Here is a 43,514-nt window from a genome sequence, read left to right on the forward strand (position 1 = left end):
CAAAACAGGACGGTATAGAGGGTTGAGATCTCACTCGAACTTATCGCCGCGAGGCTGGCCATGGAACCGTCGGCAACCGTGCCGGCGCCGCTAGTGGCTGCTGCTGCGATGCTGATCCCGAGAAACCAGGACCGCATGTTCGTTTTCGTTCCCGTGGTCGTTGCCGTCTGCTTTCGTTACGTCAACTCTGCCGGCGGCCTGTATCCGCTTCATGCCGCCGAAAATGCGCTTTGTTGCAGATTCTGTTTCGAAATAGGGCTCCAACCTTTCAAGTTTGGCCAATCCGAACTTTCGTTTCGGGCTGGATACCTATGTGCCTACTCCTGTCCAGGGTGACAGCGTCAATGTCCGCCATTTGGGAACTTTGGCCCGTTAACCAGAGGAAACATATTCGAAACACAAACGAGCATTTCACGAAATCTCTCCGAAACATGATGCATCGATAAGCCGCTCATCGAATTTGGGGCCGGCCAGCCCGGCAGAGAGAGGGACATCATGCATACTGCTATTTCCGCCAAGCTCATCAACATAACCGCCGCCGCTGCCCTGACGGGTGCGGCGCTTCTGTTCGGCGCCGGCACGGGTACCGCGCATGCCGCCAACAAGATCGTGGCGCGCGTCTCGCTTTCGCAACAGGTCATGGAAGTCTCGGTCGACGGCCGCCCGGCCTTCGCCTGGAAGGTTTCCACCGGCGACAGGGCGCATGTGACGCCGACCGGCTCGTTTAAGCCGACGCGCATGCATGAAATGTGGTATTCGAAGAAGTACGACAACGCGCCGATGCCGCATTCGGTGTTCTTCAGCGGCGGCTATGCGGTGCACGCCACCTATGCCATCAAGCGGCTTGGCCGGCCGGCCTCGCATGGTTGCGTGCGGCTGCATCCCGACAATGCCGCCGATTTCTACCAGCTCGTCGAAACCTTCGGGCCGGCCAACACCAGCATCGTCATCGTCAAGTAGCTGGCTGGCAACGGATCGGCACAGCAGCCATATCCGTTCAGGGCTCCCGCCGGAACATTTTCCCGCGGTAATCGAGCACAGCCAAAAAAGAGGCCGGGACGTTTCGGCCTCTTTCTTTGTTAGTTTTTGTTAGTTCGGCAATGCCGTTTCCATCAGCTCGGCAATGCCGGCATCAATTTGGGATCCGGCTTCTCGGCCAGCTGGGGCAAGTCCTTGCTGGCAATGAAGGTATAGAACATGGGCACGACGAAGAGCGTGAACATGGTGCCGACCAGGATGCCGGTGAAAATGACCAGGCCCATCGAATAGCGGGCCGCGGCGCCGGCGCCGCTGGACGTGATCAGCGGCACCACGCCAAGCGCCATCGCCGCCGTCGTCATCAGGATAGGCCGCAGCCGCACCTTGGCCGAAGCGATGATGGCGTCGCGCCGCCGCATACCGTGGATCTCGCGCTGCTGGTTGGCGAACTCGACCAGCAGGATGCCGTGCTTGGTGATCAGGCCGATCAGCGTGATCAGTCCGACCTGCGTGTAGATGTTGAGTGTGCCGAGGCCCAGATTGAGCGGCACGATGGCGCCGAAGATCGACAGCGGCACCGCCATCATGATGATCAGCGGATCACGGAAGCTTTCGAACTGCGCCGCCAGCACCAGATAGATGACGATGACGGCCGCCCCGAAAGCGATCAGGATCGTGTTGCCCTGTTCCTTCTCCTGCCTGGACTGGCCCGAATAGTCGATGAAGAAGGTGTCGGGCAGGCTCTCCCTGGCTATGTCCTCGAGGACTTTCAATCCATCGCCCGTAGTGACGCCGGGCAGCGGCAGCGCCGAGATCGTCGACGAATTCAGCTGGTTGAACTGCTCGATCGCGGCCGGCGACGCATTGGTCGAGATCTTCACCACCGCCGACAGCGGCACCATCTCGCCCGTTACGCTGCGCACGAAGTACTCGCCGAGTTTTTCGGGATTGTCGCGGAATTCTTTCGGCACCTGCGGGATGATGTCGTAGCTGTTGGAGTCGCGGTCGAACTGCGCCACTTCGGCGCCGCCGACCAGCAGCGTCAGCGTCCGGCCGATATCGGCGATCGGCAGGTTCAGCGCCGCGGCGCGGTCGCGATCGATGGTCACCGTCACCTGCGGCGCGTCATAGGCCATCGAATTCTGCACGACGATGAAGCGGCCGGAGGCCTGTGCCTTGTTCTTGATCTTCTCGGCCACGTCGTACACTTCCGAGGAGTCGCCGGTCGATCGCACCACCAGGGCGATGGGCAGGCCGCCGCCGGAGCCCGGCAGCGTCGGTGGCGCAAAGACGAAGGCCTGGACGCCCGCCACCTTGGCGAGACGGGCTGTGATGTCGGCCTGCAGCTCCTTCGAGTTGCGCTTGCGCTCCGCCCAGTCCTTGAAGGCGAAACCGACGAACGCACTGTTCGTCGTGCCGCCGAACGCGACGGCCGAGAACTGCGCCCGCGTTTCGGGAATATCCTTCACCAGACCGAGCATCTGGTTGACGTAAGTCTCGGTGTAATCGGATGTCGCGTAACGCGGCGCCGTTACAAGCGAGAGCAGGAAGCCCTGGTCTTCTTCCGGCGCCAGTTCGGTTGAGGTCTTGGTGAACATGAAGCCGGTCACCCCGACAAGCGCCAGCACGATGATCAGCGTCAGCGGGCGATAGTTGAGCGACCCGGTGACGGCCCGCTCATAGACGTGCTCGACCCGCGCGAAAGTGCCGTCGACAATGCGCTGGAAACGGCCTGGCGTGCCGGACTTCAGCAGGCGCGCCGACATCATTGGCGTGATGGTGATGGCGATCACGCCCGACAGCACCACCGAGCCGGCGAGCGTGACGGCGAATTCGCGGAACAGCGCGCCGGTCAGGCCGCCGGTGAAGGCCAATGGTGCGAACACCGCGGCCAGCGTCATAGTCATGGCGACGATGGCGGTGGCGATCTCGCGCATGCCGTTGAAGGCCGCCTGCATCGGCGACATGTGGTCCTCTTCCATGTGGCGGTGGATATTCTCCACCACCACGATGGCGTCGTCGACGACGAGGCCGATCGCCAGAACCATGGCGAGCAGCGACAGAAGATTGATGGAATAGCCCACCGCGAACAACAGGAAGCAGACGCCGATCAGCGACAGCGGGATGGTGACGATGGGCATCATCACCGAACGGAAAGAGCCAAGGAACAAAAGGATGACGACGACGACGATGGCAACGGCCTCGCCGATGGTCTTGAACACTTCGTCGATCGAGGCGCTGATCTGCCCGGTCGCGTCGTAGACGATCTCGATCGTCATGCCTTTCGGCAACGTCTCCTGGATTTGAGGCACCAGCTTGGTGAGCGCCGCCGCGGTGGTCAGGGGATTGGCAGCCGGGGTCGGGAAGATGGCGAGGAAGGTGCCTGGCTTGCCGTTGAAGGAAACCCTGGTGTCGGTATTCTCGGCGCCCAGTTCGACGCGGGCGACGTCGCGCAGCCGCACCACATTGCCGTCGGTCGAGCGCAGCGGCAGCTCGGCGAAGGCTTCCGGGGTCTGCAGCGTCGAGCGCACGGTGATCGAGGAGACGACATATTCGTTCTCGGTGTTGCCGGGCGCCGACAGGAAGTTGGAGTTGTTGATCGCCGTCAGCACTTCCGATGCCGTCACGCCGCGCGCGGCGAGCCTGACCGGATCGATCCAGACGCGCATCGAGTATTCCTGGGCACCGAAGATCTGCACGTCGGCGACGCCTTCGACCGTCGACATGCGGGGCCTGATGACGCGTTCGATATACTCGGTCAGCTGCTCCTTGGTCATGTTCGGGTTCTGCATCGAGATGTACATCATCGCGAATTGCTGGCCCGTGCCCTTGACGATGACGGGATCCTTGGAGGCGTCCGGCAAGGTGCCGCGCACGCCCTGGACCTTGGACAGCACTTCGGTCAGCGCGACGTCCGGGTTGGAGCCGAGCTTCATCTGCACAGTCACGGTGCTGGAGGACGGTCGGCTCGACGACGTGACGTAATCGATGTTCTCGGTCGAGGCGACGGCGCGCGCGATCGGAGCGGAAATGAAGCCCTGGATCAGGTCGGCGCTGGCGCCCGGATAGGCCGTCGTGATGGTGATCGCGGTTTCGTCAACCTTCGGATACTGGCGGATCGACAGGCTGAATATGCCCTGGAAACCCAGGAGCAGGATCATGCAGGCAAGGACCGTGGAGAGGACGGGCCGGCGAATGAAGAGATCGGAAACGCTCATTGCTGGTCGGCCTGCTTGTTCGCCGATTTGGTTGGGTCGATGGTGTTGTCGACGTTGACGGACATGCCGTTGAAGAGGCGATTCTGACCTGCCGTGACAACCTCATCGCCCGCCTTGAGGCCCTCGACGATCTCGACCATGCCCTCGTTGCGGCGGCCGGGCTTGACGAATACCTGCGACAGGACCAGGGCAGGCTGCTCGCCCCCCGTGGCCGGCTTGGCCTGATCGGCGGCGGCCTTGTCCGCTGGTTTTGCCGCATCGGCGGCAGGCTTCGCGGCTTCGGCCGGTTTGGCATCGGCCGCGGGCTTGGCGTCGGCCGGCTTGTCGGTCGCCGCCGCGGCGGGGTTTGTCTCCGGCTTGGTCGGCTGCGCCTCGGCGGGCTTTGCCGGGTGCACCACGAATATGTAGTCGCCATAGAGGCTGGTGGTCAGCGCCGTCTGCGGCAGCGCCAGCACATTCTGCTCCTCGGGCAGTTCGACACGCACTTGCACGAACTGGCCGGGGGTCAGCTTGCCTTCGGGATTGGCGACTTCCGCCCGGATGTTCACCAGCCGACTGGACGGGTCGATCTTGGGATCGATACCGCGAATGGTCCCGGCAAAAGGCATGTCGCCGCCGCTGAGGCCCAGCCGAACCGTCTGCCCGATCTTGAGCAGCGGCAGTTGCTGTTCGGGAACCGTGAAGTCGACCCGCATCGTGTCGAGATCCTGCAGCGTCACCACGGCGGTGCCGGGCGCCAGATATTGGCCTAGATCGATCTTGGGGATGCCGACGGTTCCAGCAAAGGGCGCCGTCAGCTGCTTCTGGTCGAGCACTGCCTGAAGCCTGTTGACCTGGGATGCCGAGGCGGACGCGGCCGCACGTGCGGTGTCCAAGGTCGAGTCCGAGCCGACACCGCGCTTGGTCAGTTCGAGCGCGCGGGTCAGCGATGTCTGATCGAGCGCCGCCTGCGCCTTCTGTGCCGCGAGATCGGCACGCTCTACGGCGTCGTCGAGCTGCAGCAGCACCGCATTGGCCGCCACTTTCTCGTTGGCATGGAAGGGGATCTCCTTGACGATGCCGGCGGTCTCAACCGTCAGGTCGACACCGCGCACGGCGCGGACCGTGCCGATCGCCTCGATGCCCGGCGTCCAGTTCGACGGCTTGACGATAGTTGTCGACACGGTTGCCGCTGGCGGCTTCATCGTGGCGAAATACTGCTTGATGCCGTTGTCACGCAGGAAATTGAACCCGACGATGCCGCCGACCACGATGACGAGCACGGCCAACACAACAATGATGATAACGAAACGGAGTATGCGCTTGAACAAGGAAGTCCCCTCAGTCGAAATCCGGCGCGAAGCGCGGATATCGGGACACATATCGACTGCGGGCCCCGATTTCAAATGACCGCGGTCTTACTGTACCGTCTGGACGGTCTTGTCAATTGGGCCTAAGCTTGCGATGGGAGGCGCCATGAAAGCCCAACGAACGAACTCGCGCGAGAGGATTCTCGCTGCGGCGGCGGACGTCGCACGGGAATCCGGCCCCGGTAGCCTGTCCCTGGATGCCGTCGCCAGCCGCGCCGGCGTATCGAAGGGCGGACTGCTCTACAATTTCCCGACCAAGGCCAAATTGATGCAGGGCCTGGTCGAAGGCTATCTGCGCGAGTTCGAGCAGGCGCTGGAGACCGCCAGCAGCAACGACAATGGCGCAAATCCGCTCGCCGTCTACATCAGGCTTTCGGCCAAGGATTGCGAGGACAAGCAGCCATCGGCGTCGTGGATATTTTCGGCGATCGCCGAGGATCCGGACTTCATGTCGCCCATAAAGACGTTCAAGCGACAACTCTTCCAACGACTGAAGAGCGAGACGCCGGATCTCAAATCGCTGCTGGTCTGCTATCTCGCCATCGAGGGCCTGCGCAGCATGAATCTGTTCGACGCGGATGTGCTTTCCCCAGACGAGCGGCAATTGCTGGTGTCGTCGCTGCTGGAAATCGCCGGATCGCCCGATGTCGGTCCTGCCCGGGCCAAGCGACCCTGACGGACCATCAGGGCCATTTGACCTATGGCCAGGGCGCCGCGGCCGAACTCGTCGCCATGGTGACCATCGGCATGGCCGACAGGCTCGGCCTGCCGGTGTCGACGACCCATGTGCTGTCGTCCGGCATCGCCGGAACCATGGCCGCCAATGGCTCGGGCCTGCAATGGTCGACGGTGCGCAACCTGCTGCTGGCCTGGGTGCTGACGCTGCCGTGCTCGATCACGCTGGCCTTCGTGCTGTTCATCATCTTTCACCAGGTGTTCTGAGCCGGGGCAGGCACTTTCAGAAAAAAAGGCAGGCCGGTCGCCGGCGCTGCTTTTTTCTTTGCGCGAGGCTCTGTCATTATCATGCTGCGACGCACAATTATATCGTCATCTTCCCTCCTACTTCTCGCGAGATCGCCATGGCTTCCCTGTCTTCGAAAAACGCCCTCGTCACCGGCTCGACCAGCGGCATCGGCCTGGCCATCGCCCGCGCCTTCGCCGCCGAAGGCGCCAATCTCACCATCAACGGCCTGGGCGAGGCCACGGCGATCGAGCAGGAGCGCGCCGGCATCGAGAAGGATTTCGGTGTCAAATGCCGCTACTCCGACGCCAACATGATGGACGGCGCGGCGGTCAGCGCCATGGTGCATGAGGCGGAAGAGGCGTTCGGCAGCCTCGACATCCTGGTCAACAATGCCGGCATCCAGCATGTCGCGCCGATCGAGGAATTCCCGGACGACAAATGGGAAGCGATCATCCGCATCAACCTGGTGTCGGCCTTCTACGCGATAAAAGCGGCGCTGCCCGGCATGAAGAGCCGCAAATGGGGCCGCATCATCAACACGGCTTCGGCGCATGCGCTCGTCGCCTCGCCGTTCAAATCCGCCTATGTCTCGGCCAAGCACGGCATATCAGGCCTGACCAAAACGGTGGCGCTGGAAGTCGCGCAGGACGGCATCACCGTCAACGCGATCGCGCCCGGCTATGTCTGGACGCCGCTGGTCGAGAAGCAGATCCCCGACACCATGAAGGCGCGCGGCATGACCGAGGAACAGGTCAAGCGCGATGTGCTTCTGGCCGCACAGCCGACAAAGGAATTCGTCGCCGTCGAGGACCTTGCCGCCCTGGCGCTGTTCCTGTGCTCGGATTCAGCCAGGCAGATCACCGGCACGACCTTGCCGATGGACGGCGGCTGGACGGCACAGTAAAGCCCAGGCGAGGCGTTCTGTTCCCGGCTGATGCCGCAGGCGCCGGCAAGCGGTTGCAAGAGGCACAGGACCGGTCGGTCCTCCTGTTTATGCACCACCCGCCGTTCGGCATCCACATGCCGGTGCTCGACGAGGTCACGCTAACCGACGCCGATGCCCTTCAAGAGCTATTCCAACGCCATGGCAGTGTCCGTCACATCTTCGCCGGACGTGTCCACCGGCTGATCGCCGGCAAATGGCGCGGCATTCCGGTCAGCACCATCATCCATTTCCACGATTTTCCGGTTGGCTAGCACTTAAGCAGGGGGCGCCCCTTCTCTCGCCATCAAGCGCGCTCACGGTTGAAGTTTTTCCGGGCCCGAATGCGTCGAACCGTCGCGAGCCGTTTGGTTGTCGGATTTGCCGGCTTTCCCACCTTGCTCGTGATGCTGGGAAGTGCTGCAAAAGCGCATCAAATCTGGACATTAGTCTTGACAGAAATACAGATGTTCAATACCCGTCAGGTGATTGAATAGCAGCATTACGGGAGGAATGAGCGATATGGCTTCCAATGTTTCGTTGACGGGCCTTGCCCGTGATCTCGAGGTGCGGGCCAAGTCGGGCAAGCCAATCCGCATCGGCTTGATCGGTTCGGGCGAGATGGGAACCGACATCGTCACCCGCGTCGCCCATATGTCCGGCATCGAGATCGGCGCCATTTCCGAGCTGAACCTGCCCGCCGCCAGCAAGGCCGTGGATATCGCCTTCCAGGAAACCGGGCATGCGCGCGAAGTGTCGAACGCCTCGGCGATGACGGCCGCCATGGAGGCCGGCAAGGTGGCGGTCACCAACGACGCCAGCCTGGTCATCAACAATGACCTGATCGATGTCGTCATCGACGCCACCGGCGTTCCCGTCGTCGGCGCCGAGATCGGCTTGCGCGCCATGGAGCACGGCAAGCACCTGGTGATGATGAATGTCGAGGCCGACGTCACCATCGGCGCCTATCTCAAGAGCGAGGCCGACCGGCTCGGCGTCACCTATTCGCTGGGCGCCGGCGACGAGCCGTCTTCCTGCATGGAGCTTATCGAATTCGTCTCGGCCATGGGCCATCCGATCGTCGCCGCCGGCAAGGGCAAGAACAATCCGCTCAACATCGACGCCACGCCGCCCGACTATGAAGAGGAAGCCAAGCGCCGGCACATGAATGTGCGCATGCTGGTCGAGTTCGTCGACGGCTCCAAGACCATGGTCGAGATGGCGGCGATCGCCAACGCCACCGGGCTGGTGCCCGACAAGGCCGGCATGCATGGTCCGGCGGCGACGCTCGGCGAATTGTCCAAGGTGCTGGTGCCGCAGAAGGACGGCGGCGTGCTGTCGAAGGTCGGCGTCGTCGACTATTCGATCGGCAAGGGTGTCGCGCCCGGCGTGTTCGTCGTCGCCGACATGTCGCATCCGCGCATTTCGGAGCGCATGGAAGATTTGAAGATGGGCAAGGGCCCGTACTTCACCTTCCATCGGCCCTACCATTTGACCTCGCTCGAAGTGCCCCTGACCTGCGCCCGCGTCGTGCTCTACGGCAAGGCCGACATGGTGCCGCTGGCAAAGCCGGTGGCCGAAGTCGCAGCCGTGGCCAAGAAGGACATGAAGCCGGGCGAGAAACTCGATGCGATCGGCGAATATTGCTACCGCGCCTGGATCATGACGGCGCCGGAAGCACATGCCGCCAGGGCCATTCCCTGCGGCCTGCTGCAAGGCGGTTCGGTGACGGCGCCGATCAAGAAGGGCGAGCTCATCACCTACGCCAATGCCGCCCCGGCTCCCGGCTCCAAGATCGCCGAACTGCGCGCGCGCCAGGACAAGCTCGTCTACGGAACCGTGGAGGCGTGATCATGGCCGCAGCCAGCAAAGCCGTCGCGGACAGCCGCGCCAACCTGCCCTTCGTCTATCGCCAGTACAGCGCCGAGCAGCTCAGACAGGTGCTCTACAAGATGTACCTCATCCGCCGCTTCGAAGAGGGCGCGGAGGAGAGCTACACGCGCGGCCTCATCCACGGCACCATGCATCTGTCGATCGGCCAGGAAGCCAGCGCCATGGGCATCTGCATGCCGCTCGGCGAGGATGACCAGATCACCTCGACGCATCGCGGCCACGGCCACTGCATCGCCAAGGGCGCCGAGGTCAAGCGCATGTTCGCCGAGTTCTTCGGCAAGACCACGGGCTATTGCAAGGGTCGCGGCGGCTCGATGCATATCGCCGACGTCGCCAAGGGCAATCTGGGCGCCAATGGTATTGTCGGCGGCGGCATTCCGATCGCTGTCGGGGCGGCGCTCTCCTCCAAGATGATGAAGACCGGCAAGGTCGTGGTCTCCTTCTTCGGCGACGGCGCCAACAATGAGGGCGCTTTCCACGAGGCGCTCAACATGGCGGCGATCTGGAAGCTGCCGGTGATTTTCGTGTGCGAGAACAATGGCTACGGCATGTCGACGTCGACGGCCCGCTCGACCGCGGTCAAGAACATCGCCGAGCGCGCCGCCGCCTATTCGATGCCCGGCGTCATCGTCAACGGCAACATTTTTTCGGAGGTCGCCGAGGCGTCCTACAGGGCCGTCGAGCGCGCCCGCGCGGGCGAGGGGCCGACGCTGATCGAGTCCAAGACCTACCGCCATCGCGGCCATTCCAAGAGCGACCGCAACCGCTATCGCACCAAGGAGGAGATAGAGGACTGGATGTCGAACCGCGATCCGATCACCCTGTTCGAAAGCGAACTGCGCGACTTCGGCTTCATCGACGACAAGGGCATCGAGGCGATCCGCGAAGCGGTGGCCAAGGAGATCGCCGACGGCATCGAGTTCGCCAAGGCGAGCCCGTCGCCTGACGTCAGCGAGACCGGAAATTATGTCTATACGGAGCAGGCGTGATGGACGCGATGGTGCGTGAACTGAGCTACGCCCAGGCGATCCAGGAAGCCATGGCGATCGCCATGGACATGGACGAACGCGTCTTCCTGATGGGCGAGGACATCGGCGTCTATGGCGGCGCCTTCCAGGTGACCGGCGATCTGGTCGAGCGCTACGGCGCGGACCGAGTGATGGACACGCCGATCTCGGAACTGGGCGGCGCCGGCGTCGCGGTGGGTGCGGCGCTTACCGGGATGCGGCCGATCTTCGAGTTCCAGTTCTCCGACTTTGCCACGCTCGCCATGGAGCAGATCGTCAACCAGGCGGCCAAGATGCGCTTCATGCTGGGCGGCGAGGTTTCCGTTCCCGTCGTGATGCGCTTTCCTGCCGGTTCAGGCACCGGTGCCGCCGCGCAGCACAGCCAGAGCCTGGAGGCCTGGCTCGGCCATGTGCCGGGCCTAAAGGTCATCCAGCCGGCGACGCCGCACGATGCCAAGGGCATGCTTTTGGCTGCCGTCGCCGATCCCGATCCGGTGATGATCTTCGAACACAAGCTGCTCTACAAGATGAAGGGCCCGGTTCCGGAAGGCTACTACACGGTGCCGATCGGCAAGGCCGATATCCGCCGCGAAGGGCGCGATCTCACCATCGTCGCCACCTCGATCATGGTGCAGAAGGCGCTCGACGCCGCGGCCGCGCTAGAAGCGGAAGGCATCGACGTCGAAGTCGTCGACCTCAGGACGATCCGGCCGATGGACAAGCAGACCGTCATCGACAGCGTCAAGAAGACGTCGCGGCTGATGTGCGTCTACGAGGCGGTCAAGACGCTGGGCATCGGCGCCGAAGTCAGCGCCATGATCGCCGAGAGCGAGGCGTTCGACTATCTCGACGCGCCGATCGTGCGGCTGGGCGGCGCGGAGACGCCGATCCCGTACAATCCGGAGCTGGAGAAAGCGACGGTGCCGCAGGTTCCCGGCATCATCACCGCCGCGCGCGACCTCGTGAGAGGGGTTCGCTGAGACATGCCGACCGAAGTCATTCTTCCCAAGGTCGACATGGACATGGCGACCGGACAGATCTCGCGCTGGTTCGCCGAGGAAGGCGCCCGGGTCAAGAAGGGCGACGTGCTGTTCGAGATCGAGACCGACAAGGCGGCGATGGAAATCGACGCGCCGGCCAGCGGCATCCTGCGCGATGTCTCCGGCAAGGAAGGCGTCGATATCCCCGTCGGCGCACCGGTTGCGTGGATCTATGCCGATGATGAAAGCTACGGGGCCAAGCAGGACAAGGCGCCAATCTCGCCCCGTGAGGGGGAGATGTCGACGAAGTCGACAGAGGGGGTTGCCTCAGAAGGCACCGCCAAGTCCTTGAGCACCACTCTGGCGCTGAGCCCGGTCGAACCGACCCCACCCGACCGGCCTTTGGCCGGCCACCCTCCCCTCGAGGGGGAGGGGAAAACCCGCGCTACACCCTTGGCGCGTCGATTGGCTCGTGAAGCAGGACTGAATCTCTCCGGCATACCAGGCACAGGCCCACATGGCCGCGTCGTGAAGGCGGATATCGATGCGGTACTCTCCTCCCACCTCGAGGGGGAGGTGTCCGCGACGCGGACGGAGGGGGTCGTCTCAGGAGGCACCGCTTTTGCGCCGAGCCCCGTCGAAGCAACCCCACCCGACCGGCCTGCGGCCGGCCACCCTCTCTTCAAGGGGGAGGGGGACGTGCTGCGCCTGTTCGAGGAAGGTTCCTACGAGCTGGTGCCGCACGACAATATGCGCAAAACCATCGCGCGCCGGCTGGTCGAGGCCAAGACCACCATCCCGCATTTCTACCTGACGCTCGACTGCGAGCTCGATGCGCTGCTTTCGCTGCGCACGCAGCTCAATGCGGCCGCACCGGTAAAGAAGACCGACAAGGGCGAGGCGCCCGCCTACAAGCTCTCGGTCAACGACATGGTGATCAAGGCGATGGCCATGGCCCTGAAGGCGGTGCCGGATGCCAATGCCTCGTGGACCGAAAGCGCCATGGTCAAGCACAGGCATGCCGATGTCGGCGTCGCGGTGTCGATCCCCGGCGGCCTGATCACGCCGATTATCCGCAAGGCGGACGAAAAGACGCTGTCGGTGATCTCCAACGAGATGAAGGACCTGGCCAGCCGCGCGCGCAGCCGCAAGCTGAAGCCGGAGGAATATCAAGGCGGCACCACGGCGGTGTCGAACCTCGGCATGTTCGGCATCAAGGATTTCGCCGCCGTCATCAACCCGCCGCATGCGACGATCCTGGCGGTGGGTGCCGGCGAGGAGCGGGCGGTGGTCAAGAACGGCGAGATCAGAATCGCCACGGTGATGTCGGTGACGCTGTCGACCGACCATCGCGCCGTCGACGGAGCGCTTGGCGCCGAACTGCTGGTCGCCTTCAAGAAGCTGATCGAAAACCCGATGGGCATGCTGGTGTAAGTCACGTTGATGTGAACCGGCGTCGAATGATGCGCCGGCTCACCACAGAATCGACTTGTCAGGCGCGAACCCTTCGCCCATGTTTCAGGTGGACTGTGATCAAGGGAGGTCCGCATGCCCGCATTCGATCCATCCGACGTCAAGACCCTGTTCGGCAAGGTGATGGGCGCGTCTCCGTCCGACATCAAGCTGGTGGCGCAGCGCCTGCACGATCACGCTTTCGAGCCGCGTATGTCGGGGGACGAAACCAAGCAACTCGTCGCCAGTCTCGGCTATGAGAGCCTGGATGCGTTCTGCGCCGATAGCGGCTTGCCTGCGCATATCGCGGAGCGCTGGGGCCGCTTCGGCGTTTCCGGCGAGATGAAGCAGGTGTTCATGCTGCTGGCGGCCCAGCGCAGACGGGTGGCCGAGGCGATCGCCGAATTCGAATCGATGACCCATGTCGGCGTCGAGGATTTCTTGCGCGAACGTGGACTCATTTAGCTCGAGCGACGATCGATTCGAAAGCTCTCCTAGCCAGCCTTTGCCAGCAGCGCCGTCGCCGTATCGCTGTCGGTGATCAGCACATTGGTGCTGACGGCCTTCAGCGCGGCGAGGATCGCGGCCACCTTGCGTTTTCCGCCGGCGGCCAGCACGACATTTGGCACCTGGCCGACCGTTTTCAGATCGATGGCCATGATGCACCGGTTGACCTCATGATCGACCAGATTGCCGGCGGCGTCGACGAAATAGCACAACATGTTGGCGACGGCGCCCTTTGCCTTCAGTGATGCGATCAGCGATGACGGCACGATGCCGTGCCGGAAGATGGTGGCGTCGGGCGAAATATCACCCACGGTGAGCAGGGCGATGTCGGCCGCCGCCGCGCGCCGGCGCACGTCCTGCAGGGGCGGCTGTGCCCATAGGAGATCGCGAAGCGAAGGATCGTCCACCGTCACAGGCGCGGTGATCTGGTAGCTGTCGACCTCGAAGACATCGGCGACCTTGGCGGCGACGATCGACGGATTGATCCATTGCGAATGCGGCAGGCTGCCGACGAGCGCCACCACCGAGGCGCGCTTCAACTGCCGGCGGGCGAGAAAGCCCAAACTGGCATGCAGGGTCGCGCCGCCGCCGATCGCCAGGGTCATGCCATCCTGCATCTGCTCGCCGAGATAGGCCGCCACGGCATGGCCGATCGACTTTTCCAGATGCTCGTGCACCGAGGGTGTCGGGATGACGACCGCCGCGTTGAGGCCCCAGCATTTTTCCAGTTCCCGTTCGAGCGCCACCTGTTCGGCGGTCGGCGCGTTGATCATGGTGACGACGATGCCCTCGGCCGTGCACGCGGCCAGCGTGCGCATGACCTTCACCCTGGAGACATCGAGCTTCTCGGCGATCTGCTCCTGCGTGAAGCCCTCCACATAATAGAGCCACGCCGTCTTGACGTTGAGATCCGACGACACCATCGGCAATCCGGAGCGGGCCGGTCTGGGTTTTTCCACGGGCATCGCCTTTCGTCCTCATGAGCCTTGGCCTGGGCCCCGCATCGCCTCTTCGGAGAAAGGCCGGCCGCGTGTCAACTGGCGCCGGATGTCCGGCGTGTCGATTGTTGCACAGTTTTGTTCATTTGTAATTGACATCGAACATATGAACATATTTTGTATATCTCACGCGCTGTGTCATCCACCAGTCATATGCGCCGTGCAGGGAGGAAGAGACAGGGAACCGGCCGGGGCCGGACCGGTCGTGCACAGACAGGACAGGAGGTCTTATGAAGACGCTATTCATCAAGCTGCTGGGCAGCCAGCTGGCGCTCGCGGCAACTTTGTTTGCTGGCATAGCCGGCGCCGAAACCCTGACGCTGTATACATCCCAGCCGGAAGCCGACGCGGCCAAGACCGTGGAGGCCTTCAAGAAGGCGCAGCCCGGCATCGACGTGGCCATCTATCGTTCCGGTACCAGCGACATCCTCACAAAGATGGCGGCCGAATTCGCCGCCGGCAGCCCGCAGGCCGACGTGCTGTTGATCGCCGATGCGGTCTCGATGGAGTTGCTGAAGAAGGATGGCCGGCTGCTGCCTTATCCCGAGGCAAAGCTCGACGGCATCGAGCCGGATGCTTACGACGCCGACAAGACCTATTTCGGCAGCAAGCTGATCACCACCGGCATCGTCTACAACACCGCGGCTGCGCAAAAACCCGAGCATTGGGCCGATCTCGCCAAGCCGGCCTATGCCGATGGTCTCGTCATGCCGAGCCCGCTCTATTCAGGTGCCGCCGCCTACCTGCTTTCGGGCTTCGCCGGCGATGCCGACTACGGCTGGGATTTCTTCCAGAAGCTGAAGGCCAACAACACCGTCAGCGTGCGCGGCAACGGTGCGGTGCTGAAGTCCGTGGCATCAGGCGAGAAGCCCTATGGCATCGTCGTCGACTTCATGGCGATGAACGCCAAGAAGAAGGGCTCGCCGGTGGAATTCGTGTTCCCCAGCGAAGGCGTGCCGGCCGTGACCGAACCGGTCGCGATCATGAAGACGGCCAAGAATGTCGACGGCGCCAAGAAGTTCGTCGACTTCATTCTTTCGGACGAAGGCCAGAAGCTGGCGCTTTCCATGGGCTACCTGCCGGCACGGGCCTCGGTCGGCCGGCCCGAATGGCTGCCGGAAGGCGTCAAGGTCAAGGTGATGTCGTTCGACACCAAGGCAATCGTCGCCAAGACCGATGCCGACAAGGCGAAGTTCTCGGAACTGTTCGGCGGCTGACAAGGCTCGGCGATCCGGCCGGGATGCCGCTTCGGCGGCATTCCCACTGCGCGCTGGTCGAATTTCAGGAAAGCAACGATGCCATCAACGATCAGGGAAAGCCGGGGCCAGGAAATGGTCCTGACGGCGGCGGTAGCCGTCGTCATCGTGCTGCTGTCCCTGCTGCCGATGCTGCGCCTGATCAAGGAAATCGTGGCACCCGGCGGCACGGTGTCGACGATGGCCCTGGAGGCCGGACTGAGAAGTCCGGCGACCTGGATCGCCACCTGGCATACGCTTGTCGTCGGCATAGGCGGCACGGTGCTTGCCGTGCTGTCGGGAACGCTGGTGGCGGTGCTCATCACGCTGACCGACATACGTGGCCGAAGCGCGCTGGTGCTCTGCTACGTCATGCCGCTGATGATCGCGCCGCAGGTCACGGCGCTTGCCTGGCTGCAACTGTTCGGACCGGCCAGCCCGTTCCTCAAGCTGTTCGGCGCCGCACCGCCGCTGGGCACCAAAAACCCGCTCTATTCCACGTCGGGCATCATCCTGCTGCTCGGCGTGCAGTATGGCCCGCTGGTGTTCCTGCTGGTGCGCGCCGGCCTGCGCAAGCTGCCGCGCGAACTGGTCGAGGCGGCGCGAGCCGGCGGCGCGAGCTGGTTCACCGTGCTCGTCACCATCGTGCTACCCCTGATGACACCGTCGATCATGGCGGCAGCGGCACTGGCCTTCGTGTCCTGCGTCGGCAATTTCGGCATTCCCGCCTTTCTCGGCATTCCCGCCAATTATCTCGTGCTGCCGACCTTGATCTATCAAAAACTGGCCGGCGGCGGGCCGGCCGTGCTCGGCGAGACGGCGTTCCTGTCGGTGCTGATCGGCATCATCGCCATGGCCGGCATTATCGCCCAGGAGGTCATGAGCCGGCGCCGCGACTACCGCATCAGCTCCACCTCGCTGCCCGCCGAGCCCTACGAGCTTGGCCGCTGGCGTCCGGTCGTCCAGGCCGGCATGTGGCTGCTGGTCGTACTGGTGTTGTTCCTGCCGCTGTTCGGGCTGGTGCTGACGTCGCTGGTTCCCGGCTACGGCATCGCGCTCAGCGCCAAGACGGCGACGCTCGACAATTACCGTTTCGTGTTGTTCGAGCACGCTGCCGCCAGCCGCGCCTTCTTCAACAGCTTCTGGCTGTCTATCGCCGCCGCGTTCTTCGCGGTCCTCGTCGCCGTGCCGATCGGCTATCTCATTGCCTGGGGCAAGCAGCGCTGGGTGCGGCTGCTCAATCTTTCGGTCGAACTGCCCTATGCCTTGCCCGGCGTGGTGCTGGCGATCGCATCGCTGCTGCTGTTCCTGCGGCCGATCCCGCTGACCGGCATACAGCTTTACAACACGGTCTGGATCATCCTCTACGCCTATCTCGCCCGCTTCCTGGTGCTGGCCTTGCGGCCGACCATCAGCGGCTATCACCAGATCGACCGGACGCTGGAGGAGGCTGCCCAAGTGGCGGGCGCCGGCCTGTTCACGCGCATGCGCACCATCGTCTTTCCTTTGGTGGCGCCGGCGGCGATCGCCGGCGGCCTGCTGATCTTCATGACGGCGCTCAGCGAGCTCACGGTCTCGGCGCTGCTGTGGTCGTCGGGTTCCGAGACAATCGGCGTGGTGATGTTCTCGTTCGAACAGGGCGGCGATTCCAACTACGCGGCGGCGATGTCCGTCATCACGGTCGCGGTCACCTTCGTGCTGATGCTGGTGACCAACCTGCTTGCCCCTCATCTTCCGAGTGGAGTTCTGCCATGGCGCGATTGACCCTGGACCATGTGACCAAGAGCTTCGCCGAGTTCGATGCGGTCAAGGACGTTTCGATCGATGTCGGCGATGGCGAATTCCTTGCCGTGCTCGGGCCTTCCGGCTGCGGCAAGACGACGTTGCTGCGGCTTGTCGCCGGCTTCGAGAAGGTGACGTCGGGCGAAATCCGCGTTGGCAGCGAGGTCGTGTCGGGTGCAGGCGGCAGCGTTCCGCCAGAGAAGCGGCGGGTCGGCATCGTCTTCCAGAACTACGCATTGTGGCCGCACATGACGGTCGCCGAGAACATCGGCTATTCGCTCAAGGTTGCAAAGCTGGACAAGGCGGTCGCCCGCCAGAAGGTTGCCGACGCGCTGGCCCTGGTCAATCTACAGGGGTTAGGAGACCGTAGGCCGGCCAACCTCTCCGGCGGCCAGCGCCAGCGCGTGGCCCTGGCGCGCTGCCTGGTCGCCGCGCCCTCGCTGGTATTGTTCGACGAGCCACTCGCCAATCTCGACGTGCATCTCAGGGCCTCGATGGAGGACGAGTTCGCCGCCTTTCACAAGCGCACCGGCACGACCATCGTCTACATCACCCACGATCAGGCCGAGGCCATGGCGCTGGCCGATCGCATCGCGGTGATGGATCACGGTCGCCTGGTCCAGCTCGCGACGCCGCGCGAGCTCTATCATGAGCCGGCGAATGAAATGGTGGCCTCCTTCATTTCACAGGGCATTCTGCTTCCGGCCGACGTGCTGAACGCCGAGGAAGCCGGTCATTGCAAGGTCCGGGTTCTCGGAACCGAGCTGGTCGTCCGCTGCCGGGCAGGCGAGCGGCCGCGCGCCGGCGCAAGGATCTGCTGCCGGTCGGCCGATCTCGACGTCTCGCCGGACGGCCCCGGCTTCGATGGCCTCGTCAAGCGGGTGATCTACCAGGGTGGCTCGGCGCGCATCGAATTTACGCCTTCCGCAGGACCTGATCTTACCTTGCATTTCGAGCAGCCCGACCCGGTCGTGCTGGAGAGCGGAGCCCAGGCGCGCCTGCGCATTAAGTCCGGCTGGGTAATCCCGGCGGAGGCGGCGTCGTGATGAAGCTGGACCTGGCCGGCGGCTTCGGCGAAAAGGGCCGCACCAGCGTTGCCGTCCGCAGCGGAAACGATCGCATCCTGCTCGATATCGGCATCAAGGTCGGGGCCACAGGGGCGGAGTACTATCCGGCACTTGACGGGTCGATCGCCGACATCGACGCGTTGTTTGTCTCGCATGCGCACGAGGATCACGTCGGTGCTCTGAGCTGGCTTTTGTCGCGCGGCTATGCCGGTCCGATTTTCATGACGGCCGAAACCCGCGCCGAGGCTCCGGCCACGCTCGCCGGCTATGCCGATCCCGGGGATCTCAAGCGATTTCCCTTTCCGGAAGATCGCATCGAGATTTTCGAACCCGGCGATTTGCTGAAGAGCGGCAATCTCACGGTCAGGACGGGGAGGTCGGGACATGTCGTCGGCGGCGTCTGGTTTGCCGTCGACGATGGCAAGAGCCGCGTCGTCTATTCGGCCGACGTGGTGCCGGACAGCAATGTCTTCGTGATGGACGCGATCCCCGAATGCGATCTTCTCGTTCTCGACGCGTCCTATGGCGCCGATCCCGTGCCGGGTGCGGCGCGCGCCGAGGCCATTTCGGGCTGGGTGGCGCGCCATTCGAACGGATGCCTTCTGCCGACGCCGCTGTCGGGGCGGTCGCTGGAATTGATCGCGGCCTTGCCGGGACCCTTCGCCATCCACGCCGGCATGCGTGCTTCGCTCGAAGCGCAGATCGCCGCCACTTCAGCGCTGCTGCCTGGCGTATCCGAGATGCTGCGCTTGCGGCTGGGTAGTGCCGCAGACTGGACCGACGCCGACCCGCTGCCCTCGCTGCCCTTGCTGGCCGATGACGGCATGGGCGAGGCCGGGCCTTCGTCCCGCCTGCTGCCGCGCGCCGACCGGGCCGGCTTTCCGGTGTTGCTGACCGGGCATCTGCCCTCCGGCTCCCCCGGCGATCTGCTGCACAAGGCCGGCCGGGCGGACTGGGTGCGCATGCCCACCCACCCAACGCTGTCGGGCAATGTCGATATCTGGGAGAAGGCAGGGCGCCCGGAGGCGCTCGGTCATTCCTGCGCGAGCGAACTCCTTGACGATCTGAAAGCCCATATTCCGTCGCTGCGCCCGCAATGCCGCACCGGCCAGAGCATCACGGTGCGCCGAGGAAAAGAGACATGAGACTCCTGATCTGCAACGATGATGGCATCGAGGCGCCGGGCCTTGCCCGGCTGGTCAAGGCGGCCGGCAGCCTGAGCGACGATTTGTGGGTGGTGGCACCCGACGGCAAGCGCACCGCCGCGGGCGCATCGCTGACGATCGCGCGGCCGTTGATCATGCGGCGCGTCAAGCCCGGCTGGTATTCGTGTTCCGGTACTCCGGCCGACTGCGTGGTGAGCGCGATGGCCTGGCTGTTCGCGGATGGCCAAAAGCCCGACCTGGTTCTGGCGGGCGTCAATGACGGGCGCAACGTCGCCGAGGACCTTGCCTATTCCGGGACGCTGGGCATTGCGCGCGAGGCGACATTCTGGGGTATTCCGGCGATCGGCTTTTCCCGGGTGAAGAATCCGGACTTCAGCGGTGTCGACGACGAGTGGCTCGGCGCGTTGATCGCCTCGCTCTGGCGGTCGCGTGAAGAGTGGGCGGCGGATGGCCATTGGCTCAGCATCAACCTGCCGGCTTCGCTGCCGGCCGGGATTCGGCAGCCGCGCATCGGCCGCGACAAGATCGGCCGCAAGGCTGAAATCCTGGAGAGTGACGGCGACCGCACCGTCATCGCAGTCCCGCGCGGCCGCGCTCACGCAAGTGAGCCGGGCGACGAGAACGAGGCGATCGATGCCGGCTTCGTCAGCATCAACCGGCTGAACTGGTTTGGCGAAACGCGGCTGGACGGACGGTTTCTGGACGGGATCCAGTCCCAGCGGCAAGGCTAGTCACTCGTCACAGAACAGGGTCGTTGCGAATATTCAGGACGGTACGGTCGCTCGACCAGCCGTGCCAACGCCTCGACGGGCGGCGCGGCGGCGCGGATCATCCAGATCACCGAGCTGTGCAGCGGTTAAATTGCATCAATCCAAAGCCTATGCTTGAAGCCGCCGCTATTTCATTCCACATCGGTCAGCATGAAGGACGAGGCACGAGAGCGGCGTCGGGATCTGTTGTGGGCGCTGCCCGCATCGCTGATCCTGCATGCGCTCCTCGCAGCGCTGGTGTTCTACAACCTGCCGAGGCCAGCCCAAGAGCCGCAGCAGGACCAGCCGGTAAATGTCGCGCTCGTGCCTCCGCCCGATCAGCCAAAACCGAAACCTGCTCCCGCACCGCCAAAGGAGCCCAAAGCCGAGAAGCCGCCGGAAACGAAGGCTGAAGAACCGCCCGCAAAGCAGCCGCGCAAGACGCCGCCGATCGAGACCTTGAGACCTGTCTTTCAGTTCGGCGACAAGGACGCCGGCCCCAGGAAATCCCTGGACGGAGCCAGCGCTCAAGACAATTCGCCAGCGCCTGCCAAGGAGGAGACGTCGAAGCCGCCTGTGACACCTGAGCCTGCGGAGACCAAGTCTGGCGCGCCGGCGGCCACCGAAAAGCGGGCAGAGTTGCCCGAGGCCGGCGAGAAGCCGGCAACCGCCGCGAAGGATGCCGAGTCCCTGAAGGATGCTGAGGAGGCGGAAACCCCCGACGCCGACAAGCAAACGGCCGCGGCACCGCCGTTGGCCGCCGATGACGGCGACACTGAGGTCGAGCTTCCCATATCGGCTGAAAAGCCGACGCCCAAACCCGCAAATGCGCCGAAGCCCGGCTCTTCAAAGGTCTCGAAGTCCCCCAAGGGGAGCGCGGGAGACCCAGCTTCCCCTGATGTCGCCAGTGCCGCGTCGCGTCGCTATTCCGGGCTTCCGGGCGTTCGCAAGCTCTATTCGCAAGACGCTACCGGCGATGCGCTGGCCACGACCTCGATGGGCGGCGTGCCGCGCGCCCAGCGTGGTGCCAAACTTTGCGCCAGCGCATTGCAGCAGCAATTGCTGGACGCCTCTTATTTCCCCGACTTGATCCCAAGCGTGCCGCTGAAGGCCGGCAATATTCTCAACGCCCCGGATGTCGCTTTCCGCGCAACGGGCACGTGGTACCATCTGGGCTTCCGCTGCGAGGTCGACAGCGATGTGACCAGGGTTTTGTCGTTCGGCCTACGTGTCGGATCTGTAATCCCGCCCGACGAATGGGTTCGGCTTGGACTACCCACTCGCTAGAACAAGCTCTTAGGCGGGGACACCGAGCCCGGACAATTGCCGGCTGATCTCTTGCCAGTCGGTGCAGACGAAATCGGCGCCGGCCGCCTTCAGTCGCGCGCCATGCTCGGGATAGGTGTGGCCGCCGCCGGTGTAGCCGATCGCCGTCATGCCGGCGGCAACCGCGCCCTGGATACCGAAGGGCGAATCCTCGATGACGATGCAGTCCGCCGGATTGGCGCCCCTCTTTGCCGCGGCGAACAGGAAAATGTCCGGCGCGGGCTTGCCGTTCTTAACCATCGAGGAGCTGTAAATTGCGTCGCCGAAGAACCGTGCCAGCGCCGTCACTGCCAGGCTGTGGTTTATGCGCTCGACGGAGGACGACGAGGCAACGCAGCGGTCGCCCTCAAGCGCCTCCAGAAACGCGGCGATTCCTGGTGTCGGCTTCAGTTCCTGCGAAAACAGGATCCTGGTCTCGGTCCAGATGTCGCCATCCGCCGCCGCCGGAAACTGATGGCCGGTCAATTCCCTGATTTTGACGATGATGTCGGACTGTTTCATGCCGATGCACTGAGCGATGATGCCGCCGTGCACGCCCGGCATGCCGTGCTTTTCATAGACGCGCTCATAGGCCCTCGCGGCCAGCGGTTCGCTGTCGACGAGAACGCCGTCGCAATCGAAAATGATAGGCCTTGATCGCGCCACGCGCTTCTCCCCGGAGTTTTGCACTTTGCTACCGGCAAAAAGTCAAATGTTCAATAGCGTGGTGGTCGGGCGCCAAAATCTGTCAAAGCTGGCGTAGCGCATCGCTGGCCCGGGCCGACCCAAGCGCCCTTTGCATGGCCTGCCGCGATTGCGCGCGATCCGGCGTGATCCAGTTCGGTTCGGCGCCAAGGAAGCGGTCGAGGAAAGCCACGGCATAGGCCGGCATCTCGGTCACGTTCTCGCGATAGGACCACCATGTGCGCAGGTCGTCGGCGCATTTGTCGATGCTGGGCGCTGAGCCGAATTCCTGCTCGTAGATCGCCGAAATCACCGAAACGCAATAATTGGTGTAGAGGAACCCCTCAGGCCAGAAGCGGACGATTTCCAGCGTGCCGGCATTCTGCTCGGTCTCGACGAGATGGCTGAGGCCGGAGACTTCCCTGGCCGGCGCCTGCCGTATCAGTTCGCGCAGCACGAGGCCGGCGGCAAAGACGATGAAGTCGGCGCGGTCGATCGCGGCGAAACGCTTCTGCGCCTCCATGATCTCGACCCAGTCGAGAAAAGCCCTTGTGAGCCTGGCTTCGTCGATTTCAAAACGCACGCCGAATGTGTCGGACACCACCTTGGCGCTGCCGCGAAACGTGGCGCGGAACCAGCGCAATTGCCGCAACCGATGGCGAAGGTCGGGCATAAGGGCCAGTTCATCCCTGAAGGGCAGTTCCATTTCACATATCCCGTTTGACGACAGGCTAGCACAACCGTGCCGTCGCCGAAATCGGCCGACGGCCCTGTGGATGACCGTGACCGAGGTCAATATCATACATATTGACATTCTCGGAAACAAATGTTCTCACTTTGCTGTTGTCGCGCATCCGTCCAAGATGCGGTTCAATGAAGGCTTCGGGAGGAGAACCGAATGGCGATTTGGCAGTGGGGACTGCTTCTTCTGGTTATCGTGTGGGCGCTGCAGTCGCTCGGCGTCTGGCTGCAGATGCGGCACTATTCGGATGTCTTCCGGGGCGTCACCGACCAGTACAAGGATGGCTTCGTCGGGGCCGGCAATTTTCGCGGCCGGCTGGCCAAGGGCACCATCGCGCTCGTCGTGGTGACGCCGGACCTGATCGTGCGCCGCATGATGGTCATGAGCGGGCGCTCGGTGTTCACCAAATTCAAACGACATCAACAATTCGAGGGTGTTCCCCTCGATCAACTCCGGTCCAACCCTGCGATCATGGGGGAGGGGGAACCCGGTGTGGCCGAGGCCGTGAAACGGGCGATCGAACAGATCGACAAAGCACGGTCGGAGCCGGGGAAGAAGCCGGGCTTGTCCGGCTTGAACGTAGCAAGGGCCTAGAGGACGCCGCGCACCGGCCGGGATCAACCGGCGGGCGGCATAAGGAGGAGAAATGTCTGTATTTTCGTTATTGGCGCAGCATGCCGACATGGCCGTGCATAACCTGCATGTTGCAGGCACCATGGTCTCGGATGCTGCCTGGCACGGCAGGCTCGGCGTCGAGCATGCCACCGATCATCTCGTGGTGTTGGCGCAGGCGCAGACCGACAGCGCGCCTGTCACCGCCGATCAGCTGAAGGAACAGCTGAAAAATGTGCAGCAGGAAGAGCAACTCGGCTGGCTGACCGCAATCGGCAAATACTTCATCGGCATCTTCCAGAAAGGCGGCGAAGTGTTCGCCGGCTTCGTCACCGGCATCATCCCGACACTGGTGGTGCTGATGACCGCCTTCTACGCCGTCACCGAACTGGTCGGCGAGGAGCGCGTCCACGGCCTGGCACGCGGCGCCGGCAGGATCGCGCTGACCCGCTATACGCTGCTGCCTCTGCTGGCGGTGTTCTTCCTCACCAACCCGATGGCTTACACCTTCGGATCGTTCCTGGAAGAAAAGCACAAGCCCGCCTTCTATGACGCGGCTGTCTCCTATGTGCATCCGCCGCTCGGCCTGTTCCCGCATATCAACCCCGGCGAATACTTCGTCTGGGGCGGCATGCTGGTGGCGTTGCTCGACCTCGAGAAGCGGGGTGTCGTCGCCGGAGGTTATCACGTCAAGGTGGCAATCTGGTACGCCATCGTCGGCCTCGTCGTCATCCTGCTCAAGGGCATGCTGACCGAGCGCATCACCGCCATCATGGCACGCCGCCAGGGCATCGAGCTGTAAGGGCGGGGAGGACATCATGGCCAAGACATACAAAGCCGTAAGGATCTCCCGGGGCTCCACGGGCTGGGGCGGCCCGCTCGTCATCGAGCCGACCGGACAGCGCGACAAGATCGTCTCCGTCACCGGAGGCGGCATCCATCCCGTGGCACAGCTCATCGCCGACATGACCGGCGCTACGGCCGTCGACGGCTTCAAGGCGCCGCCGATCGAAAGCGAGATGGCGGTCGTCGTCGTCGACTGCGGCGGCACCGCACGCTGCGGCGTCTATCCGCGCAAGCGCATCCCGACCGTCAACCTGACGCCGGTCGGCCAGGCTGGGCCGCTCGCCCAGTTCATCACCGAGGACATCTACGTTTCGGGCGTGAAGCCGGCCAATGTCACAATGGCGGACGGATCCGAGGCGGTCACCACTGCGGGGGGAGCAGCATCGATGAGTCCAGGCAACAACACCGCGGCCGCGGCACCACAGCCGCTACCGAGCGAAGGCGGGCTGATCGGCCTGATCAGCTCGATCGGCCGCGTCATGGGCCGCGTGGTCGGCATCTTCTTCAATGCCGGCCGCCGTACGATCGACCAGGTGGTGCGCAACGTGCTGCCGTTCATGGCCTTCGTGACCATGCTCATCGGCCTGATCCTGTACACCGGCATCGGCGACGTGCTTGCCCAGCCGATGGGACCGCTCGCCAACAACATCGTCGGCCTGCTGATCATCTCGGCCATCTGCGGCCTGCCGTTCCTGTCCCCCATCCTGGGACCGGGCGCGGTCATCGCGCAGGTCATCGGCGTCGCCATCATCGGTCCGCAGATCGCCAACGGCACGATTTCGCCGGCGATGGCGCTGCCGGCGCTGTTTGCCTATAACACCCAGGTGGGCTGCGACTTTGTCCCGGTCGGCTTGGCGCTCGGTGAAGCCAAGCCCAAGACGATCGAAATCGGCGTCCCGGCGGTTCTCATCAGCCGCCAGATCATGGGCCCGGTCTCGGTGCTGATCGCCTGGGTCGTCAGCCTGATCGTGTTCTAAGCAAATTCCGGGAAAGCCTGAAACGGCTTTCCCGGAAAAAGGCGCGTAGCGCTTTCCCTTGGGAATTGCGCCAAAGCACGGAGATGGAGGGGTTCATGGTGTCCGTGAACCCCTCGAGGAAAGTAAGGAAATGAGGTTCGCCATATGACGGTTCTGCTGAGAACACGGGTCACTTCCATCGGGCCTGAGGTGGCGGACCTTGCCGAAGGGGGCGTGCTCATCCTGTTCGCGGATGGCTCGCCGCCGGAGCTTGCCGAGGTTTCCGTGCTCCACAAGACGGAACTCGGGCCCAGCGAAGGCGCGCCGCAGAAGGGCGCGTTGATCACCCTTGGACCTGTTTCCGCGACAATCACGGCGGTCGGCTCCAGCGCCTGGAGCAAGGTGCTCGAGATGGGGCATGTCGTCATCTCGTTCAATGGCGCCACCGAGGCCGAGCGGCCGGGCGAGATCTGCGCTTCGCAGGTCGACACTCAAGCGCTCGTGGCCGCCCTGAAGACAGACGCGATCATCACCATCGCCGCCTGAAGCATTCGCGCCGCGACCCATGTCGGCGCGGCGCCACAACAGAGTATTTGCCATGGAACGCTCGACCATCGTCAGAGTGCATGAAGGTTTGCACGCCCGTCCCGCCACGCGCTTCGTCAAGCTTGCCAAGGGTTTCGAATCCGATGTCGAGCTGGTCAAGGACGGCAAGGCGGTCAGCGCCAAGAGCTCGGTCAAGCTGATGCTGCTGGCGGTGAAGGAAAACCAGGAAGTCACCGTGCGGGCGAATGGCGCGGACGCCATCGAAGCGATCGAGGCGCTGATCGGCTATCTCGAGAACCCGAAGGCAGGTCTCGACGATGACGATCCGCAATCGGCCGCCAACACGGGCGAGGAAACTGTGCCGGCGTCCGAACCCGTACCGGCTGTTTCAGGCGCGGCCGGTTTGCGCGGCGTCGCGGCGAGCGAGGGCGTCGCCATCGGGCCTGCCTTCGCGCATTTTCCACCTGACATCGCTGGACAGGGCCGCATGCTGCGGGCGGAGGAGATCGCCGGCGAGATCGACAGGTTCCGCGCCGCCGTCGCCGCCGTTCAGGCGCGCATGGACAAGGCGCTGGCGCAGGACACCCTGTCCGCCGGAGATCGCGGCATCATCGCGGCGCTGCGGGACATCGCCGCCGACGACAGCCTGACCGGCGAGGCCGAGGAGGCGATCAAAAGCGGAAACGATGCGGTTTCGGCCGTCATCACCGTCGCCTCCACCATTGCCGCCGATTTCAGCGCGGTCGACGATCACTATCTCAACGCGCGCGCCGACGACGTGCATGCGGTCGGACGACAGATCTGTCTGGCGTTGCTCGGCCAGGATGACGCCAGCCTCGAAAATATCCCCGAAGGCGCCATCCTGATCGCCGACGATATCGGCGCCTGGGACCTGGCGCGGGCGCCGCTGAAGCGCATCGGCGGGGTGGTATGCGGCCATGGCGGGGCCACCTCGCATATTGCCATCATCGCCCGTTCGCACGGCATTCCGGCAGTGCTGGGCCTTGGCGACCAGATCAATGCCCTGCGCAGCGCGCGCGAAGTGGCCGTGGACGGCAATGGCGGGCAGGTGATCGTCGACCCCGATGCGGCGACCCGCGCGGACTTCGCCGCCCGCGTCCAGGCGGCGGCCAAGGAGCGCGCCGGACTGGCCGTGTTCAAGACCGTGACGCCCAAACTCGCGGACGGCAGGATCATCGAGGTCGCCGCCAATATCGGCTCGCTGGAGGAAATCGAGGCAGCGCAGGAAGCCGGCGCCATGGGCGTCGGCCTGTTCCGCACCGAGCTTCTGTTCATGCGCCATATGCATCTGCCCTCCGAGGACATGCAGGCCGAGACCTATGCGGCGCTGGCCAAGGCATTCGCGCCCTATCCCGTCATCGTGCGCACGCTCGACATAGGCGGCGACAAGCCGATCGCCGGCATCGAATTTCCCGACGAGGAAAATCCCTTCCTCGGCTGGCGCGGCATCCGCATGTGCCTCGACCGGCCCGACATCTTCAAGCGCCAGCTACGGGCGCTGCTCAGGGCAGCCGTGCACGGCAACATCAAGGTGATGTTGCCGATGGTCTCCGACATATCGGAGGTGCGGCAGACGCGGGTCCTGGTTGCCGAATGCGCGGCGGAACTGAAGGCGCAAGGCGTGCCGCATGCGGCGTTCGATCTCGGCGTGATGATCGAAACGCCGGCCGCCGTTCTGATCGCGCCGGCGCTGGCGAAAGAAGTGTCGTTCTTCTCGATCGGCACCAACGACCTGACCCAGTACATCATGGCCGCCGACCGGCTCAACCCGACCGTGGCCAAGCTCAATGATGTCGCCAACCCGGCCGTCATGTCGGCGATCGAGTTGACCGCAAAGGCCGGCGTGGCCGCCGGCATCATGGTGGGCATGTGCGGCGAGGCGGCCGGCCGCCCGGATCTCATCCCGGCCTTTCTCGAGATGGGGCTGACCGAGCTCTCGATGAGCCCGGCCTCGATCCAGCGCGCCAAGAAGACCATCACGTCCATGGCGGCCGGGCGATAGTCCCGACCGGAACCGGCAGCTAGGGCAGATGGGCAAGCAAGGTGGCGAAGACAGGTGTCAATTCATCGACCGGGCTCGCCTTGGCACAGGCCTTGACGATGCGGTCGTGACGGATGCCGGCCGCCAGAACAGCGGTCTCCAGCATGTCGGGCTCCGGCGCACCGTCGCTGGCCGTTGTGGCCAGGCCGCAGGCCAGGACGACAGGGGCCAGGCAAGCTATGTCCAGCGCCCGGTCGCCGATTGCATCCGGTTCGGCTTCGGCAAAGCGGACAGGCCGGTGGTTGAGGCACTCGACCAGCAGCCCCGCACAGGCAGCGGCGACGGCCGGCAGCGCGGCGGGGCCGGGTCTGGCGGGTATCGCGGCCAGCAGACCGGCGTGGCGTTTTCGCATGGCGGCGTGGACGGCGGCGAAATCCGCCTCGTGGATCCGGGCATTGTCGATCTTCAGGGCGGCGAGCACGGTCCTGGTCAGATAGTACATGTCGCGCCGGAAGACGCGCTCGGCGCTCGACCGGCGTTCCTCGTTGCCGGCCGGAAAATAGATGCCAAGGCCTTTCACGGTCGTTCCGTCGATCTTCGTCGGGCGGTCATGCGGGACAAAGGATTCGGCGATCGACAAGGCTTCGTCGACGGCACTGGCGGCATGGCCGAGCAGGCCTTCGATGCCTTTGCCCGGGAACGGCGGCAAATGGCTGGTTGCTTCCCGCACGAGATTGGCCTCGCTGTCGCTGTCGTGGCGGCTCTGGCGAATGATGTCGCGGACGTCGCGCAGCCGGTCCTTCAAATTGACGCGGACATCCCTGGAGATTTGTCGGAGCATCGCGAATCGCCTCGAAAACGTCTACCGGCCTCGGCCGCCGAGAGCCGGCCGCTGACCCTACATTGTTCCTATCGATTGGTAGATCAATAGGCGATATTAAACCAGCGTGGAGAATCGGCGAGGGACTCCTACATCGCCGAGCGGGGAGACAGACAGTTGGGCAGGCGACGGCAGGGCGATAGCGAAAACGGCGGGGCCGAGGCGCCCGAACAGGTCGTCAACGAGAGCCGTACGGACCGCCTCCGGATCCGCGCCGCCTGGATGTATTTCGTCGAGCAGATGACGCAGAACGAGATAGCCGACGTGCTCGGCGTCGGCCGCGTCACCATCGTGCGCATGCTGGCGGAGGCGAGATCCCGCAACGAGGTGAAAATCACCATCGAAAGCGAGTTGTCAGAGATCGTGCGGCTGGAGCGCGCGCTGGAGCGCACGTTCGGCCTGAAGCAGGCGCTGGTGGCGCCGCTGACCGCGCCCAATGCCGATCCGATTCCCGCGATCAGCGCGAAGACCGGGATTTTCCTGTCCGACACGATGAAATCCGGCATGCGCGTCGGCGTCGGCTGGGGTCAGACGCTTTTCTCGAGCCTGCCCTTCATCAGCACCAAATCGCTCACCGACTTCAAGGTCATTTCGCTGCTGGGCGGTGTGGGCGTCGTGCGCCGCTACAACCCGGCCGAGTTCGCCTGGCGCTTCGCCCAAATCTTCCAGGGCGACGGCTATCTGATCCCGACGCCGGCCGTCGTCGACAGCGTCGAGACAAAGATCGCGCTGGTCGAGCGTTGCGGCCTGCAGGAAGTTTTTGAGATGGCCAACGTGCTCGATGCCGTTCTGCTGAGCGTCGGCGGCATCGCTTCGGCCACCACCTTCTCTCGCGGCGGCTTTCTTAAGGAGGCGGACCGCGAGGCCTTGGTTGCGCGTGGCGCCGTTGGCGACCTTCTGTTCCATTTCTTCGACCGCAATGGCGATTTGGTCGACCATCCCGTCAACAGCCATGTGATGTCAGTGGAGGTCGATCGGCTGCGCAAGGCGCCGATCCGCATTCTCACGTCCGGCGGCGAAGAGAAGACAGCGGCGCTGCTCGGCGCCATGAACTTGATCGCCCCGACGATCCTGATCACCGACGAGGAGAGCGCAAGGCGCATGCTCGAGGCGGTCAACGGAAGCTGAAGGACTCCGTGACGTAGTCCGGCCAGGCCTGCTCCTCGTCGAAAACAGCGACAAGATCCGAAGTGTCCGCCAATATCCCGCTCAGGACCAGCGCCGTGGCGATGCCGGAGCCGTTTCCGCCCGCTATGTCATGCTCGACACTGTCGCCGACGCAGACCACGCTGGCACGGTCGGGCTCGCCGGCCAGCGCCAGTGCGGCATCGAAAATCGCCGGACCGGGCTTGCCGATGCGGGTGACGCTGCCGCCCAGGCTCTCGTAGAGATCGGCGATCTCGCCGGCGCCGAAGCGAGGCCCGACCGCCGTCAGCATGATCTTGTCGGGATTGGTGCAGAAGCATGGCACCTTTCGCGCCGCCGCCGGCGCCAGCAGGCGGCGATAATGGTCCAGGTCGTAGCGGTCGCCTTCGCTGGCCGCGATCAGTACCAGGTTGGCGGTATCGCCGGCTCCGGTCAACACAAAAGGCAGGCCCTCGATCGCTGTGCGGTCATTATCGCGGCTGATCAACAGGCAGTTCGTGCCGGGCCGCAACGCTCCGGTCGCCGCCATTTCGTGGAAGGATCGCCACGCCACCTCGCCGGAGGAAACGAAATGATCCCAGCTTCCGGCCTCGAAGCCGAGCCTCAGCAAACGGTCCTCGTTGGGCTTGGCGCGCCTGCCGGAGTTGGAGACCAGCACCACGGTCTTTCCGGCGCGCTTCAGTGCCGCCAAGGCCGCCACCGCGCCGGGATAGGGGGCCGAGCCGTCATGCAGCACGCCGAACTGGTCGACCAGGAAGACCTGGTAGCGCTCCGCCAGCGGTCCGATGCCGTCGAGGCGTTCAGCCAGTTTCCGGTTCATAGCAGCCCCGCCTCGTTCGCACCCTTCAACGCCAGCCGCGCCGTTCCGGCAGCGGCCTCGTCCGACAAAGCCGGCACGAACGCAACGCCGAGCTTACGCTGCCGGATCGCGCTCCACGCAGGATTTGCCGCGCCGCCGCCGACGCTGCGCACCGAAGTCAGCGCCGGCGCGCCGAGCTCGCCAAGCCGGCGATAGCCGAGCGCTTCGATCGCGGCCATGCCTTCGAACATCGCCTTGAGATAGTCGGCATCATCCACCGGGCGCGGGACGAGGCGCGGGGGGAGCGCCGGATCGGCGATGGGGAAGCGTTCGCCCGATGTGGCGAGCGGATAATAGTCGAGGCCGGTCTCGGTCGCCGGGTCGATCATGGCACTGAGCTCGATGATGCGCGCGAGCGGGAAATGCTGCGCCAGCACCTTGCCGCCGGAATTCGAGGCCCCGCCGGCCAGCCAGCCATTGCCTAGCCGGTGGCTGTAGATGCCGTATCGCGGCGCCGAAATCGGCCGGTCGGACAGGATCTTGATGGTAAGCGAGGAGCCAAGCGCCGTGACCCCGTCGCCGACCCCCGCGGCACCCGTCGCCAGGAAAGAGGCGCAGCCATCGGTCGTGCCGGCAACGACGGTCACGTCGCGGGCCAAGCCGAACAGATCCGCCATGGCCGCGGTGAGCGTGCCGGTCACGTCGCCCGGCTCGACGACGTCAGGCAGCAAATCCATGCGCATTCCGGTCGCCGCGATCCAGTCCGGCCAACGGCGGGCCTCGACATCGTAGCCGGTTTTCAAGGCGTTGTTCTCGTCGCTGACGTTGAAGCGGCCCGAGAACTGTCCGGCGATCCAGTCCGCCTGATGCAGCACCGCCGCCACGCCCGGTAGATGCTGGAAGTGAAGCGCCTTGGCGAGGCCTGAGGTCGCACCGTGCGCGGCGCTGCCCGCCGGCGCCTCGCGCGCGATCGCGGCCAGTATATCGTCGCCGGCGACCTTGTCGTTGTACATCAGCGGTTCGGCGAGCGGCCGTCCGGCACCGTCGACCGGCAGCAACGTGCCCGAGGTGCCATCCACGGCGATGGCGCGGACCGTGATCCGGTCGATGCCCGCAATCAACTCCGCCAGCGCTGCCCGGACCGCTTGCCACCAGGCCGCCGGACTGCGTGGATCCTGGCCAAATGCGTCGAGGCGGACGGCGGCTTGGCCGGCAATTGAAAAGTCCGGACGCATGGCTACGGCGCGGGCGCCCGAGGTGCCGATATCGACGCCGACGACGAGACGATCCGAGAGAGGCGAGCCGGCGACGGGCGACATGTCAGCCACCGGAGGCGTTCAGTTTCTGGCGGTACTGCTCGGCGTCCCAGTTGACGAGTTCGTCGTTCTCCGCCTCGGTAAGGTAATTCAACGTCGCCGTGACATCGACCCGCGCCGTCACGTCGGCAAGGCAACGCTGCATGGCGTCGGCGCCGGCGCTGGCATTGGCGCGCATCAGGACGCCGAGCCCCGGAAACAGGATCGACAGGGGCTGGGCGCCGCGACGCCTGACGACAGCGGCGACGTCCTCGCCGGGCGCAGCCACCACCGAACCCTTGCCGAGGAAGATGACATGGTCGGGATAGAGGCTGCCGCCCGATGCCATGCGGCGGCTGTCGGGATCGATGGCGACCGCGTGCGCCTCGGTGTCGACGGGCAAGCGGTAGCCGGAATTTGCGGCAAGCGCGGTCAGTGCCGCGATGTCGGGCGCGGCCGCGTCGCGCGGCGCCCTTGCCAGAAGCCCGGTCACGCGGCGCAACAGCGCCTCGGCCCCGGTGACGGTCTCGGCCGCGACGACGAGGCCGTGATTGCCCAGGATCAGGACATCGACGCCCGGCCGCAGCCTTTCGGAGATGCCCTGGGCCAGCGGCAGGCCCGGCCGGCGGTAGGGAACATAGGCCCATTGGATGCCTGCGAGCCGGCACGCGGCCAGGACCTCGCAATCGGCCTGCACCGCAAGCGAAATGGTGTCGACGCAGTGGACATGCAGGACCACGCGCTGCGGCATCAAGGCATGCACCGTGGTCTCGATCGAGGGACGCAGCCCGCGCGGGTTGAGCGCGCCGATGGCGAAGGCCTGAGGCTGGTCGGCGGCGGGATCGCGTCGTTCAACCGCCTCGAGCAATGGCGCCATCGCCACCGGCACCATGATGTCATCGGCGAGCGCGTCTTTCAGCCAGGTCCCGGAAGCCTTGATCCACAGCGTGTCTCCGGCTTTCAGCGAGTTGTTGCCGCCGGCGGCCTGGGTCAGATGCGGATCCTGTCCGATGGCGGCCGAAAGCGCCCGCAGCGCCGCCAATTCCTGCGCATCCGCCTGGGTCGCCATCACGCATCTCCTCCAACAATCCGCCAACCGTCGAATGCGGTGGTCGGGCATTCGACGGGTTGATATCGCAGATAAGAGTGAGTTCCGTCAACCGTGATCGAATACCGTCAGTTGTGGCTTGCAATCGAGCTAATGTTGAGTAAGTTACACCAACTGCCGTCGCAGAACGGCGTTTTGGAGGAAACAGTTGAGCGACTCCGGCCGCCAGCGTCAGATCGTCGAACTCTTGCGTGATCGCCCCTTCGCCTCGGTGCGGGAGCTGCAGGAGCGGCTCGGCGTTTCGGCCGCGACGGTGCGGCGCGACATCGACCGGATCGACGAGGCGGGCGAGGCGCGCAAGGTCTATGGCGGTGTTTCGGCGCTCGACGGCACGTCGCAGGCCGGCGTCGCCTATGCCCGGCCCTATGACGAGAATCGCGACCTCGCGGTCGAGGCCAAGCGGCAGATCGCCAACCTAGCCGCGACCATGGTGCGCGACGGCGACGCGGTTATCGTGCATGGCGGCTCGACCTGTTTCCATCTCGGGGTCAAGCTCGCCGAGCGCAGCATCCGGCTCTACACCAACTCGATGCCGCTGGCGGCGTATCTGAGCGATCATGGCCATTGCAGCCTGACCGTTGCCGGCGGCGACCTGCATCGCGAGCCGGGCATCATTCACTCGCTCACCCATCCGGCACCTTTCTACGCTTCGAAGTTCTTTCTCGGCGCGCAAGGCATCGGCCAGGAAGGCTTGCTGGAATCGCACCCGCTGCTGGTGCGCTCGATCGTCGAGCTTAGCCAGTGCGCCGACCAGATCGTCGTGCTGGCCGACAGCCGCAAGCTTTCGATCCAGGCCCGTAACGTTGCGCTGCCCCTGTCGCGCATCGGCACGCTGGTCACCGACGACGGTCTTTCCGATGCCGACGCGCGCATGCTGGAGGATGCCGGCGTCATGGTGCGGATTGCTTCGACCACGGGAGCCATCGCATGAAGGTCGCGGTGCTCGACTTCGGCAAGACCAATTCGAAGCTGTTCGTCTTCGGCCAGGACGGACGCATTCTCGACGAGCGCCGGACCCAGCCGAAATGGACGCGCCAAGGCGGCTTCAGCGTGCTCGATGAGGCCGACCTCCACGATTGGGCGCTCGGCGCCGTCACCGCTGTGATCGAAAACCATGGCGTGGAAGGGGTGATGGTGTCGGGCCATGGCTGCACCTTCGCCCTCGTGGACGACGCGGCGCTGACGCATCCGATCCTCGACTATGAGCAGGAGCCGCCGGCCGAAATCGCCGCGCGGATCGATCGCCGCATTCCGGACTACGCCGAGACGTTCTCGCCGCGGCTGCCGCTCGGTTTCAACTACGGCCGCCACATGCTGTGGCTGCAGGAGGCCGCATCCGACGCTTTCGCGACGGCGAAATGGATTCTCGGCTATCCGCAATATTGGAGCTGGCGCCTTGGCGGCAGGCCGGTTTGCGAAGTGTCCTATCTCGGCTGCCATTCGCATCTGTGGGCGCCGCGTCGTCACGATTTTTCCTCACTGGTCGACGCCGAGGGGTGGCGCCACCAGATGCCGGCCTTCGCGCGTGCCGGTACTGTCATCGGCGAACAGGACTTCGGCAGCGCGTCGCGGCCGCTCGCCATCCACAACGGCGTCCACGACTCGAATGCCGCGCTCCATGCCTATCGGCGGCAGGGGCTGGGCTCGGTGACAGTGGTTTCGACCGGCACCTGGGTCATCGTGCTCAATCCCGACTGTCCGCTCGAGGCGCTCGACCGCGATCGCGACATGCTGGTCAATGTCGATGTGGACGGCGGCCCGGTGCCGACCATCCGCTTCATGGGCGGGCGCGAATTCGCCGCCATCAGCGACGGCTGGCAAGGCCCGGTCGAAGGCGCGGCGGTGCAGCGGGCGATCGATGCCGGCATGATGGCATTGCCGAGCTTCGCGCCGGGCGGGCCGATGCCAGGCCGTTCGGGCCGGCTGGTCGGACGCACGCCTGATGCCGGCGAGCGTGCGGCCGTGGCACTGCTCTATGTCGCGCTGATGCTCGACCTCTGCCTCGACCTCATCCATTCCAGCAACACCGTGATCGTCGACGGCGGTCTCAACACTGGCGGCCTGCTCGCCAGCCTGCTGGCGCAGCTGCGGCCGGAGCAGGCCTTCATGCAGGGCGCTTCGCTGCAAGGCAGCGCCACGGGCGCTGCGGCCCTGGCTTTCGAGAGCGTCGGGCGTGAATTCGCCGCCGAGCCGCCGGAGCCGGTGAAAGCAGTGCGCTTCACCAGCCTCGCCGGCTACCGCGACGGCTGGCGCGATCTGGTCGCCGGGACCGCCGGCAAGGTCGCAGCCCGATGAGCGCGCAGGCCAGGACGGAGACAGCCGGCATGGGGGCGGAACGCCACCCGGTGCTGGAAATGCGCCATATTTCGAAGACGTTCGGCGCGATCCGCGCCCTGCAGGATGTTTCGCTTACCGTCCAGGCCGGCGAGCTGCACGCGCTGATGGGCGAGAACGGCGCCGGCAAGTCGACGCTGATGAAGGTGCTTTCGGGCGCCTATCGTCCCGATCCCGGGGGCGAGATCCTGATCGATGGCATGCCCGCCGCGACCGGCGATCCGATCAAGGCGCGCGCCAGCGGCGTCGCGGTGATCTACCAGGAACTGTCGCTGGCGCCCAATCTGACCGTGGCGCAGAACATTTTCCTCGGCAACGAACCGCGCCGTTTCGGCATCGTCGACCGCGACCAGTGCAACCGGCGCGCGACCGAGATCATCGGCCGGCTCGGCGTTTCCTTTTCAGCGCGTGCCCTGGTTTCCGGCCTGTCACTCGGCGAGCGCCAGCTGGTCGAGATCGCGCGGGCGCTGTCGACCAATGCGCGCATCATCGTGATGGACGAGCCGACGACGTCGCTGACCTCGCGCGAGACCGAGCGGCTGTTCGAGGTGATCGCGACGCTGAAGGCGCAAGGCATCGCCATCATCTACATCAGCCATCGCATGGAAGAGGTCTACCAGCTCGCCGACCGCGTCAGCGTGCTGCGCGACAGCGGCTATGTCGGCACGCTGGAGCGCGCCGACCTCAGCGCCTCGCGGCTCGTTTCGATGATGGTCGGCCGCGATCTCTCGGCGTTCTACAAGAAGGATCACCGCCCGCCGGGCGAAAAGCGCGCCGTGGCGCTGTCGGTGCGCGGCATGTCCGACGGCAGGCTGCTGAAGGACTGCTCCTTCGACCTCTATCACGGCGAGGTGCTGGCGCTGGCGGGCCTCGTCGGCTCGGGCCGCACCGAACTTGCCAGGCTCATCTTCGGCGCCGACCGGCGCAGCGCCGGCACGCTGGAGCTCGACGGCAAGCCGATCGCCATCGGCTCGCCGCGCGAGGCGCTCGATGCCGGCATCGCCTATCTCACCGAGGACCGCAAGGAACTCGGCCTGTTCCTCGACATGTCTATTTCCGACAACATCAACATGGGCGTGCTGGCCAGGGATGCGCGCGCCGGCGGCTTGCGGGACTTCGCCGCCGCCGACAGGCGCGCTGCGAAAGCCGTCGCGGATCTCTCGATCCGCACCCGCTCGGCGCAGGCCAATGCCGGTTCGCTGTCGGGCGGCAACCAGCAGAAGGTGCTGCTGGCCCGCCTGCTGGAGACCGAACCCAAGGTGGTCATCCTCGATGAGCCGACGCGCGGCGTCGATGTCGGCGCCAAATCGGAGATCTACCGGTTGATCGACAGTCTCGCCAGCAAGGGCATCGCCATATTGATGATCTCCAGCGAACTGCCGGAAGTAGTCGGCGTCGCCGACCGGGTTCTGGTGATGCGCGACGGCGCCATAGCAGGCGAGGTGACGGCATCCCGGGGCGAGCCGCTTCGCCAGGAAGCAATCATGGAACTTGCGACGGGAGCGGCCCAAGAAGGACCGAAGGAATGACCGACAGAACCACCACGACGACGACAGTGGACCAGGCGGCAGTCAGGAGCCGGCGGTTGCGCACGGCTTTGGCCGCGCTCGGCATGCTGCCGGTGCTGGTGTTGCTGGCGGCCGGCTTCCAGTTCATCAATCCGCGTTTTCTCACCGGCACCAACCTGTTGATCGTCACGCAGCAATCGTCGATCAACATCGTGCTCGCCGCCGGCATGACCTTCGTCATCCTCACCGGCGGCATCGACCTGTCGGTCGGCTCGATCCTTGCCGCTTCCGCAATGGTGGCGGTGCTGGTGTCGCTGGTGCCGGACTGGGGCCTGCTCGGCGTGCCGGCGGCCATTCTGGTCGGTCTCGGCTTCGGGGTCATCAACGGGCTGCTCATCGCCTATATCAGGCTGCCGCCCTTCATCGTCACGCTGGGCTCGCTGACCGCCGTGCGCGGCGTCGCCCGCCTGCTCGGTGAAGACACGACCGTGTTCAACTCCGACCTGCCGTTCGACTTCATCGGCAACGGCTCGCTGTTCGGCGTTCCCTGGCTGGTCATCATCGCGCTGACGGTGGTGGTGGTGTCGTGGCTGGTGCTGAAACGCACCGTGCTCGGCACCTGGATCTATGCCGTGGGCGGCAATGCCGAGGCGGCGCGGCTGACCGGCATCAAGGTGCCGCTGGTGCTGCTCTTCGTCTATGGCGTGTCCGGCCTGCTGGCAGGTCTCGGCGGCGCCATGTCGGCGGCCAGGCTCTATGCCGCCAACGGCCTGCAGCTCGGCCAGTCCTACGAACTCGACGCCATCGCCGCGGTCATTCTGGGCGGCACAAGCTTCGTCGGCGGCGTCGGCTCGATCTGGGGCACGCTGATCGGCGGCCTGATCATCGCCGTGCTGTCCAACGGTCTCATCCTGGCCGGCGTCTCGGACATCTGGCAGTACATCATCAAGGGATTGGTCATCATCGTGGCGGTCGCCCTCGACCGCTACAGGCTCCAGGCAGGGGCAAGAACGTGAGTGACCTTGTCGCCGGCATCAAAGACCGGCTTGTGTAACGCACCGTGAGAGGCGCGGGGCATCAGGAGGAAGTAAGCGTAATGAAGACCATCGCCAAACTGCTCTGCGGCGCCGCGTTCGCGGCCGTCGCCATTGCGCCGGCATCGGCCAAGGACCTGAACAAGGTCGGCATCTCGGTCGGCCTGCTCGGCAACCCGTTCTTCGTCGCCACCATCAAGGGCATCGAGGACGCGGCCAAGAAGATCAATCCGAACGTCGAGGTGACGTCGGTGTCGGCCGACTATGACTTGAACAAGCAGGTCTCGCAGGTCGATTCCTTCATCGCCGCCGGCGTCGACGTCATCATGCTCAACGCCGTCGATGCCAAGGCGATCGCGCCCGCGGTGAAGAAGGCGCAGGCGGCGGGCATCGTGGTCGCGGCCTTCGACGTCTCCGCGCCAGGCCCCAACGTCACCGTGATGACCAACAATGTCAAGGCCGGCGAGGAGGCCTGCCAATATCTGGTCGACCAAACTGGCGGCAAGGGCAACTACGTCATCCTCAACGGTCCGGCGTCCTCGTCGATCCTGGAGCGCGTGAAGGGCTGCAAGAACGTGCTTGCCCAGCATCCCGACATCAAGATCCTGTCCGACGACCAGAACGCCGAAGGCTCGCGCGACGGCGGCCTGAAGGTGTTCCAGTCGCTGCTGACCCGCTTCGACAAGATCGATGCGGTGTTCGCCATCAACGATCCGACGGCGATCGGCGCCGAGCTCGCCGCCAAGCAGCTCAACCGCTCGGAGTTCATCTTCACCGCCGTCGACGGCGCGCCGGACATCGAGAAGGAACTGGCATCCGGCAAGTCCATGATCAAGGCTTCTGCCTCGCAGGATCCCTACGTGATGGCCGGCCAGTCGCTGACGATGGCCGCCGACGTGCTTGCCGGCAAGAAGCCGGCGGAGCCGGTGGTGCTGCTCGATCCGAAGCTGATCACCGCCGAGAATCTGAAGGACTACAAGGGCTGGACCGCGGCCCGCTGATCAGTCCAAGGCGGACGCGGCCGGGCTGACCTGCCGCGTCCTCCTCATTTCGTCGCAAAACCGGAGACGATCATGTCGCGCATCGGAATCCACTCTTTCGTCTGGTCGGCGAGCTCGACGCAGGCCGAGCTCGAACGCACGCTGGCCAACACCAAGGAGGCCGGCTTCGACCTGATCGAATTCTCCTATCTCGACCCCGCCAATGTCGATATTGGCGGGCTAGCCAAGCGCATCGCCGATCTCGACCTCGGCGTGGCGATCAGCATCGGCCTGCCGGTCGACGGCGACATTTCGAGCGCCGACAACGCGGTCGCCTCGCACGGCATAGGGATCCTCAACGACACCATCGCCCTGACGCGCGACCTCGGCGGCCAGAAGGTCGCCGGTATCCTCTCGACCAGCCACGGATTGCAGACCGAGGCGCCGACGCGAGACCAGTGGAACCGCAGCGCCGGGACGCTGGCCAAGGTCGCCGAAACCGCGAAGGCGGCAGGCGTCACGCTCAACCTCGAGATCGTCAACCGCTTCGAGAGCAATCTGCTCAACACTGCCGCGCAAGGGCTGGCCTTCATCGAGGACACCGGCTCCGACAACATCTTTCTCCACCTCGACACCTTCCACATGAACATCGAGGAGGCCGATGTCGGGCTGGCCATTCGCCATGCCGCCGGCAAGATCGGCTATGTTCATATCGGCGAGAGCCATCGCGGCTTCCTCGGCACCGGCAATATCGACTTCGCCGCGATATTCGATGCGCTGACGGCGATCGGCTATGCCGACGATCTCAGCTTCGAATCCTTCTCCTCGGAGATCGTCGACGAGAACCTGTCGAAGAAGACCGCCATCTGGCGTAATCTGTGGACGGACAACATGGCGCTGGCCAAGCACGCGCGCGCCTTCATCGGGCTGGGAATGGAAACGGCAAGGCGCAAGGCGGAACTCGTCGCGGCGCGCCACAAGCCCTGAGGATTTCAGACTGAGGAGCAGCAGGAATTGCCAAATCGCCCACCCCAGGCGCGGACGCGCCTGGTTCCTGGTGCAAGGCCGCGAACTCAGCTTCATTGACTGTGAAGGCAGTTAATGCTACAAATTGCCTATGGTGCTGAGTCGCGCCAGGGACCCGCCGAGCAGGCGGGTTTTTTCGTTCAGAGCTCCGTCAAACAGTGCGAAGGCGCCGGTGAACCCGGATTGGTTGCCCTGGTCCCCCTGGCGGCATTGCCCACGCCACGCGTAACGGCTATCCGACGGTGCGACAGCGAAGCAAAACGGAGCCCCGGCATGACGAACAAGACGATCCTGAAATTCGGCACCGTCGAACACGCGGAAGCCGGCGACCTGCCTGGCTGGATCGCGGTCGAGGGCCGGCCGACGATGCAAACCGCCGTCCAGCACACGACCGCGGACGGCAAGGTGATCTCAGGAACCTGGCGGGCGTCGCCCGGTACGTATCACGCCACCTACACCGACTATGAGTTCGTGCACATGATCGCGGGCCGCATCATCATCACGCCCGACGGCGGCACGCCGGTCGAAGTCGGCCCCGGCGACGCCTTCGTGGTGGAAGCCGATTTCAAGGGAACCTGGAAGATCATCGAGCCGGTGACGAAGCATTTCGTGGTCAGGGTGGGCTGAGGCAGGCTGTCAGATAGACAAGCGGCCGCTCGCTGGCCTTTGATACCTTTCGTCGATCCGGCCATCCTCGCGCATGTCCACGCAACTGGCGGGGCCGTGACTGGCGCCCGGTTGGAGCGAACGGGACCAGAATGCCGGCAGGGCGAACGGTGTCCGCCTTGCTCATCGTGCCATCGCGTGAGACCCCGCGGCGAGCAATCTCACCATCGGAGCACGCAATCGGGCTACAGGACCCGCGGCCATCTCATTGTTTACTGAGAAAGGCCTTGCAACCCGGCGTGAGTTCGCTGAGGTGCTGTTTAAGGCAGCCTTGCGCCTTCACTTCGTTGTCCATGTGGCACACCCGCTTGGCGTCCGCTCTACAGGGAGTCTTGTAGGCATCTTTCGCTAAAGCGGCGTCGGTGAGAAAAAGCGATATACAAGCCCAAAGCGCCAGTTGAAGTGACTTTCGATTCCGCATGGTTGTGTTCCCATCGTGAGTGCAGAAGCGCGGTCTTTATATGCGTTAATGCTAAAGAATGGGAATCCACCATAAGGAGGAGGGTGCGAGCACCCGCGCAAAATCGGATGAGCAATGTAGCGCAAAACACGGCTTACATAAGCGCAGTGCTGACCAACTGTCTCGCGCACGGCTCAATCAAAAGCGCTAATATAATCGCCCGGTTTGTCGAGCTTGTTTCCAATTTTGTGTTGGAGTAACCCAATATCGCTTGGGAGCACGAAATGGAGAGGGTCGTCAGGCCGGGTGCGGGATAAATTTTTTCCTGCCATTTTTCTGAAATACGGAATTGTTCCTTGGCATCGGAGGGAAAGACTCTCCGTCTTGAATAAATAACGAAGCCGTGATTGCGGGCGTTTTATTCCTGATTGTCGATGACGCGAAGAATATTCGATCCGCAATCGAGCAGTTCTCGTATACTTATAAATGAGGGGCGAGATGTCTACCGTGTTTAGACGCGCGTACATCAAACCAGATTGGTGTTTTCTTCTCGTGGTCACGTCGGTTGCGTTCCTCATTTGCCTGGGGGGTGGGGAACTCACTGCGGGTGAGTTCAAGAAAACCAGCTGTTGGTTCGAAATTCCGCGGGATCGGGCAATGACGTGTGGGACCGTGAATGTTCCAGAAAATCGAAAGAAGACGGGTGGTACCGAGGTCGTCCTGTCCGTGGTCGTATTCGAACCGGACCGCGAACGGCACGAACCGGTAGTGTTTCTCACAGGAGGACCGGGGCAGCCTACCGACATTGCCAATAGCGACGACATCGATGGATGGTGGGAATTCATCGGCGCCCAGAGCTGGATGATCGGACGCCGAGTAATCGTTGCTGATCAGCGGGGCATCGGAAAGTCCGCTCCCGCCTTGGACTGTTCTCAATATTTCAAGCCCGATCATTGGAACGCCATTCTCTCGAGCGTTGAGGTCGAAACCACCTTTAGCAAGCTCAAGAAAGATGAAGTTCTTGCATGCAGGACGGCGTTGATCGCAAAGGGCATCGATCTTGATGCCTACAACACTGAGGAGAATGCGGAGGATATTGATGACCTTCGGAAGGCTCTCGGGATAGAAAAGTGGGTTCTTTATGGCGTCTCGTATGGCACCAGGCTTGCACTGGAAGTGATGAACCAGCACCCCGAAGGGGTCTCGGCGAGTATATTGGATTCAGTTGTTCCGCTGGACATCAATTACCTGAACGAAGATGGGCCGAATCTCGACCGATCGTTAAAATTGCTAGAGCGAGACTGTGAGGCAGCGAACAGATGCATGAATGGGATATCCAATGCTGTTCAGCTTATTGTAAGACAGCTGGATCGGCAGCCTTTGCTCTTGCGCAGCACAGATAAAGAGGCGCGCTACACATATGTCTCCGGGGCAGATTTCCTCGAGCTTATATTCGGCATTTTATACGATCGCGATGCGCTCCTGACCCTGCCGGAGCTGATCGAGAGGACATACAAACAGGATTTCAGACCCCTGGCGGAGATACTTTTCGATGCTGACGACCTGGAGATCTCCCAAGGTATGGACTTCTCTGTAAGTTGTTCCGACAGCGATCTCCCCGATCTGAATGGCAAGCAGAACAAATACTGGTCGAAATGGGTTGAGCTGAACGACTACTCCTGGGCATGCCCTCTTTGGATGCTTGAGAACGGGCCAGCATCGCAGGTGCAGCCGCGCCGCACTGACATACCCACTCTTCTGTTGTCGGGAGAATATGATCCAGCAACGCCGACAGCATGGGCGGACCACGCGGCGAAGACCCTTCCTTTCGGCCAGGTGGTGGTCTTTCGGGGGATCGGACACGATGTCATAGATTCCGATCCGTGCGGGTCGAAAGTAGTTGCTGATTTCCTTGCAAACCCCAAGCTCAAGTTGAAGACTGAATGTATCGGTGAGATGGGGGCCCCGCAATTTCCAAGCCCGCCAAAGGAACTGTGGTCGGGAGCGGAGGCACTACACTCTATATCAGCAAATCGCTCAAGGCAGGATAGGTTGAGATTTCGATTTGGGCACTGAAATTCCTCTTAGCCAAAATTGTAAAATCCGATATTTTGCTGCCGACGAAGTTAAGCTAAAGCGGAACTCGCAAATCAATTAAACACTACGGTAGCATCGCTTAAGGACCCCTCTCGTCTTGCGGGTGGAAGTCGCGTGCGTGTCGCATTTCGATTATCAAATTCCGAAGTTTCACAGAAATTGTAGGAGGATCGAACAGTGTTTACGTCTCGTCGTGTATTGCTTTCGGCCTTGGGTGCAAGCATCGCATACGCCGCCTTTGGTGGCATCGCGCGTGCGAAGGGCGGTGGCGGGGGAGGAGG

39 protein-coding genes and 1 pseudogene are annotated in these 43,514 nt (G+C 63.9%); 30 read left to right on the plus strand and 10 right to left on the minus strand.

Annotated features, from left to right (window positions below; genetic code table 11):
- Window positions 1-90: 90 nt before the first annotated feature.
- Window positions 91-282 (minus strand): hypothetical protein, encoded by a 192-nt coding sequence (locus FJ443_RS31485; RefSeq protein ID WP_181165414.1) that lies wholly within the window; start codon window positions 280-282, stop codon window positions 91-93.
- Window positions 283-495: 213 nt separating this feature from the next.
- On the opposite strand from FJ443_RS31485, the gene FJ443_RS28060 reads away from it, so the two are divergent.
- Complete coding sequence (locus FJ443_RS28060; protein WP_140517911.1) at window positions 496-960, plus strand: L,D-transpeptidase; 465 nt, start codon at window positions 496-498, stop codon at window positions 958-960.
- A gap of 152 nt (window positions 961-1,112) precedes the next feature.
- On the opposite strand, the gene FJ443_RS28065 is transcribed toward FJ443_RS28060, so the two are convergent.
- Entirely contained in the window at window positions 1,113-4,196 is a 3,084-nt protein-coding gene (locus tag FJ443_RS28065; protein WP_140525490.1) for an efflux RND transporter permease subunit, read from the minus strand.
- Window positions 4,193-5,506, minus strand: a complete 1,314-nt coding sequence (locus tag FJ443_RS28070; protein WP_140500621.1) for an efflux RND transporter periplasmic adaptor subunit — start codon at window positions 5,504-5,506, stop codon at window positions 4,193-4,195. The genes FJ443_RS28065 and FJ443_RS28070 overlap by 4 nt, the downstream gene beginning before the upstream one ends.
- 145 nt (window positions 5,507-5,651) lie before the next feature.
- On the opposite strand from FJ443_RS28070, the gene FJ443_RS28075 reads away from it, so the two are divergent.
- The 9 genes and pseudogenes from FJ443_RS28075 to FJ443_RS28115 all read left to right on the plus strand — a co-directional run bounded on the left by FJ443_RS28075 (window position 5,652) and on the right by FJ443_RS28115 (window position 13,228).
- Entirely contained in the window at window positions 5,652-6,221 is a 570-nt protein-coding gene (locus tag FJ443_RS28075) for a TetR/AcrR family transcriptional regulator (RefSeq protein ID WP_140517913.1), read from the plus strand.
- Window positions 6,222-6,235: 14 nt separating this feature from the next.
- Window positions 6,236-6,487, plus strand: a pseudogene (locus FJ443_RS28080) (inorganic phosphate transporter); the annotation flags it as partial.
- 137 nt (window positions 6,488-6,624) lie between these two features.
- Entirely contained in the window at window positions 6,625-7,413 is a 789-nt protein-coding gene (locus FJ443_RS28085; RefSeq protein ID WP_140666463.1) for a 3-hydroxybutyrate dehydrogenase, read from the plus strand.
- A gap of 116 nt (window positions 7,414-7,529) precedes the next feature.
- Window positions 7,530-7,706, plus strand: coding sequence for a hypothetical protein (locus tag FJ443_RS28090; RefSeq protein ID WP_224619737.1), 177 nt, complete (start codon window positions 7,530-7,532; stop codon window positions 7,704-7,706).
- Window positions 7,707-7,953: 247 nt separating this feature from the next.
- The gene (locus FJ443_RS28095) at window positions 7,954-9,282 is read left to right on the plus strand and encodes an NAD(P)H-dependent oxidoreductase (RefSeq protein ID WP_140666464.1); all 1,329 of its coding nucleotides are present in this window, start codon (window positions 7,954-7,956) and stop codon (window positions 9,280-9,282) included.
- A gap of 2 nt (window positions 9,283-9,284) precedes the next feature.
- Entirely contained in the window at window positions 9,285-10,313 is a 1,029-nt protein-coding gene (locus FJ443_RS28100) for a thiamine pyrophosphate-dependent dehydrogenase E1 component subunit alpha (RefSeq protein WP_140666465.1), read from the plus strand.
- The gene (locus FJ443_RS28105) at window positions 10,313-11,311 is read left to right on the plus strand and encodes an alpha-ketoacid dehydrogenase subunit beta (protein ID WP_140558466.1); all 999 of its coding nucleotides are present in this window, start codon (window positions 10,313-10,315) and stop codon (window positions 11,309-11,311) included. Before FJ443_RS28100 ends, FJ443_RS28105 begins: the two co-directional genes overlap by 1 nt.
- A gap of 3 nt (window positions 11,312-11,314) precedes the next feature.
- On the plus strand, window positions 11,315-12,745 hold the full coding sequence (locus tag FJ443_RS28110) for a pyruvate dehydrogenase complex dihydrolipoamide acetyltransferase (protein ID WP_140666466.1): 1,431 nt from the start codon (window positions 11,315-11,317) through the stop codon (window positions 12,743-12,745).
- A 114-nt stretch (window positions 12,746-12,859) separates the two neighbouring features.
- Entirely contained in the window at window positions 12,860-13,228 is a 369-nt protein-coding gene (locus FJ443_RS28115; protein WP_140666467.1) for a hypothetical protein, read from the plus strand.
- A gap of 29 nt (window positions 13,229-13,257) precedes the next feature.
- Here FJ443_RS28115 and FJ443_RS28120 read toward each other — a convergent pair whose 3' ends face one another.
- Window positions 13,258-14,235, minus strand: a complete 978-nt coding sequence (locus FJ443_RS28120) for a sugar-binding domain-containing protein (RefSeq protein WP_140666468.1) — start codon at window positions 14,233-14,235, stop codon at window positions 13,258-13,260.
- A gap of 263 nt (window positions 14,236-14,498) precedes the next feature.
- On the opposite strand from FJ443_RS28120, the gene FJ443_RS28125 reads away from it, so the two are divergent.
- From FJ443_RS28125 to FJ443_RS28150, 6 genes are all read left to right on the plus strand, one after another.
- Window positions 14,499-15,485: an ABC transporter substrate-binding protein gene (locus tag FJ443_RS28125; protein WP_140666470.1), complete on the plus strand. Its 987-nt coding sequence runs from the start codon at window positions 14,499-14,501 to the stop codon at window positions 15,483-15,485.
- Between the two features lie 78 nt (window positions 15,486-15,563).
- Window positions 15,564-17,267: an iron ABC transporter permease gene (locus FJ443_RS28130; RefSeq protein WP_140517918.1), complete on the plus strand. Its 1,704-nt coding sequence runs from the start codon at window positions 15,564-15,566 to the stop codon at window positions 17,265-17,267.
- Window positions 17,255-18,331: an ABC transporter ATP-binding protein gene (locus tag FJ443_RS28135; RefSeq protein ID WP_140666472.1), complete on the plus strand. Its 1,077-nt coding sequence runs from the start codon at window positions 17,255-17,257 to the stop codon at window positions 18,329-18,331. Before FJ443_RS28130 ends, FJ443_RS28135 begins: the two co-directional genes overlap by 13 nt.
- Window positions 18,331-19,497: an MBL fold metallo-hydrolase gene (locus FJ443_RS28140; RefSeq protein ID WP_140666496.1), complete on the plus strand. Its 1,167-nt coding sequence runs from the start codon at window positions 18,331-18,333 to the stop codon at window positions 19,495-19,497. The genes FJ443_RS28135 and FJ443_RS28140 overlap by 1 nt, the downstream gene beginning before the upstream one ends.
- On the plus strand, window positions 19,494-20,249 hold the full coding sequence (locus FJ443_RS28145) for a 5'/3'-nucleotidase SurE (protein WP_140666474.1): 756 nt from the start codon (window positions 19,494-19,496) through the stop codon (window positions 20,247-20,249). The genes FJ443_RS28140 and FJ443_RS28145 overlap by 4 nt, the downstream gene beginning before the upstream one ends.
- Before the next feature lie 153 nt (window positions 20,250-20,402).
- On the plus strand, window positions 20,403-21,554 hold the full coding sequence (locus tag FJ443_RS28150) for a DUF930 domain-containing protein (protein ID WP_348641940.1): 1,152 nt from the start codon (window positions 20,403-20,405) through the stop codon (window positions 21,552-21,554).
- Between the two features lie 9 nt (window positions 21,555-21,563).
- Here the strand turns inward: FJ443_RS28150 and FJ443_RS28155 are convergent, their stop codons facing one another.
- Together FJ443_RS28155 and FJ443_RS28160 are read right to left on the minus strand one after the other, a co-directional pair.
- Complete coding sequence (locus FJ443_RS28155) at window positions 21,564-22,238, minus strand: HAD family phosphatase (protein WP_140525806.1); 675 nt, start codon at window positions 22,236-22,238, stop codon at window positions 21,564-21,566.
- 82 nt (window positions 22,239-22,320) lie between these two features.
- Window positions 22,321-22,962 (minus strand): hypothetical protein, encoded by a 642-nt coding sequence (locus FJ443_RS28160; RefSeq protein WP_140517923.1) that lies wholly within the window; start codon window positions 22,960-22,962, stop codon window positions 22,321-22,323.
- Window positions 22,963-23,154: 192 nt separating this feature from the next.
- Here FJ443_RS28160 and FJ443_RS28165 point away from each other — a divergent pair, with 192 nt between their 5' ends.
- The 5 genes from FJ443_RS28165 (at window position 23,155) to ptsP (ending at window position 27,981) form a co-directional block, all read left to right on the plus strand.
- Entirely contained in the window at window positions 23,155-23,592 is a 438-nt protein-coding gene (locus FJ443_RS28165; protein WP_140501610.1) for a transcriptional regulator GutM, read from the plus strand.
- Window positions 23,593-23,644: 52 nt separating this feature from the next.
- Window positions 23,645-24,412 carry a PTS glucitol/sorbitol transporter subunit IIC gene (locus tag FJ443_RS28170; RefSeq protein ID WP_140501608.1) on the plus strand — a complete coding sequence of 256 codons (768 nt, stop codon included), beginning with the start codon at window positions 23,645-23,647 and terminating at the stop codon, window positions 24,410-24,412.
- 16 nt (window positions 24,413-24,428) lie between these two features.
- A complete protein-coding gene (locus FJ443_RS28175; protein WP_140666476.1) occupies window positions 24,429-25,433 on the plus strand; it encodes a PTS glucitol/sorbitol transporter subunit IIB in 1,005 nt (334 codons plus the stop codon).
- A gap of 144 nt (window positions 25,434-25,577) precedes the next feature.
- Window positions 25,578-25,958, plus strand: coding sequence for a PTS glucitol/sorbitol transporter subunit IIA (locus tag FJ443_RS28180; protein WP_140561612.1), 381 nt, complete (start codon window positions 25,578-25,580; stop codon window positions 25,956-25,958).
- A gap of 52 nt (window positions 25,959-26,010) precedes the next feature.
- Complete coding sequence (gene ptsP, locus FJ443_RS28185; protein WP_140561614.1) at window positions 26,011-27,981, plus strand: phosphoenolpyruvate--protein phosphotransferase; 1,971 nt, start codon at window positions 26,011-26,013, stop codon at window positions 27,979-27,981.
- 19 nt (window positions 27,982-28,000) lie between these two features.
- On the opposite strand, the gene FJ443_RS28190 is transcribed toward ptsP, so the two are convergent.
- Window positions 28,001-28,801: a hypothetical protein gene (locus FJ443_RS28190; RefSeq protein ID WP_140501600.1), complete on the minus strand. Its 801-nt coding sequence runs from the start codon at window positions 28,799-28,801 to the stop codon at window positions 28,001-28,003.
- A gap of 156 nt (window positions 28,802-28,957) precedes the next feature.
- Here FJ443_RS28190 and FJ443_RS28195 point away from each other — a divergent pair, with 156 nt between their 5' ends.
- Window positions 28,958-29,968 carry a sugar-binding transcriptional regulator gene (locus tag FJ443_RS28195; RefSeq protein WP_140501598.1) on the plus strand — a complete coding sequence of 337 codons (1,011 nt, stop codon included), beginning with the start codon at window positions 28,958-28,960 and terminating at the stop codon, window positions 29,966-29,968.
- Here the strand turns inward: FJ443_RS28195 and FJ443_RS28200 are convergent.
- The 3 genes from FJ443_RS28200 to FJ443_RS28210 are packed head-to-tail and all read right to left on the minus strand — an operon-like array spanning window position 29,955 to window position 33,149.
- On the minus strand, window positions 29,955-30,806 hold the full coding sequence (locus FJ443_RS28200) for a TIGR01459 family HAD-type hydrolase (protein WP_140501596.1): 852 nt from the start codon (window positions 30,804-30,806) through the stop codon (window positions 29,955-29,957). The genes FJ443_RS28195 and FJ443_RS28200 overlap by 14 nt on opposite strands.
- The gene (locus FJ443_RS28205; RefSeq protein WP_140666478.1) at window positions 30,803-32,104 is read right to left on the minus strand and encodes an FGGY-family carbohydrate kinase; all 1,302 of its coding nucleotides are present in this window, start codon (window positions 32,102-32,104) and stop codon (window positions 30,803-30,805) included. The genes FJ443_RS28200 and FJ443_RS28205 overlap by 4 nt, the downstream gene beginning before the upstream one ends.
- A gap of 1 nt (window position 32,105) precedes the next feature.
- A complete protein-coding gene (locus FJ443_RS28210; RefSeq protein ID WP_140666480.1) occupies window positions 32,106-33,149 on the minus strand; it encodes a class II aldolase/adducin family protein in 1,044 nt (347 codons plus the stop codon).
- A gap of 187 nt (window positions 33,150-33,336) precedes the next feature.
- Here FJ443_RS28210 and FJ443_RS28215 point away from each other — a divergent pair, with 187 nt between their 5' ends.
- The 8 genes from FJ443_RS28215 (at window position 33,337) to FJ443_RS28250 (ending at window position 43,212) form a co-directional block, all read left to right on the plus strand.
- Window positions 33,337-34,119 carry a DeoR/GlpR family DNA-binding transcription regulator gene (locus FJ443_RS28215; RefSeq protein ID WP_140525811.1) on the plus strand — a complete coding sequence of 261 codons (783 nt, stop codon included), beginning with the start codon at window positions 33,337-33,339 and terminating at the stop codon, window positions 34,117-34,119.
- Window positions 34,116-35,483 (plus strand): FGGY-family carbohydrate kinase, encoded by a 1,368-nt coding sequence (locus FJ443_RS28220; protein WP_140666482.1) that lies wholly within the window; start codon window positions 34,116-34,118, stop codon window positions 35,481-35,483. The genes FJ443_RS28215 and FJ443_RS28220 overlap by 4 nt, the downstream gene beginning before the upstream one ends.
- Window positions 35,480-37,051, plus strand: a complete 1,572-nt coding sequence (locus FJ443_RS28225; RefSeq protein ID WP_140558481.1) for a sugar ABC transporter ATP-binding protein — start codon at window positions 35,480-35,482, stop codon at window positions 37,049-37,051. Before FJ443_RS28220 ends, FJ443_RS28225 begins: the two co-directional genes overlap by 4 nt.
- Window positions 37,048-38,046, plus strand: a complete 999-nt coding sequence (locus FJ443_RS28230; RefSeq protein ID WP_140501584.1) for a ribose ABC transporter permease — start codon at window positions 37,048-37,050, stop codon at window positions 38,044-38,046. The genes FJ443_RS28225 and FJ443_RS28230 overlap by 4 nt, the downstream gene beginning before the upstream one ends.
- 80 nt (window positions 38,047-38,126) lie before the next feature.
- Window positions 38,127-39,065, plus strand: a complete 939-nt coding sequence (locus tag FJ443_RS28235) for an ABC transporter substrate-binding protein (RefSeq protein WP_140666484.1) — start codon at window positions 38,127-38,129, stop codon at window positions 39,063-39,065.
- Window positions 39,066-39,137: 72 nt separating this feature from the next.
- Window positions 39,138-40,031, plus strand: coding sequence for a sugar phosphate isomerase/epimerase (locus FJ443_RS28240; RefSeq protein ID WP_140666486.1), 894 nt, complete (start codon window positions 39,138-39,140; stop codon window positions 40,029-40,031).
- Between the two features lie 312 nt (window positions 40,032-40,343).
- Window positions 40,344-40,697, plus strand: a complete 354-nt coding sequence (locus FJ443_RS28245; RefSeq protein WP_140501578.1) for a cupin domain-containing protein — start codon at window positions 40,344-40,346, stop codon at window positions 40,695-40,697.
- A gap of 937 nt (window positions 40,698-41,634) precedes the next feature.
- Complete coding sequence (locus FJ443_RS28250) at window positions 41,635-43,212, plus strand: alpha/beta hydrolase (RefSeq protein WP_181175148.1); 1,578 nt, start codon at window positions 41,635-41,637, stop codon at window positions 43,210-43,212.
- The last annotated feature ends 302 nt before the right edge of the window (window positions 43,213-43,514 follow it).

The organism is Mesorhizobium sp. B2-6-1 (assembly GCF_006440475.1).
GTDB lineage: Bacteria > Pseudomonadota > Alphaproteobacteria > Rhizobiales > Rhizobiaceae > Mesorhizobium.

What these genes read in the sequence shown, in the direction of transcription:
- FJ443_RS28060 (WP_140517911.1), top strand. Translation starts at nt 496, where the DNA reads ATGCATACTGCTATTTCCGCCAAGCTCATCAACATAACCGCCGCCGCT.
- FJ443_RS28065 (WP_140525490.1), bottom strand. Translation starts at nt 4,196, where the DNA reads ATGAGCGTTTCCGATCTCTTCATTCGCCGGCCCGTCCTCTCCACGGTC.
- FJ443_RS28075 (WP_140517913.1), top strand. Translation starts at nt 5,652, where the DNA reads ATGAAAGCCCAACGAACGAACTCGCGCGAGAGGATTCTCGCTGCGGCG.
- FJ443_RS28085 (WP_140666463.1), top strand. Translation starts at nt 6,625, where the DNA reads ATGGCTTCCCTGTCTTCGAAAAACGCCCTCGTCACCGGCTCGACCAGC.
- FJ443_RS28090 (WP_224619737.1), top strand. Translation starts at nt 7,530, where the DNA reads ATGCCGGTGCTCGACGAGGTCACGCTAACCGACGCCGATGCCCTTCAA.
- FJ443_RS28095 (WP_140666464.1), top strand. Translation starts at nt 7,954, where the DNA reads ATGGCTTCCAATGTTTCGTTGACGGGCCTTGCCCGTGATCTCGAGGTG.
- FJ443_RS28100 (WP_140666465.1), top strand. Translation starts at nt 9,285, where the DNA reads ATGGCCGCAGCCAGCAAAGCCGTCGCGGACAGCCGCGCCAACCTGCCC.
- FJ443_RS28105 (WP_140558466.1), top strand. Translation starts at nt 10,313, where the DNA reads ATGGACGCGATGGTGCGTGAACTGAGCTACGCCCAGGCGATCCAGGAA.
- FJ443_RS28110 (WP_140666466.1), top strand. Translation starts at nt 11,315, where the DNA reads ATGCCGACCGAAGTCATTCTTCCCAAGGTCGACATGGACATGGCGACC.
- FJ443_RS28115 (WP_140666467.1), top strand. Translation starts at nt 12,860, where the DNA reads ATGCCCGCATTCGATCCATCCGACGTCAAGACCCTGTTCGGCAAGGTG.
- FJ443_RS28120 (WP_140666468.1), bottom strand. Translation starts at nt 14,235, where the DNA reads ATGCCCGTGGAAAAACCCAGACCGGCCCGCTCCGGATTGCCGATGGTG.
- FJ443_RS28125 (WP_140666470.1), top strand. Translation starts at nt 14,499, where the DNA reads ATGAAGACGCTATTCATCAAGCTGCTGGGCAGCCAGCTGGCGCTCGCG.
- FJ443_RS28130 (WP_140517918.1), top strand. Translation starts at nt 15,564, where the DNA reads ATGCCATCAACGATCAGGGAAAGCCGGGGCCAGGAAATGGTCCTGACG.
- FJ443_RS28135 (WP_140666472.1), top strand. Translation starts at nt 17,255, where the DNA reads ATGGCGCGATTGACCCTGGACCATGTGACCAAGAGCTTCGCCGAGTTC.
- FJ443_RS28140 (WP_140666496.1), top strand. Translation starts at nt 18,331, where the DNA reads ATGAAGCTGGACCTGGCCGGCGGCTTCGGCGAAAAGGGCCGCACCAGC.
- FJ443_RS28145 (WP_140666474.1), top strand. Translation starts at nt 19,494, where the DNA reads ATGAGACTCCTGATCTGCAACGATGATGGCATCGAGGCGCCGGGCCTT.
- FJ443_RS28160 (WP_140517923.1), bottom strand. Translation starts at nt 22,962, where the DNA reads ATGGAACTGCCCTTCAGGGATGAACTGGCCCTTATGCCCGACCTTCGC.
- FJ443_RS28165 (WP_140501610.1), top strand. Translation starts at nt 23,155, where the DNA reads ATGGCGATTTGGCAGTGGGGACTGCTTCTTCTGGTTATCGTGTGGGCG.
- FJ443_RS28170 (WP_140501608.1), top strand. Translation starts at nt 23,645, where the DNA reads ATGTCTGTATTTTCGTTATTGGCGCAGCATGCCGACATGGCCGTGCAT.
- FJ443_RS28175 (WP_140666476.1), top strand. Translation starts at nt 24,429, where the DNA reads ATGGCCAAGACATACAAAGCCGTAAGGATCTCCCGGGGCTCCACGGGC.
- FJ443_RS28180 (WP_140561612.1), top strand. Translation starts at nt 25,578, where the DNA reads ATGACGGTTCTGCTGAGAACACGGGTCACTTCCATCGGGCCTGAGGTG.
- ptsP (WP_140561614.1), top strand. Translation starts at nt 26,011, where the DNA reads ATGGAACGCTCGACCATCGTCAGAGTGCATGAAGGTTTGCACGCCCGT.
- FJ443_RS28190 (WP_140501600.1), bottom strand. Translation starts at nt 28,801, where the DNA reads ATGCTCCGACAAATCTCCAGGGATGTCCGCGTCAATTTGAAGGACCGG.
- FJ443_RS28200 (WP_140501596.1), bottom strand. Translation starts at nt 30,806, where the DNA reads ATGAACCGGAAACTGGCTGAACGCCTCGACGGCATCGGACCGCTGGCG.
- FJ443_RS28205 (WP_140666478.1), bottom strand. Translation starts at nt 32,104, where the DNA reads ATGTCGCCCGTCGCCGGCTCGCCTCTCTCGGATCGTCTCGTCGTCGGC.
- FJ443_RS28210 (WP_140666480.1), bottom strand. Translation starts at nt 33,149, where the DNA reads ATGGCGACCCAGGCGGATGCGCAGGAATTGGCGGCGCTGCGGGCGCTT.
- FJ443_RS28220 (WP_140666482.1), top strand. Translation starts at nt 34,116, where the DNA reads ATGAAGGTCGCGGTGCTCGACTTCGGCAAGACCAATTCGAAGCTGTTC.
- FJ443_RS28225 (WP_140558481.1), top strand. Translation starts at nt 35,480, where the DNA reads ATGAGCGCGCAGGCCAGGACGGAGACAGCCGGCATGGGGGCGGAACGC.
- FJ443_RS28230 (WP_140501584.1), top strand. Translation starts at nt 37,048, where the DNA reads ATGACCGACAGAACCACCACGACGACGACAGTGGACCAGGCGGCAGTC.
- FJ443_RS28235 (WP_140666484.1), top strand. Translation starts at nt 38,127, where the DNA reads ATGAAGACCATCGCCAAACTGCTCTGCGGCGCCGCGTTCGCGGCCGTC.
- FJ443_RS28240 (WP_140666486.1), top strand. Translation starts at nt 39,138, where the DNA reads ATGTCGCGCATCGGAATCCACTCTTTCGTCTGGTCGGCGAGCTCGACG.
- FJ443_RS28245 (WP_140501578.1), top strand. Translation starts at nt 40,344, where the DNA reads ATGACGAACAAGACGATCCTGAAATTCGGCACCGTCGAACACGCGGAA.
- FJ443_RS28250 (WP_181175148.1), top strand. Translation starts at nt 41,635, where the DNA reads ATGTCTACCGTGTTTAGACGCGCGTACATCAAACCAGATTGGTGTTTT.